The organism is Streptomyces sp. NPDC002588, from assembly GCF_040295925.1.
Lineage (GTDB): Bacteria > Actinomycetota > Actinomycetes > Streptomycetales > Streptomycetaceae > Streptomyces.
Genome location: NZ_JBEOWF010000016.1, coordinates 171,320 through 217,463, shown reverse-complemented (window position 1 = coordinate 217,463; position 46,144 = coordinate 171,320). Strand labels below are relative to the sequence as shown.

At 72.2% G+C, this 46,144-nt stretch carries 39 protein-coding genes and 2 pseudogenes (1 of these 41 only partly in view); 16 read left to right on the top strand and 25 right to left on the bottom strand.

Going from position 1 to position 46,144, the window contains the following annotated elements; all coding sequences use genetic code 11:
• From ABT057_RS20560 to ABT057_RS20535, 6 genes and pseudogenes are all read left to right on the top strand, one after another.
• Nucleotides 1-168, top strand: a pseudogene (locus ABT057_RS20560) (sulfate adenylyltransferase subunit CysD); the annotation flags it as partial.
• Between the two features lie 2 nt (nucleotides 169-170).
• Entirely contained in the window at nucleotides 171-1,505 is a 1,335-nt protein-coding gene (locus ABT057_RS20555; protein WP_352344505.1) for a sulfate adenylyltransferase subunit 1, read from the top strand.
• A 236-nt stretch (nucleotides 1,506-1,741) separates the two neighbouring features.
• The gene (locus tag ABT057_RS20550; protein WP_352344504.1) at nucleotides 1,742-2,848 is read left to right on the top strand and encodes an aliphatic sulfonate ABC transporter substrate-binding protein; all 1,107 of its coding nucleotides are present in this window, start codon (nucleotides 1,742-1,744) and stop codon (nucleotides 2,846-2,848) included.
• Nucleotides 2,849-2,883: 35 nt separating this feature from the next.
• Entirely contained in the window at nucleotides 2,884-3,663 is a 780-nt protein-coding gene (locus ABT057_RS20545) for an ABC transporter ATP-binding protein (protein WP_352344503.1), read from the top strand.
• Nucleotides 3,650-4,528 carry an ABC transporter permease gene (locus tag ABT057_RS20540; RefSeq protein WP_352344502.1) on the top strand — a complete coding sequence of 293 codons (879 nt, stop codon included), beginning with the start codon at nucleotides 3,650-3,652 and terminating at the stop codon, nucleotides 4,526-4,528. The genes ABT057_RS20545 and ABT057_RS20540 overlap by 14 nt, the downstream gene beginning before the upstream one ends.
• 5 nt (nucleotides 4,529-4,533) lie before the next feature.
• Complete coding sequence (locus ABT057_RS20535; protein WP_352344501.1) at nucleotides 4,534-5,271, top strand: sirohydrochlorin chelatase; 738 nt, start codon at nucleotides 4,534-4,536, stop codon at nucleotides 5,269-5,271.
• Nucleotides 5,272-5,290: 19 nt separating this feature from the next.
• On the opposite strand, the gene ABT057_RS20530 is transcribed toward ABT057_RS20535, so the two are convergent.
• Both ABT057_RS20530 and ABT057_RS20525 read right to left on the bottom strand, forming a co-directional pair.
• A complete protein-coding gene (locus ABT057_RS20530; RefSeq protein WP_352344500.1) occupies nucleotides 5,291-6,316 on the bottom strand; it encodes a ketopantoate reductase family protein in 1,026 nt (341 codons plus the stop codon).
• 27 nt (nucleotides 6,317-6,343) lie between these two features.
• The gene (locus ABT057_RS20525; protein ID WP_352344499.1) at nucleotides 6,344-6,892 is read right to left on the bottom strand and encodes a DUF1697 domain-containing protein; all 549 of its coding nucleotides are present in this window, start codon (nucleotides 6,890-6,892) and stop codon (nucleotides 6,344-6,346) included.
• 211 nt (nucleotides 6,893-7,103) lie between these two features.
• Here ABT057_RS20525 and ABT057_RS20520 point away from each other — a divergent pair, with 211 nt between their 5' ends.
• The gene (locus ABT057_RS20520; RefSeq protein WP_352344498.1) at nucleotides 7,104-9,350 is read left to right on the top strand and encodes an MMPL family transporter; all 2,247 of its coding nucleotides are present in this window, start codon (nucleotides 7,104-7,106) and stop codon (nucleotides 9,348-9,350) included.
• A 76-nt stretch (nucleotides 9,351-9,426) separates the two neighbouring features.
• On the opposite strand, the pseudogene mgt reads toward ABT057_RS20520, so the two are convergent.
• The 4 genes and pseudogenes from mgt to ABT057_RS20500 all read right to left on the bottom strand — a co-directional run bounded on the left by mgt (nucleotide 9,427) and on the right by ABT057_RS20500 (nucleotide 13,477).
• A pseudogene (gene mgt / locus ABT057_RS20515) lies at nucleotides 9,427-10,714 on the bottom strand (macrolide-inactivating glycosyltransferase).
• Nucleotides 10,711-11,265, bottom strand: coding sequence for a hypothetical protein (locus ABT057_RS20510; RefSeq protein WP_352344497.1), 555 nt, complete (start codon nucleotides 11,263-11,265; stop codon nucleotides 10,711-10,713). Before ABT057_RS20510 ends, mgt begins: the two are co-directional and overlap by 4 nt.
• A complete protein-coding gene (locus tag ABT057_RS20505; RefSeq protein ID WP_352344496.1) occupies nucleotides 11,262-12,716 on the bottom strand; it encodes a sensor histidine kinase in 1,455 nt (484 codons plus the stop codon). Before ABT057_RS20505 ends, ABT057_RS20510 begins: the two co-directional genes overlap by 4 nt.
• Nucleotides 12,717-12,784: 68 nt before the next feature.
• On the bottom strand, nucleotides 12,785-13,477 hold the full coding sequence (locus tag ABT057_RS20500) for a response regulator (RefSeq protein ID WP_352344495.1): 693 nt from the start codon (nucleotides 13,475-13,477) through the stop codon (nucleotides 12,785-12,787).
• 140 nt (nucleotides 13,478-13,617) lie between these two features.
• Between ABT057_RS20500 and ABT057_RS20495 the strand changes: the two genes are divergently transcribed.
• Nucleotides 13,618-14,538 (top strand): DUF3152 domain-containing protein, encoded by a 921-nt coding sequence (locus ABT057_RS20495; protein WP_352344494.1) that lies wholly within the window; start codon nucleotides 13,618-13,620, stop codon nucleotides 14,536-14,538.
• Nucleotides 14,539-14,550: 12 nt separating this feature from the next.
• On the opposite strand, the gene ABT057_RS20490 is transcribed toward ABT057_RS20495, so the two are convergent.
• From ABT057_RS20490 to ABT057_RS20480, 3 genes are read right to left on the bottom strand one after another with little or no spacing between them, the layout of a single operon-like run.
• Nucleotides 14,551-15,834, bottom strand: coding sequence for an ABC transporter substrate-binding protein (locus ABT057_RS20490; protein ID WP_352344493.1), 1,284 nt, complete (start codon nucleotides 15,832-15,834; stop codon nucleotides 14,551-14,553).
• Nucleotides 15,834-16,667: a carbohydrate ABC transporter permease gene (locus ABT057_RS20485; RefSeq protein ID WP_352344492.1), complete on the bottom strand. Its 834-nt coding sequence runs from the start codon at nucleotides 16,665-16,667 to the stop codon at nucleotides 15,834-15,836. Before ABT057_RS20485 ends, ABT057_RS20490 begins: the two co-directional genes overlap by 1 nt.
• On the bottom strand, nucleotides 16,664-17,614 hold the full coding sequence (locus ABT057_RS20480; protein ID WP_502973949.1) for a carbohydrate ABC transporter permease: 951 nt from the start codon (nucleotides 17,612-17,614) through the stop codon (nucleotides 16,664-16,666). Before ABT057_RS20480 ends, ABT057_RS20485 begins: the two co-directional genes overlap by 4 nt.
• Before the next feature lie 100 nt (nucleotides 17,615-17,714).
• Between ABT057_RS20480 and ABT057_RS20475 the strand changes: the two genes are divergently transcribed.
• Nucleotides 17,715-18,578: a phosphotransferase enzyme family protein gene (locus ABT057_RS20475; RefSeq protein ID WP_352344490.1), complete on the top strand. Its 864-nt coding sequence runs from the start codon at nucleotides 17,715-17,717 to the stop codon at nucleotides 18,576-18,578.
• An 82-nt stretch (nucleotides 18,579-18,660) separates the two neighbouring features.
• Here ABT057_RS20475 and ABT057_RS20470 read toward each other — a convergent pair whose 3' ends face one another.
• The 4 genes from ABT057_RS20470 to ABT057_RS20455 form a co-directional block, all read right to left on the bottom strand.
• Nucleotides 18,661-19,386 carry a 3'-5' exonuclease gene (locus tag ABT057_RS20470; RefSeq protein WP_352344489.1) on the bottom strand — a complete coding sequence of 242 codons (726 nt, stop codon included), beginning with the start codon at nucleotides 19,384-19,386 and terminating at the stop codon, nucleotides 18,661-18,663.
• Between the two features lie 120 nt (nucleotides 19,387-19,506).
• Nucleotides 19,507-20,745: a DUF5919 domain-containing protein gene (locus ABT057_RS20465; protein ID WP_352344488.1), complete on the bottom strand. Its 1,239-nt coding sequence runs from the start codon at nucleotides 20,743-20,745 to the stop codon at nucleotides 19,507-19,509.
• Nucleotides 20,746-20,847: 102 nt separating this feature from the next.
• Nucleotides 20,848-22,170: a copper amine oxidase gene (locus tag ABT057_RS20460; protein ID WP_352344487.1), complete on the bottom strand. Its 1,323-nt coding sequence runs from the start codon at nucleotides 22,168-22,170 to the stop codon at nucleotides 20,848-20,850.
• 68 nt (nucleotides 22,171-22,238) lie between these two features.
• Complete coding sequence (locus ABT057_RS20455) at nucleotides 22,239-23,054, bottom strand: Tat pathway signal sequence domain protein (protein WP_352344486.1); 816 nt, start codon at nucleotides 23,052-23,054, stop codon at nucleotides 22,239-22,241.
• Between the two features lie 192 nt (nucleotides 23,055-23,246).
• Here ABT057_RS20455 and glgX point away from each other — a divergent pair, with 192 nt between their 5' ends.
• From glgX to ABT057_RS20440, 3 genes are all read left to right on the top strand, one after another.
• Nucleotides 23,247-25,364, top strand: coding sequence for a glycogen debranching protein GlgX (gene glgX / locus ABT057_RS20450; RefSeq protein WP_352344485.1), 2,118 nt, complete (start codon nucleotides 23,247-23,249; stop codon nucleotides 25,362-25,364).
• 63 nt (nucleotides 25,365-25,427) lie between these two features.
• Nucleotides 25,428-27,770, top strand: coding sequence for a malto-oligosyltrehalose synthase (treY, locus tag ABT057_RS20445; protein ID WP_352344484.1), 2,343 nt, complete (start codon nucleotides 25,428-25,430; stop codon nucleotides 27,768-27,770).
• 368 nt (nucleotides 27,771-28,138) lie between these two features.
• A complete protein-coding gene (locus tag ABT057_RS20440) occupies nucleotides 28,139-29,389 on the top strand; it encodes a M14 family zinc carboxypeptidase (RefSeq protein ID WP_352344515.1) in 1,251 nt (416 codons plus the stop codon).
• Nucleotides 29,390-29,413: 24 nt separating this feature from the next.
• Here ABT057_RS20440 and ABT057_RS20435 read toward each other — a convergent pair whose 3' ends face one another.
• From ABT057_RS20435 to ABT057_RS20425, 3 genes are all read right to left on the bottom strand, one after another.
• Nucleotides 29,414-29,866: an SSI family serine proteinase inhibitor gene (locus ABT057_RS20435; protein ID WP_352344483.1), complete on the bottom strand. Its 453-nt coding sequence runs from the start codon at nucleotides 29,864-29,866 to the stop codon at nucleotides 29,414-29,416.
• Nucleotides 29,863-31,179 carry a M14 family zinc carboxypeptidase gene (locus ABT057_RS20430; protein WP_352344514.1) on the bottom strand — a complete coding sequence of 439 codons (1,317 nt, stop codon included), beginning with the start codon at nucleotides 31,177-31,179 and terminating at the stop codon, nucleotides 29,863-29,865. The genes ABT057_RS20435 and ABT057_RS20430 overlap by 4 nt, the downstream gene beginning before the upstream one ends.
• A 162-nt stretch (nucleotides 31,180-31,341) precedes the next feature.
• On the bottom strand, nucleotides 31,342-31,893 hold the full coding sequence (locus tag ABT057_RS20425) for an FHA domain-containing protein (RefSeq protein WP_352344482.1): 552 nt from the start codon (nucleotides 31,891-31,893) through the stop codon (nucleotides 31,342-31,344).
• 174 nt (nucleotides 31,894-32,067) lie between these two features.
• Between ABT057_RS20425 and treZ the strand changes: the two genes are divergently transcribed.
• Nucleotides 32,068-33,813, top strand: a complete 1,746-nt coding sequence (gene treZ / locus ABT057_RS20420) for a malto-oligosyltrehalose trehalohydrolase (protein WP_352344481.1) — start codon at nucleotides 32,068-32,070, stop codon at nucleotides 33,811-33,813.
• 17 nt (nucleotides 33,814-33,830) lie between these two features.
• On the opposite strand, the gene ABT057_RS20415 is transcribed toward treZ, so the two are convergent.
• From ABT057_RS20415 to ABT057_RS20395, 5 genes are all read right to left on the bottom strand, one after another.
• The gene (locus tag ABT057_RS20415) at nucleotides 33,831-34,766 is read right to left on the bottom strand and encodes an aminoglycoside phosphotransferase family protein (RefSeq protein ID WP_352344480.1); all 936 of its coding nucleotides are present in this window, start codon (nucleotides 34,764-34,766) and stop codon (nucleotides 33,831-33,833) included.
• A gap of 104 nt (nucleotides 34,767-34,870) precedes the next feature.
• On the bottom strand, nucleotides 34,871-35,992 hold the full coding sequence (locus ABT057_RS20410; RefSeq protein WP_352344479.1) for an aminopeptidase P family protein: 1,122 nt from the start codon (nucleotides 35,990-35,992) through the stop codon (nucleotides 34,871-34,873).
• 178 nt (nucleotides 35,993-36,170) lie between these two features.
• Nucleotides 36,171-36,749 (bottom strand): PDZ domain-containing protein, encoded by a 579-nt coding sequence (locus tag ABT057_RS20405; RefSeq protein ID WP_352344478.1) that lies wholly within the window; start codon nucleotides 36,747-36,749, stop codon nucleotides 36,171-36,173.
• Between the two features lie 73 nt (nucleotides 36,750-36,822).
• Nucleotides 36,823-38,991 carry a germacradienol/geosmin synthase Cyc2 gene (cyc2, locus tag ABT057_RS20400; RefSeq protein ID WP_352344477.1) on the bottom strand — a complete coding sequence of 723 codons (2,169 nt, stop codon included), beginning with the start codon at nucleotides 38,989-38,991 and terminating at the stop codon, nucleotides 36,823-36,825.
• A gap of 104 nt (nucleotides 38,992-39,095) precedes the next feature.
• Nucleotides 39,096-39,857, bottom strand: a complete 762-nt coding sequence (locus ABT057_RS20395) for a DNA-binding response regulator (protein ID WP_352344513.1) — start codon at nucleotides 39,855-39,857, stop codon at nucleotides 39,096-39,098.
• A gap of 67 nt (nucleotides 39,858-39,924) precedes the next feature.
• On the opposite strand from ABT057_RS20395, the gene ABT057_RS20390 reads away from it, so the two are divergent.
• Nucleotides 39,925-40,773: an oxidoreductase gene (locus ABT057_RS20390; protein WP_352344476.1), complete on the top strand. Its 849-nt coding sequence runs from the start codon at nucleotides 39,925-39,927 to the stop codon at nucleotides 40,771-40,773.
• Nucleotides 40,774-40,966: 193 nt separating this feature from the next.
• On the opposite strand, the gene ABT057_RS20385 is transcribed toward ABT057_RS20390, so the two are convergent.
• The 3 genes from ABT057_RS20385 to ABT057_RS20375 form a co-directional block, all read right to left on the bottom strand.
• Complete coding sequence (locus ABT057_RS20385; protein ID WP_352344475.1) at nucleotides 40,967-42,160, bottom strand: damage-control phosphatase ARMT1 family protein; 1,194 nt, start codon at nucleotides 42,158-42,160, stop codon at nucleotides 40,967-40,969.
• Between the two features lie 58 nt (nucleotides 42,161-42,218).
• Nucleotides 42,219-42,866: a ScbR family autoregulator-binding transcription factor gene (locus ABT057_RS20380; protein ID WP_352344474.1), complete on the bottom strand. Its 648-nt coding sequence runs from the start codon at nucleotides 42,864-42,866 to the stop codon at nucleotides 42,219-42,221.
• Nucleotides 42,867-42,939: 73 nt separating this feature from the next.
• Complete coding sequence (locus ABT057_RS20375; RefSeq protein ID WP_352344473.1) at nucleotides 42,940-43,842, bottom strand: ScbA/BarX family gamma-butyrolactone biosynthesis protein; 903 nt, start codon at nucleotides 43,840-43,842, stop codon at nucleotides 42,940-42,942.
• 179 nt (nucleotides 43,843-44,021) lie between these two features.
• Between ABT057_RS20375 and ABT057_RS20370 the strand changes: the two genes are divergently transcribed.
• Nucleotides 44,022-44,675 carry a ScbR family autoregulator-binding transcription factor gene (locus tag ABT057_RS20370; RefSeq protein ID WP_352344472.1) on the top strand — a complete coding sequence of 218 codons (654 nt, stop codon included), beginning with the start codon at nucleotides 44,022-44,024 and terminating at the stop codon, nucleotides 44,673-44,675.
• 170 nt (nucleotides 44,676-44,845) lie between these two features.
• On the top strand, nucleotides 44,846-45,799 hold the full coding sequence (locus ABT057_RS20365) for a lytic polysaccharide monooxygenase auxiliary activity family 9 protein (RefSeq protein ID WP_352344471.1): 954 nt from the start codon (nucleotides 44,846-44,848) through the stop codon (nucleotides 45,797-45,799).
• A gap of 19 nt (nucleotides 45,800-45,818) precedes the next feature.
• On the opposite strand, the gene ABT057_RS20360 is transcribed toward ABT057_RS20365, so the two are convergent.
• Nucleotides 45,819-46,144, bottom strand: the 3' portion of a protein-coding gene (locus ABT057_RS20360; protein WP_352344470.1) for a Tat pathway signal sequence domain protein. The gene runs 310 nt beyond the window's last position; only the last 326 of its 636 coding nucleotides appear in the window; its start codon lies beyond the right edge, outside the window; the stop codon is at nucleotides 45,819-45,821.

Below are 46,144 nucleotides of genomic sequence, written 5' to 3'. Positions count from 1 at the left end.
GTCGGGGACATGTCCTGCACCGGCGCCGTCGACTCCGACGCGGTGACGCTGGCCGACGTGATCACCGAGATCGCCGCCTCCCGGCTCACCGAGCGGGGCGCCACCCGCGCCGACGACAAGCTCTCCGAGGCCGCGATGGAAGACCGCAAGCGCGAGGGGTACTTCTAAGCATGAGCACGATCACCGCCGAGGAACTCTCGGCCACGACCCTTCTGCGGTTCGCCACCGCCGGCTCCGTCGACGACGGCAAGTCCACGCTCGTCGGACGGCTGCTGCACGACTCCAAGTCGGTCCTCACCGACCAGCTGGAGGCCGTCGAGCGCGTCTCGGCGAGCCGCGGCCAGGAAGGCCCCGACCTCGCCCTGCTCACCGACGGACTGCGCGCCGAACGCGAACAGGGCATCACCATCGACGTGGCCTACCGCTACTTCGCCACCCCCCGCCGCCGGTTCATCCTCGCCGACACCCCCGGCCATGTGCAGTACACCCGCAACATGGTGACGGGTGCCTCCACGGCCGAGCTGACGGTGATCCTGGTCGACGCCCGCAACGGCGTCGTCGAGCAGACCCGCCGGCACGCGGCGATCGCGGCCCTGCTGCGCGTCCCGCACGTGGTCCTCGCGGTCAACAAGATGGACCTGGTCGAGTACCGGGAAACCGTTTTTGCGGCGATCGCCGAGGAGTTCACGGCGTACGCGCTCGAACTCGGCGTCCCGGAGGTCACGGCGATCCCCATCTCGGCGCTCGCCGGCGACAACGTCGTGGAACCGTCCGCCAACATGGACTGGTACGGCGGCCCGACCGTGCTGGAGCACCTGGAGACGGTGCCCGTCAGCCACGACCTGGCGCACTGCCACGCCCGGCTGCCCGTGCAGTACGTGATCCGGCCGCAGAGCGCCGAACACCCGGACTACCGGGGCTACGCGGGCCAGATCGCGGCCGGCACCTTCCGGGTGGGCGACGCGGTCACCGTCCTGCCGTCCGGCCGGGCGTCGACGATCTCCGGGATCGACCTGCTGGGCGAGCCGGTCGAGGCGGCCTGGACCACGCAGTCGGTGACCGTGCTGCTGGCGGACGACATCGACGTCTCGCGCGGCGACCTGATCGTGCCCAGCAAGGACGCGCCCCCCACCACCCAGGACGTGGAGGCGACCGTCTGCCATGTCGCCGACGCCCCGCTGACCGTCGGCCACCGGGTGCTGCTCAAGCACGGCACCCGCACGGTCAAGGCGATCGTCAAGGACATCCCGTCCCGGCTCACGCTCGACGACCTGTCCCTGCACCCGCACCCGGGACAGCTCCTCGCCAACGACATCGGCCGGGTGAAGATCCGTACCGCGGAGCCCCTTCCCCTGGACTCCTACTCGGACTCGCGCCGCACCGGCTCGTTCATCCTGATCGACCCGGCCGACGGCACCACGCTGACCGCCGGCATGGTCGGCGAGTCCTTCGCCGCCCCCGAGCCGGTCAAGGACGAGACCGACGACGACGGCTGGGACTTCTGAGACATGAACCCGACCGACTACTACTCGACGTTCGCGAAGGAGGGCGGCCGCATCGGCAGCGGCGCCCTCGGCAGCGGGCAGGGAGGAGTCGCGCGATGTGCGGCATGACGTACGCGCACCGCCTGCGCGCCCCGTCCCCCCACCCGACGTCCCGGAAGCGACGAAAACCCTTTGCCGATTTCCCGGCCACGACCTGAGAGACCGTGACCGCCGGGCCAACGAGAGGAACCCCTCCCGTGCCTGCCAACAGCTCCGCCTTCCTCCGCCGCGGCCTGGCCGTCGTCGCCGCCCTTCCCCTGCTCACGCTCGCCGCCTGCGGCTACGGCTCCGAGTCCGACGACACGGACACCGCGAAGGTCGCCGCCGGGTCGCAGAAGATCGAGGGTCTCGACACCGTCAAGATCGGCTACTTCGGCAACCTGACCCACGCGACCGCGCTCGTCGGCCGCGAGCAGGGCATCTTCCAGAAGGCGCTGGGTGCCACCAAGGCGTCGTACGCCACCTTCAACGCGGGCCCCTCCGAGATCGAGGCCCTCAACTCGGGCTCCATCGACATCGGCTGGATCGGCCCGTCCCCGGCGATCAACGGCTTCACCAAGTCCGACGGCAAGAGCCTGAAGATCATCGGCGGTTCGGCGTCGGGCGGCGTGAAGCTGGTCGTCAACCCGAAGAAGATCAAGTCTCTCGCCGACGTCAAGGGCAAGAAGATCGCCACTCCCCAGCTCGGCAACACGCAGGACGTGGCGTTCCTCAACTGGGCGGCCGACCAGGGCTGGAAGGTCGACGCGCAGAGCGGCAAGGGCGACGTCACGGTCGTCCGCACGGACAACAAGATCACCCCGGACGCCTACAAGTCCGGTTCCATCGACGGCGCCTGGGTGCCGGAGCCGACCGCGTCGAAGCTGGTCGCCGAGGGCGGCAAGGTACTGCTCGACGAGTCGACGCTGTGGCCCGACAAGAAGTTCGTGATCACGAACATCATCGTGTCGCAGAAGTTCCTCAAGGCCCACCCGAAGGTCGTCGAGGCCGTGCTGAAGGGCTCGGTCGAGACGAACAAGTGGATCGACGCCAACCCGGACAAGGCGAAGGCCGCGGCGAACAAGCAGTTGGAGGTGGACTCCGGCAAGGCGCTGCCGGCCGACGTGCTGGACCCGGCGTGGAAGTCCATCCAGTTCATCAACGACCCACTGGCCTCCACCCTCAGCACCGAGGCGGAGCACGCGGTCAAGGCCGGCCTGCTGGAGAAGCCCGATCTGAAGGGCATCTACGACCTCACGATCCTCAACAAGGTCCTCAAGGCCGAGGGCGAGAGCACGGTCGGCGACGCCGGTCTCGGCAGCTGACGCAGATCCCGACTAGTTCCCAGGAGGTGACGACCATGGCCACGACTCTCGCCAAGGCCGCGGAGTCGGTCGAGTACGCGGCACGCCTTGAGCACGTCTCGAAGTCCTTCGCGACCCCGGGCGGGCAGCAGCTCGTCCTGGACGACATCAGCATCGATGTCGCACCGGGCGAGTTCGTCACCCTTCTGGGTGCCTCGGGCTGCGGCAAGTCCACGCTGCTGAACCTGGTGGCGGGGCTCGACCGGCCGACGGCCGGCTCGATCACGACGGACGGCCGCCCCGCCCTGATGTTCCAGGAGCACGCCCTCTTCCCGTGGCTCACCGCGGGCAAGAACATCGAACTCGCCCTGAAGCTCAGGGGGGTCGCCAAGCCCGAACGGCGCGGCAAGGCCGAGGAGCTGCTCGAACTGGTACGGCTGAAGGGCGCGTACGGCAAACGCGTCCACGAGCTGTCGGGCGGTATGCGCCAGCGCGTGGCGCTGGCCCGCGCGCTCGCGCAGGAGAGCAGCCTGCTGCTGATGGACGAGCCGTTCGCGGCGCTGGACGCCATCACACGGGACGTCCTGCACGACGAACTGACCCGCATCTGGGCGGAGACCGGCCTCTCGGTCCTCTTCGTCACGCACAACGTGCGCGAGGCGGTGCGGCTCGCGCAGCGGGTCATCCTGCTGTCGTCGCGCCCGGGCCGGATCGCGCGCGAGTGGGCGGTCGGCATTCCGCAGCCGCGCCGTATCGAGGACGCGCCCGTGGCCGAACTGTCCCTTGAGATCACCGATGTACTGCGTGGGGAGATCCGACGTCATGGCCAGCACTGAGACGAGCCCGGCCCAGGACTCCGGGAGCGTCGAGGCGGGCCTCGACGCCCTGGAGACGAACGCCACCGGCCGCCCGCCGTTCCGGCAGACCCTCGTCAACAAGATCCTGCCGCCGGTCATCGCGCTCGCGGTGGTCCTCGTGGTCTGGTACATCCTGTACCCGATCGTCGACGACCCGACGAAGCTGCCCTCGCCGGGCGCCGTGGGCAGCGCCTTCCAGGACGCCTGGCTGAAGGGCGATCTGCTCGGCTACATCTGGACCAGCGTCTCGCGCGGTCTGCTGGGCTTCTTCTTCGCGCTGCTCATCGGCACCCCGCTGGGGCTGCTGGTGGCGCGGGTGAGGTTCGTGCGCGCGGCCATCGGTCCGATCCTGTCCGGTCTGCAGTCGCTGCCGTCGGTGGCGTGGGTGCCGCCTGCCGTGATCTGGCTGGGCCTGAACAACTCCATGATGTACGCGGTGATCCTGCTGGGCGCGGTTCCCTCCATCGCCAACGGGCTGGTGTCCGGTGTGGACCAGGTGCCGCCGCTGTTCCTTCGCGCGGGGCGGACGATGGGGGCGACGGGCGTCAAGGGCATCTGGCACATCACGCTGCCGGCGGCACTGCCCGGCTATGTGGCGGGCCTGAAGCAGGGCTGGGCCTTCTCGTGGCGCTCGCTGATGGCCGCGGAGATCATCGCGAGCTTCCCCGACCTGGGCGTGGGCCTGGGCCAGCTGCTGGAGAACGCCCGTACCGCGAGCGACATGGCCATGGTGTTCGAGGCCATCCTGCTCATCCTGTTCGTCGGCATCGCGATCGACCTGCTGATCTTCAGTCCGCTGGAGCGGTGGGTGCTGCGCAGCCGCGGCCTGCTGGTGAAGAGCTGACGTCCATGGGTGAACCGGTCCTTCTCGTCATCGCCCACGGCAGCCGCGATCCGCGGCACGCCGCGACCGTCCACGCGCTGGTGCGCCGGGTGCGGTCACGGCGGCCCGGGCTGCGCGTGGAGACCGGCTTCCTGGACTTCAACGTCCCCTCCGTGCACGGTGTGCTGGAGTCGCTGGCGGCGCGGGGCGTCCGGGACGTCGTGGCCCTGCCCCTCCTGCTGACCCGGGCGTTCCATGCGAAGGCGGACATCCCGGCGGTCCTGCGGGACGCGCCGCCGCAGCTGCGGATCCGCCAGGCGGAGGTGCTCGGTCCCTCGCCGCTGCTGCTCGCCGCGCTGGAACGGCGGTTGTACGAGGCGGGTTTGACGCCCGCCGACAAGTCCTCGACCGGGGTCGTGCTGGCCTCGGCGGGGTCCAGTGACCCGGAGGCGATCGCGGTGATCGCACAAGTCGCGCGGGAGTGGCGGCACACCGGTTGGTGCGCCGTGCGGCCCGCGTTCGCCTCCGCGTCCCTGCCGCGCACCGAGGACGCGGTGCGCGAGCTGCGCGAGCTTGGCTGTGCGCGGGTCGCCGTCGCGCCGTACGTCCTGGCCCCCGGTTTCCTGCCGGACCGCATCGCGCGGGGCGCGGCCGGGGCGGACGTCCTGGCCGAGGTACTGGGCCCGGCACCGGAGGTGGCCCGCCTGCTGCTGGAGCGTTACGACGCGGCCCGGACGCCGATGCTGTCGGCTGTCGGCGCCTGAGCCCGCCGGACCGGCCCGTTCAGCCTTCCCGGCCCACGGCGGCGACGGCCTCGTCCGCCAGGCGGGTCAGTTCGGTCACCGGCAGCGAACCGGGCGCCCTGCGGTCCCGGGCGAACTCGTTGGCCAGCCGCTGGAGCAGTTCGTTCAGCGGGGTCGGTACGCCGTGCAGCCGGCCCAGCAGGGCGATCTCGCCGTTGAGGTAGTCGGCCTCGATGGTGCCCGCGCCGCGGCTCAGGGACTGCCAGGAGGAGCCGCCGCCGCGCGCGACGCCGGCGAGGGGGACGAGAGTGACCTTGTCTCCGCGTACCGCCCCCTGTTCCCCGGCGCTCGCGTACGCGATCCCGGCCGCGTCCAGCACGGCCGCGCCCTCCGCCCGTACCCGCTCGAACAGCGCCTCGGCCACCGGGTCGCCGACCAGCCCGCTCACCGCCTCCAGCGCGTTGACCAGGTTGGACAGCAGCTTGGCGTACTGCCAGCGGGCCACGTCCGCCACGACGGGTGCCTCGAAGTGCGCCTTCTCCAGGTCGGCGGCGATCGCGCGGACCGTCTCGTCCGTGCCGTGCGGGTGGCGGCCGAGGTGGAGGATGCCGGTGAGCGGGGCGCCGGCGGCGGAGACGACGCCGGGTTCCACATGGGTGGACGGCAGCCAGACGCAGACGCCGTACACGTGCCGGAAGCGGCGCAGGGCCAGCCGCTGGCCCTCGACGCCGTTCTGCGCGCAGACCAGCGGCAGCCGCTCGCCCGCCGTACCGCCGCCTTCGACCGGGGCGGGGCCCCAGCTCCGCAGTGCCGCCTCGCTGTCCTGGGTCTTCACGGCGAGCACGAGGACGTCGTCGGCGCGCAGCACGCCGAGTTCCGCCGGCCCGGCCACCACGGGCAGCCGGTGCGTCGACTCCCCCTGCGGCACCCGCAGCCGCAGCCCGCTCTCCCGCAGCGCCGCCGCGTGCGCGCCCCGCGCGACCAGGACGACCTCCTGCCCGGACTCCGCCAGCCGGCCGCCGACGGTACCGCCGACCGCCCCTGCCCCGATGATGATGTAGCGCATCCTCCGAGCCTCGCACACACCGGAAGCTCAGGACTCGGTCATCTCCACCAACTTCACCACCGTGTTCCAGTTCCGGGTCGTGGCGACGATCCCCTTGTTCAGTCGGGGCCGGGACAGCATCTCGGCGAGCTTGGAGCGGCCGAGGCCGTCGGGGGCGTACAGGTACAGCGCGCGGTCGCCGAGGCGGAACTCCTCGGGGAGGTAGGCGGGTTGGTCGAGTTCGGCGTAGCGCTCCGGGCCGACGGGCGCGGAGAAGTAGGTGACGTGCAGCTGTTTGCCCTCGAGTTCGGCGGCCGGGAACGGGCAGGCCTCGGCGACCGTCTTCAGATACGCGTGGTCACGCACGATCACGTCGACGTCGAAGCCGAACTGCTTCTCGATCGCCTGGGCCAGCTCGGCGGCGAGGCTCTCCTCGTCGCCGTGGGCGCTGGAGAAAACGGCCTGGCCACTCTGGAGGTAGGTGCGGACATCGCCGTAGTCGAGTCCCGTCATGAGGGTGCGGAGGTCGGCCATCGGGACCTTCCTGGAACCGCCCACGTTGATCCCCCGCAGCAGGGCCGCGTACATCGTCGTCATGTCTCCACCCTAGGCGGCTCCCCCTAGATCACGGGATAGATGTAAGGGCCCACCTCCTCCCTCGCGGTGAGGCCGATCCGGTCCGAGGGGAGGACTCGTGCCGCCCGCACTTCACCGGGCAGTACGACGAGATGGCTTTATCCGCGTCATACCTTCGATTCGAAAGGTGACGGCAGGGGGCCGGCACCGCTCACGAGGGGGCAGGCCCGTCATGGCAAACGGAGATACGCGGGTACGGGGCCTGGCGGCCCGGGCCGGCGGCTGGAGCGCACGCCACCGATGGGCCGCGGTCGGCATCTGGGTGCTGTTCGTCGTGCTGGCCATGGGGATCGGCTCGGCGGCGGGCACCGTCGAGGTCAAGGACAGCGACCAGCTGGGGGGCGAGACCCACACCGCCGCGAAGATCATCGAGGACGCGGGGATCGAGGAACCGGCCGGGGAGAGCGTGCTCGTCCAGGCGAAGGACGGCTCGGTCAAGGCCACCGACGCGGAGTTCCGCTCCGCCGTCGCCGCGATCATGACCGCCGTGCAGGGCACCGGCAAGGTCACCGACGTGACCTCGCCGTACGACACGAAGACGATTTCCCGGGACGGCCGCAGCGCGCTCGTGCAGTTCGACATGCGCGGCGACTCCGACACCGCCGGCGACCGGGTCGAGCCGGTGCTGAAGGCCGTCGACGGCGTGCAGAAGGAGCACTCCTCGCTGCGGATCGAGGAGATCGGCGGCGCCAGCATGATGAAGCAGTACGACGACGCGTTCGGCGACGACTTCCAGCAGGCCGAGTACTCCGCGGTGCCGGTGGCGCTGGGCATCCTGCTGATCGCGTTCGGCGCGCTGGTGGCGGCGCTGCTGCCGGTGGCGCTCGCGCTCACCGCGATCATGGCGACCACGGGCCTGATGGCGATCGTCAGCCACTTCCAGCCGATGGACGACACCGCCAGCTCCGTGATGCTGCTGGTCGGACTGGCCGTGGGCGTCGACTACTGCCTGTTCTACCTGCGCCGCGAGCGCGAGGAGCGAGAGGCGGGCCGGGACCCGGAAACCGCTCTCCGGATCGCCGCGGCGACCAGCGGCCGGGCCGTGATCGTGTCCGGTGTCACCGTGTGCGTGGCGATGGCGGGCATGCTGTTCACCGGGCTCGCCACCTTCGAGGCGATGGGGCTCGCCTCCCTCATGGTGGTCGCGGTCGCCATGGTCGGTTCGGTGACCGTGCTGCCCGCGCTGCTCTCGCTGCTCGGGCAGCGGGTGGAGAAGGGCCGGATCCCGTTCCTGCGGCGGCGCACGAGCGGTAACAACGGCAGCCGGTTCTGGTCGGCCGTCCTGAAGGGCGTGCTCGCGCGGCCGGCCGTCTCGGTCGTCGTCGCGGCCGGCGTGCTGCTCGCCATCGCGGCTCCGGCGCTCGGCATGAAGACCCAGAACCTCACTCTGGACCAGGAGTTCGGCGACTCGCTGCCCATCGTGCAGACGTACGACCGGGTCAACGAGGCGTTCCCGGGCGGCACCGGGCCGGCCACCGTCGTCGTCAAGGCGGACGACATCGGCTCCTCCGCCGTGCGGGGCGCGTTGCAGCAGTTCAAGGAGCAGGCCGTCAGCTCGGGTGCCTCGCACGGGCCGGTGGAGATCAAGCTGCACGCCGCGCAGAACGTCGCCTTCGTCTACGTACCGCTGGTCGGCGGCTCCGACCAGGACAAGGCTGGCGCGAGCCTGGACAAGCTGCGTGACGAGGTACGGCCGGCGACGCTCGGCAAGGTCGACGGGGTGCAGGCGCCGATCACCGGAGAGGTCGCGGGCAACAAGGACTTCAACGACCAGCTGATCGGCTCGGTCGCCCCGGTCTTCGCCTTCGTCGTGGTGTTCGCCTTCCTGCTGATGCTGCTGTCGTTCCGCTCGCTGACGATCGCGATCACCTCGATCGTGCTCAACCTGCTGTCGGTGGGCGCGGCCTACGGCATCCTGGTCGCCGTGTTCCAGCACGGCTGGGGCGCCTCGCTGGTCGGCGCGGAGGGCGTCGGCGCGATCATCACCTGGCTGCCGCTGTTCCTGTTCGTGATCCTGTTCGGCCTGTCGATGGACTACCACGTGTTCGTGGTCTCGCGGATCCGTGAGGCGCGGCTGCGGGGCCTTTCGACGAACGAGGCCGTCAAGCACGGTGTGGTCACCACCGCCGGCGTCGTGACCAGCGCCGCCGTCATCATGGTCGCGGTGTTCGCGATCTTCGGGACGCTGTCCATGCAGTCCATGAAGCAGATGGGTGTGGGCCTGGCGGCGGCGGTGCTGATCGACGCGACGATCATCCGGGGCGTGCTGCTGCCCGCGGTGATGGCGCTGCTCGGCGAGCGCAACTGGTACCTGCCCAAGTGGCTCGGCTGGCTGCCGGACATGACGCACGACGAGTCGCCCGAGGCGATCGCGCCGGCGGCGGCGCAGCACGGTGAGGGTGAGCCGCTGAGGGTCTGAACCACCCTCTGGACCGAACCGCCTCACGCCGAGGGCCCGTTGACTTCCGGGGGAGTCAACGGGCCCTCTTCTGCGTTCACTTCGCGGGGAGTGCGGTCTCGATGAGGTCGGCGGCCCGCCGGGTGCCGCCCTCCGCGGCCGTCTCGGCCTGCACCGCCTTCAGCCGCCGGGCCACCTCCGGGTCGTCGACGAGCTCGAGCGCCGCCTCCCGCAGCGCCCCGGCGGTCGCCTCCGCCGTGTCCAGCCGCCGGGCCACCCCGCACCCGACCAGCATGTCCGCGTTGCCGAACTGGTCCACGGCCTGCGGTACGGCGATCATCGGCGTCGCGGTCACCAGCCCCTCCTGGCTCCCGCCCGCACCGGCGTGCGTCACGAACAGGTCGGCCTGCTTCAGGACCGCCAACTGCGGTACCCAGGAGCACACTTCGACGTTGTCCGGGACTTCGCCCAGCTCGGCGGCGTCGACGTGCCTGCCGATCTGGAGCACCAGGTGCCAGCCGGGCAGTCCGCCGAAGGCCGCGACGCACTCCCGGTAGAAGGCCGGCTGCCTGGTGAACGACGATCCCAGGGAGACGAGGACGACCTTCCCGGCGCCCGCGGGCCGCTTCCACTCCCCCTCGGCGGCACGGTCGCCCTGGCAGGCGCCGACGAAGCTGTACACCCGCTCGTCGACGCGGTCGGCGTGCGGCTGGAGCGCCCGGGGGATCAGCACGATCGAGCGGTCGGGGCGGCCGACGAAGGTGTCGGGGTGCCGGGTGATCCCGTTCCCCTCCAGCCAGGCGTGGAAGCGCGCGTAGTAGGCCTTTCCGCGCTCGGTGCTCTTCGGCTCGGCCCACATCGGCTCGGCGACCTCCTCCTCGTAGCCCTCCCAGGCCACGAGGTTGGGCGAGAGGGAGATCGCGGGGACGCCCCAGCGGTGGGCGAGGACGCGGGCCGGATAGGCGGTGATGTCGTGCAGGACAAGGTCGGGTTCGTCCCCGTCGTACGCCTCGGCCAGCTGGGGCAGGGCCTGGATCGCGTCGGCGAGGAACAGCTCCACGTGGTCGAGGAGCGTGGTGCCCCAGGCGGAGGGGTCGTCGTCGGGCGAGGGCAGGGTGGAGTGCCACGGCCTGACCTCGGCGCCGGTGGCGGCGGCCTTCTCGGCGAGGGCGGGCGGGACGGCGTAGGTGACCCGGTGCCCGCGCGCGACGAGTTCGCGGATCACCTCCAGGCTGGGGTTCACGTGCCCGTGGGCGGCGATGGTGAACATGGCGATGTGGGCGGGACTGGTCATGACGACGACGGTAGGCGAGACGAGACGTCTCGTGCAAAGCATTTCGGACCCCGGGGCCCCGGGCAGGGGCCCCGGCGGCCGTGGACGCTATCCGGGGCAGTTCTGCCCCGCGTCGTCGGCGCGGCGGCCGTCCGGTTCCACGAGGGTCACCGGCTTCGGCTTCGCTCCGGGAGAGATGACGCGCTGGGCCGCCATGACCGTGCAGACGAGCTGCGCCTTCCCGAGCCCTGACCCCATCACGGCGGCCAGCGTCAGCAGGACACGGTCGTCGCTCTTCGTCACCGTCACGAAGCTTCTGGTGGCGACCGTCTCCGCGGGCTCCGGCCTGCCGTCGGAGGGCGCGGGCGTCGCGAGTACGACGTCCACCACGGGCAGGTCGCTCCTGACACCCTCGGCGCTCTCCCGCTCGGACGGACCCTTCATCAGCGCGGCCATGACCCACGAGAGGTCGAACTCCCCGGTCATCTCGCGGGGTACGGCGACGAGGCGCTCGCTCCGCACGAAGTACAGGTTCGCCACCGGCACGATCCCGCTCGCGGGGCCGCCCGCCTGGATCACGTCGGTCGCGGGAATGCCGCAGGACGTGAGCGCGCACAGGGCCGACAGCCACAGCAGTACGCAACGGCGTACGGGTTTCCTCATGACCAGCTCTCTCCCGCCGACTCGCCACCGGGCAGCGGGATCTCCATGGTGAACACGGCGCCTCCCTCGGGTCGGTTCGCGGCCCGGACCGTGCCGCCGTGCAGCCTGACGTTCTCCGCGGCGATCGCGAGACCCAGGCCACTGCCCTCGGTGCGGGTACGGGCGGCGTCCGACTTGTAGAAGCGCTCGAAGACGTGCGGCAGCACGTCGGCGGGGATGCCGGGGCCGCTGTCCAGCACCTCGACGACCACCCGCCGGGCCACGCCGATCCCGGTCCCGCCGGCCTCGTACAGCCGCAGGAGCACCGGACGGCCGCCGTGCCGCAGGGCGTTGCCGACCAGGTTCGCCACGACGACGTCGAGGCGGCGCGGGTCGACGGTCGCCCGCAGGACGTCGGGCGGCGGCAGGTCGGTGTCGACCTGGTCGGTCCAGGCGCGGGCGGCGAGGGTACGGCGCAGCGACTCGGCGAGGTCGATCTCGTCCAGGTGCAGCACCGCCGCGCCCGCGTCGAAGCGGGAGATCTCCATCAGGTCGTCCACCAGCCGGGTCAGCTTCACCGTCTCCTCGCTGATCAGCCGGACCGCGGTGGCGGTGTCCGGGTCGAGCCGGGCGGCGTCCTCGTCGAGGACGTCGGTGACCGCCGACATGGCGGCCAGCGGGGTGCGCAGTTCGTGCGAGACGTCCGCGGCGAACCGGCGGGCCCTGGCCTCCATGCCGCGCAGTTCGGCCACCGACCCCTCCAGCGCGGCCGCCGTCTCGTTGAACGTGAGGGACAGATCGGCGAGTTCGTCCGACCCGTCGACTGCGAGCCGGGTGTCGAGCCGCCCCTCGGCGATGCTGCGGGTGGCGCTGCGCAGCGCCCGCACGGGCCGCAGCACACCGCGCGCGGCGAGCAGCGCGAGCACCACCGCCAGCGCCAGGGACGGCACGGTGGCCCGCTCCACGGCGGTGACCAGGGCGTCGATGTACGCCCGTTCCGTGGTCTGCGGCACCGTCAGGAACACATGGACACCGGAGACGTTCGTCCCCGCGTCCACTGTGGTGGTGAAGGCGACCGAGATGCCGACGAGGAGCACGCTGCGCCCGCCCCGGTTCACCCGCTGGAAGACGGTGGCCGAGCTGGAGTACACCGCCTCGCGCACGGCGGGCGTCAGGTCCTCGAACGGGTCGCCGGGGACGGAGGTGGCGCTGAGGTCGTCGTACGTGACCAGGACGCGCCAGGTCCCGGCGGGTTCGCCGCGGGCCACCTGGATCGCGAACTCCTGCAGGCCGGCCTTGCTCGGCGGGTAGTTCAGCTCCGGGGCGACCCGGTCGACCTGGGTGCGCAGCAGCTTGATCACGGTGTCCTGGCCCTGCTGGAGCACGCCGGTGCGCGCCTCGCGGAAGGTCAGGGCGCCGGTGGAGGCGGCGGTGAGGGCGGCGACCAGCGCGAACGCCACCACCAGGCGCATCCGCAGGCCCCGCAGCTGAGGCGCCCTGATCCCGGGACGTCGCTTCGTCCGGCGGCGCGGCGGGGCGCTCACCGTGCCGCGAACCGGTAGCCGAAACCGCGCACGGTCTGTATGTAGCGCGGGTCCCGCGGCGGTTCGCCCATCTTGGACCGCAGTCGTTTGACGCAGGCGTCCACCAGCCGGGCGTCCCCGTGGTAGCTGTGTTCCCAGACCGCTTCGAGGAGTTGCTGCCGGCTGAACACCTGGCCGGGCGACGCCGACAGGGTGAGCAGCAGCCGCAGTTCGGAGGGGGCGAGGGGGACGGGTTCACCGCGCCAGGCGACCGCGTGCCCGGCCCGGTCGATGGCCAGGTCGCCGTAGGACTCGATCTTCGGTATGCCCGCTTCGGCGGGCACGCCGGTGGACCGACGCAGCACGGCGCGGATCCGTGCCTCGAGCACCCGGGCCTGGACGGGTTTGACAACGTAGTCGTCGGCTCCCGCCTCGAGACCCACCACGATGTCCTCGTCGTCGCCCCGGGCGGTCGCCATGATGATCGGCAGGGTCTGGTCGAGGGCGCGCACGTGCCGGCACACGTCCAGGCCGGGTATGCCGGGCAGCATCAGGTCCAGCACCACGACGTCCGGCCGGAAGGACCGCACCCGCTCCAGTCCGTCTTCCCCGGTCTCGGCGGCGGCGACCTCGTGGCCCTGGCGGCGGAGGGCGAGGGCGACACCCTCCCGCACGGCTCGGTCGTCTTCGATCAGCAGAACGCGTGGCATGGGCTCAGTATCCGTACGCCTTCAGTCAGTTCGGGTCACTGTTACGGGATGATCATATGAATCTGCGTCCGCGTGGATGTTATCTTTTCGTTATCGATCTAGCATGATCCGATCACATGCCGATCACAATCTAATCAAACATGAGCGCGCACAAAGCAACTTCTTCCAGCAGCGGTCGCCGTCGGAGCCGTGCCGCGCGCGGCCCCGCACAGCGATGGAAGGGGAAGGGACCGCTGTGGGTGGGCCTGGCCGCCCTGGTCGTCCTGGGCGCCACCGGTTTCGCGGCCGCGGGCTGGACCTCCGCGGACACCCACGGCAGCCGTACGGACGCCGGGGCCGAGCCCACCCCGACCGCGCGGTCCGGCTCCGGGTCCGCCCGGCCCACGCAGCGCGCCAAGCCCGCGACGGACTCCTCCGGCCCCACCTCCAGCCCGTCCTCGCGCCCGTCCTCCAGCCCGTCCTCCGGTGCGGACGGCGTTCCCGACGAGTCCGACATCCCGGCCTCGGGGCCGGGCACGTTCACCGTCGCCCCGGGTGGCAGCGGAGTGGTCGGGAAGGGGAAGGTCCTGCGCTACCGCGTCGAGGTGGAGGACGGCCTCGACCTGTCCGCCACGGACGTCGCCCGGCAGGTGGAGGGCATCCTGGCCGATCCACGAGGCTGGACGGCGGACGGGAGCTCGGCGTTCCAGCGGGTGTCCGGCGGCACCACCGACTTCGCCGTGAAGGTCGCGACACCCGGCACCGTGGACAAGATCTGCGGGCAGTACGGGCTGGACACCGGCGGCGAGGTCAACTGCAACGTTGCCCAGAACGTCATGGTCAACCTCAAGCGCTGGCAGCTGGCCACCCCCGTCTACGCCAAGGACGTCACCTCGTACCGCGCGCTGATCATCAACCACGAGGTCGGCCACTTCCTCCACCACGGCCACGTGACCTGCCCCGGCAAGGGCAAGCCCGCCCCCGCGATGATGCAGCAGATCAAGGGCATGCTCGGCTGTGTGCCCAACGTCTGGCCGTACGACGAGAACGGCCACTACATCACCGGCCCCGCCGCCCCCTGACCGGGCCCGGCCTCAGCGCTGGTAGCGGGCCAGGACCAGGTTGCCGTCCTCCTCCAGCCGCTCGCGCAGTTCGTCGAGACCGATGGCGCCGCTGTAGTACTCCTGGAAGGCCGGGGTCGCCACCTTGTCCTTCCACTCCGGGTAGCCGCGCACCGACTGCGCGGGCGCCGGGCGCAGGTGCGCGGCCAGGGCGGTGCCGGTCGCCCAGCCGTCCTTGCCGGTGCGCAGGGCCGGGTCCTTCAGGGCCTTCGTTCCGGTCGGCAGCATCCAGTCGCCGAGCGCGAGGCGGACCATGTTCTCCGGCCGGAGCAGGAAGTCGACGAACCGAACAGCCTCCTTCTTGTGCGGGCTGTCCTCGGCGACGGACAGGGTCTGCGGGCTGACTCCCTGGGCGAGTCCGGCGGCGCCGGCCGGGGCGGGCAGCACCTGCCAGTCGAAGCCCTTCGGGGCCTGCTGGACGATCTGCTGGCGGTAGGAGAAGCCGAGCGGGACCATCGCGTACTTCCCGCCGAAGAAGCCGGGCAGGGTGTCCGAGCCGCCGCTGCCGAGCGTGGTGGGCGAGGCGCTGCGGTCGGTGACGGCCTGATCGTGGATCGTGCGCGGTACGACCTCGTCACCGGCTTCGAGACGGACGGTCACCTTGCCGTCCGCGCCGCGGTGGAAGAGCCGGCCGCCCGCCGACAAGGAGAGGTTGAGCGTGGCCGAGACGGGCTCCTTCAGCGGCCAGGCCACGCCGTACCTGCCGTCGCCGCTCAGCCGCTTGGCGATCGTCCCGAACTCCGCCCAAGTCCAGGGGTGTTCGGGGGTCGGTATGCGTACCCCGGACCGCTTCAGCCAGGCGGCGTTGGCGATCAGGACCCGCGGTTCCTGGAGGAAGGGCACGCCGTACACGCCGTCCCCGAAGGTGGTCGTGTCCCAACTGCGCTGCGGGATGTCGGACTTGAGGCGGGCGGGCAGGAGGCCGGTGAGATCGGCGAGGTAGCCGCCGTAGGCGAAGTCCGCGAGGTCGTCGGAGGCGTCGTGGATGACGTCGGGGGCCTCCCCGCCCTCGAAGGAGGTGAGCAGCTGGTCGTGGACGCTGTCCCAACTGCCCTGGACGTACTCGACCTTGATGTCCGGATGGGTGGCGTTCCACTCCTTCACCAGTTCCCTGTTGGCCGCGACGGACTCCTCCTGCCAGGCCAGGGACTGGAAGCGGAGAGTGATCCTGCCGTCGTCCCGTGTGCCGCCGTCCGGCGCACAGCCCGCCAGAAGCACCAGAAGCACCAGAAGGACCGGGAGGACCGGTTTCCGCATCAGCTCTTCACCGCCCCGGCGAGCATGCCGCCCGTGATCCGCCGCTGGATGACCGCGAAGACGATCAGCGAGGGCAGGGTGGCGAGGAACGCGGCGGCGGCCAGCGGCCCGAGGTCGGCCACCCCCTCCGCCCCGATGAAGTGGGTGAGGATCACCGGCAGGGTCTGTTTCTCCGGCGTCTTCAGCAGGACCAGCGCGAAGAAGAACTCGTTCCACGCCGTGATGAACGCGAACAACGCCGTGGCCACGATCCCGGGCGCCAGCAGGGGCGCCGTCACCGACACCAGGGTCCGTAGCCTCCCGGCCCCGTCGATCGCCGCCGCCTCCTCCAGCTCGACGGGCACGGCACGGACGTATCCGACGAGCATCCACAGCGCAAACGGCAGCGCCCACACCACGTACACCATGACCAGCCCGGCCAGGGAGTCGACCAGCCGCAGCCTCTTCAGCACCAGGAACAGGGGGATGATCACCAGTACGAAGGGGAACGCCTGGCTGACCACCACCCATCCGGTCGCGGCGCGGGCGAGCCGGGTGCGACGACGGGCCATGACGTACGCCATCGGGGTGGCGACGCAGACGGCGATCAGGGCGGCGCCGGACGCGGCGAGCAGGGAGTTCAGCGCGGCGTGCAGGAGAGGCTGTTCGTCGAAGGCCTGGCGGAAGTTGGCGAGGGTGGGGTCCCTCGGGATCCACGTGGGGTGCAGACTGCCCAGTTCGCGGGGCGGCTTGAACGCGGTGGACAGCAGCCAGAGGAGGGGGAAGGCGAGGAAGACCAGATAGGCGAGCAGCGCCGCGTACTGGCCGGCGCGGGCCGCGGGACGGGTCCTCACGTCTCGTCACCTCCCCTGATCCGGCCCACCAGGAACAGGGCCAGGAACACCGAGACCACCGCGACCATCACACAGCCCATCGCCGCCGCGTACCCGAACTGTCCGTAGCGGAAGGCCTCCTCGTAGGCGAAGAGCATGGGCAGCCGGGTGCGGCCGCCGGGGCCGCCGTTCGTCAGGACGTAGACCAGGGCGAAGGAGTTGAGGTTCCAGATGAGGTTCAGGGCGGTGATCGCGAGGGCGACGGGTCTCAGGGCGGGCCAGGTGACCGCGCGGAAGCGGTGCCAGGCGCCCGCGCCGTCGACCGCGGCCGCCTCGTGCAGTTCGCGCGGGGTGCTCTGCAGTCCGGCGAGCAGGGTGACCGTGGTCTGCGGCATGCCCGCCCACACCCCGACGACGATCACCGCCGGCAGGGCGGTCGACAGGCCGCTCAGCCAGTCCCGGCCCTCGCCCAGACCGAGTTCGCGCAGCGTCTCGTTGAGGACGCCGGCGTCCGGCTGGTAGACGAGCCGCCACATGATGCCGACGACGACCTCGGGCATCGCCCAGGGGACGATGGCGAGGGCGCGGGCGAGCGGGCGCAGCCGAAGGTCCTGGTTCAGCAGCAGGGCGAGGCCGAGAGCCAGCAGGAACTGCAGGGCGGTCACCCCGACCGCCCAGACCAGCCCGATCCGGAACGACTCCCAGAACAGGGTGTCGCGCAGCAGGTCGGAGAAGTTGAGGGCGCCGATCCACCGGGTGGGCTCGGTGCGGCCCGACTGGGCGTCGGTGAACGCCAGCAGGATCCCGTAGAGCAGCGGGCCGGCACTCAGCACCAGGATCGGGATCAGCGCGGGCAGTACCAGGAACCAGGCGCCATGCCCGGTGGTTCGCCCCACCGGGTTTCTCGCATCGGTCACCGATGCCACAAAAGACCTCCCCCTGTGCACGGCGCTGCCGGGCCCGGTCATGGTCGTGAAGGCGGCGGCTCCCGTCAAGGGACCGCGCACCCGGCCCGACCTGTGGGAATGCAAGACTGGCCGGAACAGTCGCACGACACGGAGGCGGACGATGGACGAGGCGCGGGCGCGGGACGTACTGGCCCGGGCGGAGGTGCTGCCAGGTCCGGCGCGGGAGGCGCGGCTCCTCGCCCTGGGCGAGAACGCGGTGTTCGCCGCCGGTGACCTGGTCGTCAAGGTGGGCCGGGACGCCGAACTCCTCGACCGCGCCCGGCGCGAGCTGGCGATCGCCGGCTGGCTGGCCGAGGCGGGCGTGCCGGCGGTGCGGGCGGCCGGCTCCGAGGCGCTGCTGGTGGAGGGGCACCCCGTGACCGTGTGGCACCGGCTGGCCGATCCCGTACGGGCCGCCGAGCCACGGGATCTGGCCGAACTGCTACGGCTCGTACACGCCCTGCCCGCACCCTCCTTCGGTCTGCCGCCGCGCGATCTGCTGTCCGGAGTGGAACGCTGGCTGCGGCTCGCGGGCGAGGCGATCGACCCGGCGGACGCGGCGTATCTGCGCGAGCGCCGCGACGGCTTCGCGGCGGCCGCCGCCGGGCTCACCCCGCACCTGCCGCCCGGCCCGATCCACGGCGACGCGCTGCCGCGCAATGTGCACGTCGGCCCCGACGGCCCGGTCCTCGTCGACCTGGAGACGGTCTCCGCGGATCTGCGCGAGCACGACCTGGTGGTGATGGCCCTCTCCCGCGACCGCTACGGCCTCGCCGCGGACGCCTACGACTCCTTCACCGACGCCTATGGCTGGGACGTACGGGAGTGGGAGGGCTGTGCGGTCCTGCGCGGCGCCCGGGAGACGGCGAGCTGCGCCTGGGTCGCCCAGCACGCGCCCGCCAGTCCCAAGGCCCTGGCGGAGTTCGAGCGGCGGGTGGCTTCCCTGCGGGACGGCGACGAGACCGTCGGCTGGCACGCCTTCTGAGCGGCCCAGGGCGTCTTTCGAAAGTCCCGCCTGCCTGGCGGCGCCTGACACGCACGCTCGCCCGCTGCTTTCGATACACGCCTCAGTGGGTGGGGCTGTCCGCCGGTTCGCGCAGCGGCCAGGCCCCGTCCACCACCGCGTCCGTCTCGCCCTTGCCGCGCAGGAAGCGCTGGAAGTCCGCCGCCCACTCGGCGTACCACTCGATCTGGCGGCGGTGCAGCTCCGCCGGGCCGAGGGCGGCGATCTTCGGGTGGCGGTCGGCTATCGCGCAGGCCAGGCGGGCGGCGGCGAGGGCATCGGCGGAGGCGTCGTGGGCGGCGTCGAGCGTGACGCCGTACTCGGCGCAGACCGCTTCGAGGTTGCGCTTGCCGCGGCGGTAGCGGTCGGCCCTGCGGTCGATGGTGTAGGGGTCGAGGACCGGCGCCGGTTCCTGACCGCCGAGCCGGTCCTGAAGCGAGGGCAGGCCGTGGCGGCGCAGTTCGGCGGAGAGCAGGGAGAGGTCGAAGGCGGCGTTGTAGGCGACGACCGGGACACCGGTGCGCCAGTAGCCCGTCAGGACGTCGGCGACGGCGTCCGCGACGCGGTCGGCGGGGTGGCCCTCGGCGGTGGCCCGCTCATTGCTGATCCCGTGCACCGCGACGGCGTCCGCCGGGATCTCCACTCCCGGGTCCGCCAGCCACTCCCGGCGCCCGAGGACCTTCCCGTCCCTGACCTCGATCACGGCGGCTGTGACGATGCGCGCCTCGCGCGGGTCCGTCCCGGTCGTCTCCAGGTCGAAGCCGACGAGCAGCTCCCGGTACCAGGCCATGTCGGCCCCCCTTCTCGGTGGTGCTTCCCCCCAGTGGTCTCCACCTTCGCATGCGCCACTGACAATCAGAGGACCGCATTCCGCTTGCCGTTCCGAGAAGTCGTCCGCCCCGGGGGCGAATCAGGACACCGGCCGCGAATCCGCCCAGGCCAGCTCGAATTCCTCGCGGTAGGCGGAGAAAAGACCGCCTTCGTCCACCTCGCCCGATTTCACGACCCGGTTGCCGCCGCGCAGCACCAGCACCGGCGCCTCCATGCCGCGCATGCGCCGCAGATAGGACTGGACGACCGCTATGCCGTCGGCGCCGTCGCCGTCGACAAGGTAGGCGGTGAAGCGGGGCGTCTCGTCGTAGACCTGGATCTGGAAGGCGCCCGGGTCGCGCAGCCGGGAGCGGACGCGGCGCATGTGGAGGATGTTCATCTCCACCGCCCGGCTCAGTTCGCCCCGTTTCATTCCGAGTTCGCGTTCGCGGCGCTTGACCGCACTGGAGGCCGGGTTGAGGAAGAGCAGCCGGATGCGGGCGCCCGCGTCGGCGATCCGGATCAGGCGACGGCCGGAGAAGTTCTGCACCAGCAGGTTGAGGCCGATGCCGATGGCGTCGATCCGGCGGGAGCCGTCGAAGATGTCCTCGGCGGGGAACTGGCGCAGCAGCCGCACCCGGTCGGAGTGGACGGCGACCACGTCCGCGTACCGGTCGCCGATGAGGTCCTCGACGGCGTCGACGGGCAGCCTGCGGGCGGACGGCACGTCGCCGCCCGTGCCGAGCATCTCCAGCAGCCGCGCCGAGGCCCGTTCGGCCTGGTTCAGGACGGCCTCGGACAGGGCCCGGTTGCGGGAGACGACGTTGCGGGTCACCTCCAGCTCGTCCAGGGCGAGTTCGACGTCCCGGCGGTCGTCGAGGTACGGCTCGAAGCACGGCCAGTGCTGCACCATCAGCTCGCGCAGCTGCGGCAACGTGAGGAAGGAGATGACGTTGTCGTCGGCCGGGTCGAGCAAGTAGCCCTTGCGGCGGCTGACTTCGCGCACGGCGACGGCGCGCTGCACCCACTCCTGCCCGGCGGGACCCGCGGCCGCGACCGCCCACTCGTCGCCGTGGACGGGCTCGTAGATGGGCCGCAGCACGGCCGCCACCACGGCCCGCAGCCGCTGTTCGACGAGGTTCAGCCAGATGTAGGCCCGGCCGGCCCGCTGGGCGCGGGTGCGCACCTCGCGCCAGGCGTCGGCGTCCCAGTCCAGCTCCGGCCCGATGGCGTTGGCCGCCATCGGCCGGGCCAGGGACACCGCTGCGGGCGGGACCTCTGAGGAGCTCCCCTCGTGACCCTCGTCACCAGGGGGCAGCTCCAGCCCTCCCGAGCCCACCCAAGCACCGCCTTCCGCTCCCCCGAGCTCTCCCCGTCTCAACGATCAAGGAAGGGTACTCCGGGAGCGGCGGACGGTGCAGCCGGATGGGCAGGTCGTTTCTCAACCGGTGGGAGTGAAGTGACCGTTCTCGTTCTTGAGGGCGGACGGCGTGAGCGGATTCATCGCGGTGACGTCCCTGGGGGCGATGGAGAAGCCCTGCCAGTGGACCGGCATGGGCTGCTGGTCCTCGTCACGCGCGATGTGGTGGAAGCCCACGTTGACCCAGACCACGGGGTGCTTGAGGGTCTGCCCGTTGACCCACTTGTCCACGGTCTTCGGGTGTCCCGTACCGCAGTTGAGGGGGTTGTTGGTGGCGTACATCTCGCACTTGTTGTACTCGGTGAAGTAGACGTCGTGCTTGGTGAAGCTGCGTCCCAGGTACTTGGTGGTGGCGCCGGGGACGATTTCGTAGGAGCGCTTGTGCCCGTCCTTGTTCTTGCCGGTCGCGCTGACCACCCGCCACCAGCGCATGTTCGCGGCGTCACCGGCGAGTTCCTTGGTGACGGCGGTGCGGGTGGTCTTGGCGGTCGGGCCCTGCTGCCCGCTCGCGGGCGCGCTGACCTTCGAGTCGTACTGCTCGATCTTGTTGCCGGAGTTGCCGTCGAGGCCGAAGTCCAGCCGCCAGAAGACGTTGTGGCTGTGGCTGGTGGCGTAGTCCTTGGCACCCTTGCCTATGGGCCAGCCGCGGCCGTCGCCCGCGTCGTAGTCCCAGGGCGAGAGTTGGCCGGTGGCGCCGACGTTCATGTTGACGGTGCCGTCGTCGGAGAAGCGCCACTCGGTCATGTACTCGTACCAGCCGACCTTGTTGACCGTGTAGATCAGCAGGTCCTTGCCCTGGGCCTGGTAGACCTTGCCGTTGTCGGCCAGCATGCGGTAGGCGTGGCCGCGGGACCGGGTCGTGGTGCACAGGCCCTTGACGTTGGAGTGCTGGGGGTCGGTCTCGGGGACCTTGACCGTCTTGATGGTGCCGCCCGGGCACTCGGCGGGGGTCAGGTTCACCAGGCCGGAGCCGAAGTTGTAGTCGGTGACGTCGCTGTACTCGGCCTTGCCGTCGTCGTACGGCACATGGATCTGGGCGATCTTGGCGCTGGCGAGAACGCGGATCGGCGCGGCCTCGCCGGGCGGCTGGTAGGAGACCTTCTCCAGGACGAGCCCGGACTTGGCCTCGAAGCGCCAGCACATGCGCCAGGTGGTGCCGGTGGAGAGCTTCTGTTCGATGCGGTAGGCGGCGCTGCAGTCGGCGGCCGCCGCCGTGGCGGCGGGGGCCGTCTTCGGCTGGGCGACGGCGGGGCCGGCCCCGGCGGTCGCGCCGGCGGCCAGCGCGGCCAGGGACAGGCCGACGGCCGCCCCCTTCTGGGTACGGCTCATTCTGGTGACACGCATGTGGACATGACTCCTTGGCAGGAGAGGGAGGGTGGGAAGAGTGAGAAAGCCGGCCGGTCCGGGCCGTGTCAGCCGTTGAGCTTGACGACCTTGCCGGCACTGAGGTCGATCACCAGGGACCTGGCGTCGATCCAGGGGCCGTTCTTCACCTTCGGCAGCAGCCGGACACAGCGGTGTTCGCCGCACTTGTCGAGGGCGGCGGGCTGGGCGCCGGGCACCGAGTGGTAGATCAGGCTGGCGAGCATCAGCTGGTCCGGTGAGGTGAGCTCCTTGCCGACGGCGTCCTTGTAGTCGGCCTTCAGGCCCGCGCCGAGCGGGTCGGCGATCAGCAGCCGGGCCGCCTCGGTCTGCTCCTCGATGCTCAGCGGGGGCTGTACGCCGCGCTGGGTTCCGGTGTTCTCGACCTTGCCGGTGTCGAGGTTGACGGTCTTGGTGATCAGCGTGTCGCTCTTGTAGTCGTAGAACGACACATCGGCACGCCGGGGCGCGTCCGGGTCGTCGACCTCGTCCGCGTCGGGGGCCGCGAGGTCCACACCGAGACGCTGCGGGCCGCGGTCGCCCTCGACGTTCTTCCCTGCGTTGAACTGCTGACGGCTGAGCGCGATGGTCTCGGCCCGCTTGGTCTCGTCGTCGGTGAGCGGGTCGCTGCCCACGCCCTTCTCACCCTCGTCCGGGGCCTGCTCGACGACGCCGGGCTGCACCGCGGCGCCCTGGCCGTCGGCGGCCGCCGCCTGCCCTGTGGTCTGTCCGGTCCCGCTGCCTCCCGTGTCGTCCGCCCCTGCCGTACCCGGCAGGGTGATCCCGACCATCACGGCTGTCGCGGCCACCGCGATGGCCGTCCCCGCCACCACCTTGCCCAGGTGGCGCCGCACCGTTGTGCGCACATTTGCCCCCTACTCCCCCTGTTACCCGGGAGTACGTGTCCTTGCCCCACTGATGACGCATGCGCCGTATGCCGGCGTATGCACTGGTCGACAGGTAAGAGGGATGTAAGTCGAAGGTGGTTCCCTCACTTTCCGGGAGACTCGACGGCGAAGGCGCCCCCGGCGCGGCGGCACACCTGAAAGAGTCGGTTCATGCAGGTCTGGCCTGGAGAGGCGTATCCACTCGGTGCCACGTACGACGGCGCCGGCACGAACTTCGCGGTCTTCACGGAGGCCGCGGACCGAGTAGAGCTGTGTCTGCTGCACGACGACGGCTCGGAGACGGCGGTGGAACTGCGGGAGAGCGACGCGTTCGTCCGGCACGCGTACGTGCCGGGCATCATGCCCGGACAGCGCTACGGCTTCCGGGTGCACGGCCCGTACGACCCCGCGCACGGGCTGCGCTGCAACTCGGCGAAGCTGCTCCTGGACCCGTACGCGAAGGCGGTCAGCGGCGCGATCCGCTGGGGCGAGGAGGTGTACGGCTATCCCTTCGGCTCCCCCGACCGGCGCAACGACCTCGACTCGGCGCCGCACACCATGACGTCGGTCGTGGTGAACCCCTACTTCGACTGGGGCGACGACCGGCTGCCGCGCACCGAGTACCACCACACGGTGATCTACGAGGCCCATGTGAAGGGCCTCACGATGCGGCATCCGGGGCTGCCGGAGGAGCTGCGCGGCACCTACGCGGGTCTCGCGCACCCGGCGGTGATCGAACATCTGACCAAGCTCGGGGTGACGGCCCTGGAGCTGATGCCGGTGCACCAGTTCGTCAACGACCACCGGCTGGTCGACATGGGCCTGAACAACTACTGGGGCTACAACACGATCGGCTTCTTCGCCCCGCACAACGCCTACGCCTCCTGGGGCGACCGCGGCCAGCAGGTGCTGGAGTTCAAGTCGGCGGTGCGGGCGCTGCACGAGGCGGGGATCGAGGTGATCCTCGACGTGGTCTACAACCACACCGCCGAGGGCAACCACCTGGGGCCGACGCTGTCCTTCCGGGGCATCGACAACCAGCGCTACTACCGGCTGACGGACGACCCGCGCTACTACATGGACACCACGGGCACCGGGAACTCGCTGCTGATGCGGTCCCCGCACGTACTCCAGATGATCATGGACTCGCTGCGGTACTGGGTGACCGAGATGCACGTGGACGGGTTCCGCTTCGACCTCGCGGCGACCCTGGCCCGCCAGTTCCACGAGGTGGACCGGCTGTCGTCGTTCTTCGACCTGGTGCAGCAGGACCCGGTCGTGTCGCAGGTGAAGCTGATCGCCGAGCCCTGGGACGTGGGCGAGGGCGGCTACCAGGTGGGCAACTTCCCCCCGCTGTGGACGGAGTGGAACGGCAAGTACCGCGACACCGTGCGCGACCTGTGGCGGGGCGAGCAGCGCACACTCGCGGAGTTCGCCTCCCGGCTGACCGGCTCCTCCGACCTCTACCAGGACGACGGCCGCCGACCGCTGGCCTCGATCAACTTCGTGACCTGCCACGACGGCTTCACCCTGCACGACCTGGTGGCGTACAACGACAAGCACAACGACGCCAACGGGGAGGACAACCGGGACGGCGAGAGCCACAACCGGTCGTGGAACTGCGGGGTGGAGGGCGAGACCGACGACCCCGAGGTGCTGGGGCTGCGGGGCCGCCAGATGCGCAACTTCATCGCCACCCTGCTGCTCTCCCAGGGCGTGCCGATGATCAGCCACGGCGACGAGTTCGGCCGCACCCAGCGGGGCAACAACAACGCCTACTGCCAGGACAGCGAGCTGGCGTGGGTGGCGTGGCCGGACGGCGACGGGCCGGGCAGCGAACTGCTGGACTTCACGCGTGCGCTCACCCGGCTGCGCCGGGAGCACCCCGTGTTCCGGCGGCGGCGCTTCTTCCACGGGCGGCCCGTGGAGGGCACCCACGACGACCTGTCGGACATCGCCTGGTTCACCCCGGAGGGCAAGGAGATGACCGAGCGGGACTGGGAGCGGGCGCAGGCGTCGGCGCTGTCGGTGTTCCTCAACGGCAACGCGATCTCCGAGCCGGGCCCGCGCGGGGAGCGGATCGGCGACGACTCGTTCCTGCTGCTGTTCAACGCCTCGCCGCGGCCGCTGGAGTTCGTGGTGCCGGTCGACCACGGGCGGCAGTGGCAGGTGGTCGTGGACACCGCGGACCCGGCGGCCCTCGCGCCGCAGGCCGGGCGGAGGGTGCAGGCCGGGGACCGGCTGACGCTGGTGGACCGGAGCATGACGGTGTTGCAGCGGCCGGCCTGAGCCCGCCCGCCGCGGCGACCCGAAGGTGACACGAAAGGGGGCAGGGCGGGTACGTAGGTTTCCATGACCTCTGCGCGCCCCGCTCCCGCCCCGCCCACGGCCACCTACCGGCTGCAGCTGCAGCCCGCGTTCCCGTTCGCGGCCGCGGCGGCCGCCGTGCCGTACCTGGCCTCCCTCGGCGTCTCGCATCTGCATCTGTCGCCGGTCCTGGAGGCCGTACCGGGCTCGCCGCACGGCTACGACGTGGTGGACCACACGCGCGTGCGGGAGGAACTGGGCGGTGAGCGGGGGCTGCGGTCGCTGGCGCACACCGCGCGGGAGCACGGGCTCGGGCTGGTGGTGGACATCGTGCCGAACCACATGGCGATGGCCCCGCGCCACAACCGCGCCCTGTGGGAGGTGCTGCGGGAGGGCCCGAAGTCGCCTTACGCGCGGTGGTTCGACATCGACTGGGAGGCGCGGGGCGGGCAGGTGCTCGTCCCGGTGCTCGGGCATCCGGTCGGCACGGAGCTGGAGCACCTGCGGGTGGACGGCGACGTGCTGCGCTACCACGACCACGTCCTGCCGCTGCGCGAGGGCACCGAGACGCTGCCGCTGCCGCAGCTGCTGGACGCCCAGTGGTACCGGCCGGTGTGGTGGCGGCTGGCCCGCACCGAGCTGAACTACCGGCGGTTCTTCAGCATCTCGGAGCTCATCGGGGTGCGGGTGGAGGACCCGGAGGTGTTCGAGGCCACCCACGGCAAGATCCTCCGGCTGCTGCACGAGGGCGTCGTCGACGGGCTGCGGGTCGACCACCCGGACGGCCTCGCCGACCCCGGCACCTACCTGGAGCGGCTGCACGAGGCGACGGGCGGCCGCTGGACGGTCGTGGAGAAGATCCTCGCGGACGAGGAACGGCTGCCTGCCTCCTGGCCCGTCGCCGGGACCACGGGCTACGACGCCCTGCGCCGCGTCGACGGCCTCTTCACGGACCCCGCGGGCGCCCGGCGGCTGGTGGACCTCTACCGGCGCTTCGCGGCCCCGCAGACGGACCGTGGGGGCGACTGGGCGGCGACCGCGCGGCGGGCGGCGTACGGGGTGCTCTCGCACGAGCTGGCGGCCGAGCTGGACCGGCTGACCCGGCTCGCGTCCCGGGTGTGCGCCGACGCCCCGGACCCGGGCTTGCGCGACCGGGCGCCCTGGGCGCTGCGCACGGCCCTGGAGGAGCTGCTGGTGCGGCTGGAGGTCTACCGGCCCTACACGACGGGCGACGCGGCCGCCGTGGTCACCGAGGAGGCGGCCGAGGAGGCGCGGCAGGCGTTCACGGTGCCGGAGGAGGCGGGCGCGGTCGACGTCGTGCGCGCTCTGGTGCTCGGCGGGGAGGGGCCGCTGCGGGCGGAGTTCCGGGCCCGGTTCGCGCAGACGGCGTCCGCGCTGCGCGCCAAGTCGGTGGAGGATACGGCGTTCTACCGGTACGTGCCGCTGCCGGCGGCGAACGAGGTGGGCGGGGAGCCGGGCCGCCCGGGGGTGTCGCCCGCGGAGTTCCACGCGTACTGCGCGCGCGTGCAGCGCGACTGGCCGGCCGGCGGGACGGTCGTGTCCACGCACGACACCAAGCGCAGCGCCGACGTACGGGCCGCGCTGGCCGTGCTCACCGAGTGCCCGGACCGCTGGGCGGCGGTCCTGGAGCAGGTCACGCGCGCGGAGGCCGAGGTACCGGACGGACAGCTGGCGTGGGTGGCCTGGCAGACGGTCTTCGGGCTCGGCCCGGCGGACCCGGAGCGGGTCCGGGAGGCGCTGCTCAAGCACGCGCGCGAGGCGGGCCTCCACACGAGCTGGACGGAGCAGGAGCCGCCGTACGAGGAGGCGTTGGCGGCGTTCGTCGCGGCGGGCCCGTGCGGGGCGCCGGGCGAGCGGGTCGCGGCGCTGCGCGAGGCGCTGGCGCCGCACGTCCGGGCCAACGTGCTGGGCACGGCGCTGGTGCATCTGACCATGCCGGGGGTGCCGGACGTCTACCAGGGGACGGAGGCCGAGTACCGCGCCCTGGTGGACCCGGACAACCGGCGTCCCGTGCGGTTCCCGCCCGAGGACCCCGGGGCCAAGGGCGCGCTGACCGCGGCGGCGCTGCGGCTGCGCGGGCGGCGGCCCGGCGCCTTCGGGACCTCGGCGACGTACGAGCCGCTGGCGGCGGACGGCCCGGCGGCGGAGCACTGCCTCGCGTTCGCCCGCTCGGGCGAGGCGGTGACCGCGGTGACCCGGCTGTCGCTGCGGCTGGCGGAGGCGGGGGGCTGGCGCGAGACCCGGCTGCCGCTGCCGCCGGGCACCTGGCGTGACGTACTGACGGAGGGCCGGGAGTTCGAGGGGCACGCGCGCCTGGCCGATCTGTTCGCCCCGCTCCCGGTGGCGTTGCTGGAGCGGTCGGGCTGAGCGCGAGGGTGCCGAACCCTCGGCGGGCGCGCCCCTGGTCGTGCCCGCCGGTGAGTGCATCCGAGCGCCCCCGGGCGGCTCTCTCGGGGCGGAGGACCGCCCACACGGTCGGGTAGGCTGTCTGCCGTGTGCTGCGAGAATCAAGCGCGTACACGGTGCTGGTGGAGAACCAGGACAGCACATGCACCTCCAAGCTTTGCGGTACGAACCGGGCTGGTTCCGCCCCGGCTGGTGTCGATCGCGGAAGACCGTCGGGTCGCCGACCCGCAGGCGGCGTGAGCCGGGAATCTCCCTGCCTTCAGCCGGGGGAGGAATCAAAAGAGTCCGTGGGGTACCGCGGAGAGCGAAACCGGTCGGACATGACGGGGGTGAGTCGCCTGCCGGTGCTGCGCTACCCCACGGTGCCCGAACTGACCTCCTCGGCCCGTGCCCTGGCCGCTCGGCATCCCGGTCTGTGCGCCCTGCGGCAGGTGGGGCTGTCCCGCGCGGGCCGGCCTCTGCACCTGCTGTCCGTGGGACACGCGGGGCGTGCGGTGCTGGTCGTCGCGGGCGCCCACGCCAATGAGCCGACCGGCGGCCCGACCCTGCTGGCCCTCGCCGAACGGGTGCTGCACGAGCGGGAGTTGCGCTCCGGGACGTCCTGGCACTTTCTGCTGTGCGCGGACCCGGACGGGGCGAGCCTGCACGTCACCCCGGCGCCGCGCAGCCTGCTCGAGTACCACCAGGGGTTCTTCCGGCCCGCGGGCCCGGAGCAGCCCGAGTGGTCGCCGGCCGTGCTGCCGCCGGACCGGCTGCCGCCCGAGACCCGGGCGCTGACCCGGGTCATCGACGAGTTGCGGCCCTACCTCCAGGTGACCCTGCACGGCACGGATCTCGGTGGCAGCTGGGTGCAGCTGACGAAGGACATCCCGGGGCTCGCGGAGCCGTTCGGGAAGTCGGCGGCGCGGTTGCACATCCCGGTGGAGACGGGCGCCTCGGACGCGGCGGGCTGGCCGGCGTCGGGGCCGGGGGTGCATGTGATGCCGGACGCGGCGGCCGGGGCGGCGTACCCGAGCATGCCGGACGACGCCCGGCACAGCACCTGGTACCACGCCCATCGCTACGGCGGTCTGACCGCGGTCGTGGAGGTGCCGATGTGGGCCAGCGACCTGGTGGACGACCCCGCGCCGCATCCGGCGCCGGCCGTCGCGATCCGGCGGCTCGCGGAGCGGCTGCTGCGGGACTCGCGGGAGGTGGAGCGGGTGCTCACCGAGGCGCTGCCCCGGCTGGAGGGCGTCGACGGGCCCCTGCTGCGGGCGGCCCGATGGGCGCTGGAGCTGGTCCCGGGGCTGGCCGCGGACTGGACCCACACTCCGCCGGCGGACACCACGATGGCGTACGTCGGCAGCGTGGACGCCTTCGCCCGGCGGCTGCCGCTGCGGGCGGCGGCGATGCTGTGGCGGGTGCTGCGGAAGAGCGACGACCACGCGGCCCCGCGGCTCGAACAGCTCGTCGAGACCTGGAGCGACGCCTTCGCGGTGCGCTTCGGCGCCCGCTGGGTGCCCCTTGAACACCAGGTGGAGCACCAGAGCCGCACGGTCGTCGCGGCGGCGCTGCACGCGCGCGAGAGGGCGGCGTAGAGCGCCCTCCCCCTCCGCGGGGACTCAGCGCCCGGGCATCGCCGTCTCCATGTCGTCCAGGGCGAACACCGCCCCCGTCCGTGCGCCCAGCTCGCAGGCGTTGCCGAAGGTCTCGGCGTACTCGATCGGGCGTCCGTTCCAGCGCCCGCTCGCGCGGGCCGTCACCGGGGCGTACACGAGGGCGCAGACGGTGTTCCCGGCGGCCGGGAGGGCACGGGGGTCGCCGCCCACGTCGGCGAGCTGGGCGCAGGCCTCGGTGGCGTGGGAGTGGCCCTGGGGCGGGTCGCACAGCAGCAGGGTGCCGCGGGTGTCGGCGGACTGGGCGGTGCCCCGGGTGACCGAGAGCTGGAGCCAGTTGCCGGGCAGGGAGTGCTGGGCGGCCGCCCGGGCCGGGGCGGTGCCGGCTGTGGCGAGGAGGAGGGCGGCGGCGGCCGGCAGGGCGTGCCACAGCGGTGTCGTGGAGAAGAAGCGGTTCATTCCCGGTGCATCGGCACGGGCGCCTGTGTTCCCCAGTCCGGCTCACCCGAACGTACGGGTGCGGCCCGCAGTCCGGCCAGTTCGAACGCGGCGAGCACCACCCGGGCCTGGTACTCGGCCTGCCGGGCGACGGGGATCCAGCGCGCCTGGCATTCGTCCTCGTAGGCGGCGCACCACCCGTCGATGAGCGCGTCCAGCTCGGGCAGCACCCCGGCCGGGTCGTGTCCCGCGCCGGTGACGAGCTGGTGCAGCAGACCCGCAGTGCGGACGGCGATGCGGCGGCCGGCGATGCGCAGCGCGGTCAGATGGGCGGTGCTGAGCGGCGGAAGGCGGCCGGGGGCGGCGGTGTCGGGGTCCCAGGCGTCGGCGAGGCCGGGGCAGACCAGAAGGTAGTCGTCGACGGGGGCGAGCAGCCGGGCCGTCTCGGGGGCGCCGGCGAGGTGGGGCCGCAGGCGGGTGAGGATGCGTTCCAGCGACCGTCCGTCGCGGCGCAGCGCGTCGCTCACGGCCCGCAGCACCGCGTCCCGGTCGGCCGGCGGCGAGTCGTCCTCGACGGCGGCGACGCCCCACATGGGGGCTTCGACGACCGCGGTGACGGTGCCGTGCCGGTGCGGGTGGTACCAGGTCGACTCTACGGCGGCCTCGGTGATGGCGGCGGCCAGATCGCGCGGGTGCGGGGGCGGGATCCGGTAGACGGCGGGTCCGAGGCGGGGCCAGTACAGGGTGTCGTAGGGCCCGAGTTCGCGGGGGATGCCGAGCCGGGTGGCGGCGTGGGCCAGGCGGCGGTCGAGGCCGGGCAGGTCGCGGGTGAGTTCCACGAAGCCGCCGCCGACGTCGACGCCGTGCAGCGAGCAGTGGAAGAAAGGTTTCAGTTCGTCCTGGAGTTCGAGCAGCGCACGGGTCTCCGGAAGAGCGGCGGCGGCCGCCCCGTCGGGCAGCCACTCGGGCTGTTCGAGGAAGCCGGGCCGGAAGAAGTGCCGGAAGTAGCGGCCGAGGCTGTAGGGCCCGGACAGCCAGCCCTCGTTGCGACGCAGGCCGTCGGGGTCGAGGCAGAGCAGCAGGTTCCAGGTGGCGTCGGCGCCCTCGGTGAGCCGGGGGTCGGCGAGGGCGCGTTCGGCGAGCCTGAGGACGGTGGCGCCGCCGACGGGTTCGTTGGCGTGCGGCCCCGCGACGACGAGCGCCTGACGGCTGCCGTGGCCGATGGAGAGCAGCCACATGGGCGTGCCCGCGCGGGACAGCCCGACGCGGCGCAGCCTGACGTCACGGGGGCGGCGGGCGGCGAGCGCGGCGGCGCGGGCCGCGAGTTCGTCCACGGTCGGGTAGCGGAGGAGTGGCGGCAGGGCACACCTCCAGGGCGGCACCGTCGGTTCACCGGGCGTGTCTGGTGTACGCACACTGAGTCATGGTGCGGGCCTACGTCAACACCGCCACACCCCTGGACCTGGGCCCGTTCGCGCGGGCAAGCCGACGCGTGTTCAGCCTGCGGAGAGGCGGAACGCCATCCTGCCGAAGGCGACCTGGTCGCCCTCGCGGACGACGGCGGCGCCGATGACCCGGCGCCCGTTGACGGTGGTGCCGTTGGTGGAGCCGAGGTCGCGCAGGACCCACGTCCCGCCCTGCCGGCTGAGCTCGGCGTGCACGCGCGAGACGCTCTCGTGGGTCAGCCTGAGGCCGTTCACGGGGTCGCGCCCTATGCGCAGCGCCTGTTCGGTGCCGGGGTGCGGCAGCAGCAGCTTGGGCAGCCGCTCGGCCTGCCAGGCCCGGCGCAGGCGTACGGTGAACCCGGAGACGGCCTCGACGGTGCCGAAGACCAGGCGCGCGAGACGGTTCTCCTTGGGCAGGTCCGCGGTGAGGACGGCCAGTTCGTCGGAGCGGCGGGCGGCGAGGGCCAGTTCCATGCGCCGGACGAACGTGTCGTGCGACAGCCGGCCCATGGCGACGCCGTCACGGAGCACCTTCAGCGCCTTGTCGCGCTCCGCGTCGGACAGCCGCGCGGGGTACGTGTTGAACTCGAAGGACGACGTCACGGAGGTGATTGTCGGTCAGTCAACCCCGGGTGTCCAGAAAACCGGCGAACGCGCGCGTGCACGGGTGGCCGAGAACACCCGCCGTGCCGGGAGTGTTCCGGCGGCGGGCCGGTCCCGTTTGGAACACGATGGACGCGGCTACATCACGGGAAGCAGACGTAAGGGGAACCGTCCGTGCAGTTCGAGGTGTGGGCACCTGAGGCCGAGCGGCTGACGCTGGAGTGCGAGGGCGTCACGCGCGCCATGCGGCGCGATCCGGACCGGCCGGGCTGGTGGACCGTCGAGACCGAGGCCGTGGACGGCAGCCGCTACGGCTTCGCGGTGGACGACGGTCCCGTCCGCCCCGACCCGCGCTCGCGCCGTCAGCCGGACGGTCCGGACGGGCCGAGCGCGGTCGTCGACCAGGGCAGGTACGAGTGGCGGGTGCCGTGGCAGGGCCGCCCACTGCCGGGCGCCGTCCTGTACGAGCTGCACGTGGGCACGTACACCCCCGAGGGGACCCTGGACTCGGCCGCGGGACGGCTGGAGCACCTCGCCGGACTGGGCGTCACCCACGTCGAGTTGATGCCGTTGTGCCCCTTCCCCGGCCGGCACGGCTGGGGGTACGACGGCGTCTCGCTGTGGGCGGTGCACGAACCGTACGGCGGCCCGGAGGGACTGAAGCGGTTCGTCGACCGGGCGCACGAGCTGGGGCTCGGTGTGATCCTGGACGTCGTACACAACCATCTGGGGCCGGCCGGCAACTATCTGCCCGGATTCGGCCCGTACTTCACCGAGCGGCACCACACACCCTGGGGCGCCGCGGTCAATCTGGACGCGCCCGGCTCGGACGAGGTGCGGGCGTTCCTGGTGGGCAGTGCGCTGGCGTGGCTGCGGGACTACCGGCTCGACGGGCTCAGGCTGGACGCGGTCCACGCGCTCGTCGACACGCGCGCGTGCCACTTCCTGGAGGAGCTGTCGACGGCCGTGGACGCCCTCGCCGCCGAGACGGGCCGGCCGCTGTTCCTGATCGCGGAGTCCGACCTGAACGACCCGCGCCTCGTGACTCCCCGCAAGCAGGGCGGGCTCGGGCTGCACGCACAGTGGAACGACGACTTCCACCACGCCCTGCACACCGCGCTCACCGGCGAGTCCCAGGGCTACTACGCCGATTTCGCGCGCGACCCGTTCGCCGCGCTCACCAAGGCCCTCACCGGGGGCTTCTTCCACGACGGCACGTACTCGGCCTTCCGCGGCCGCCGCCACGGCCGCCCGCTGGACCGCTCCCGTGTCCCCGCACACCGGCTGCTGGGCTACTCCCAGACCCACGACCAGGTCGGCAACCGCGCGCAGGGCGACCGCCTCGCCGCCACCCTCTCCCCCGGCCTCGTGGCGTGCGCGGCGGCGCTGACGCTCACCGCGCCGTTCACCCCGATGCTGTTCATGGGCGAGGAGTGGGCGGCGGGCACGCCCTGGCAGTACTTCACCGACCACACCGACCCTGAGCTCGCCGAGGCGGTACGGCGGGGCAGACGGCGGGAGTTCGCGGCGCACGGCTGGGCCGAGGAGGACGTACCGGACCCGCAGGACCCGGCGACCCGGGAGCGGTCCTGTCTGGACTGGTCCGAGCCGGAGCGCGAGCCGCACGCGCGCGTGCTGGCCTGGTACCGCGCGCTGATCGCGCTGCGGCACGACCGGCCGGACCTCACCGACCCCGACCTCGCCGACATCAAGGTCGCCCATGACCCGGGGGCCCGCTGGCTGGCCTTCCGGCGCGGGGACGTCCGGGTGGCGGTGAATCTGGGCGAGGAGCCCGCGGCGATCCCCCTGGGCCCCCGCCCCGCCAAGGTGCTCGCCGCGTGGGAGCCGGTGGACGTACCGGGCGCGGACGGTCTGCTGCGCGTGCCCGGGGAGTCGTGCGTGGTGCTGGAGCAGGAGTAGACCGCCGGGCCGCCGTGCTACTCGTCGTCCTCGCGGAACTCGGTGACGCGCTCCAGCAGGATCGCCTCCCAGGCGCGTCGCAGCTGGGTGCGCAGGGCGGGCGGCGGGGCCGTGCCGTGGCCGTCGAGGCGGTCGGCGAGGTGGATCACGCTCTCGCAGCGGGCGAGCCAGAGGCCGCGCAGACAGGGGCGGGCGCCGTACCCGGCGAGGGTGGCGGCGCGGACGGCGGCGCCGGAACCGACGGCCAGGGCGAGTCCCGCGATGTCCTCGGCGGGGTCGCCGATCGCCGCGCCCGTCCAGTCGAGGACACCGCGCACCCTGCCGTCGGCGCCGACCACGAGGTGCTCGCCGCGCAGCCGGTGGTGGACGAGCACGGCGGTGGCGGGCTGGGCGGCGAGCTGGGCCGCGCCGGGCGGGGTGAGCTGGTGCAGCCGCTGGGGGTCGAACTCGTCTGCGGCGGAGAGGCGTCCGGCGGCGGCCACGGCCATGCGGCGCCGCGCCTCCAGGGAGCGGGGGGCGGTGCGCGGCACGCCGAGCACCTCGGCCTGCCGGGGCGGCACCTCGCGCAGCCCCCCGAGCAGTCCGGCGAGGTCGGCCTCGCCGACGGCGGACACGTCGTGCTCCTCGGCGCTGCCGCCCGGCACCCGGGTGTCGAGGGTGTAGGCCAGGCCGGGCGACCACTCGCCGTGCGCCACACCGGTCGGCACGGTCACGGGCAGGTGCGGGCGGACGAGGTCGCGCAGCCGCAGTTCGCGGCGCAGGCGGACGCTCGCCTCGCGGTCCGCGGCGAGCCGCAGCACATGACGGGTGCCGACCCACCAGGTGAAGTGCTCGCCGCCCGCCTCGCCGACGGGCCGCACCTCGGGCCCCGGTCCGCCCGTGTCGCCCTCCTTGAGGAGCGCGCGGACCAGCCGGCGGACCGTGTCCGCGGTGGGTGTCGCTGCCTGGGTCATGGTCGCGCCGTTGCCGTTCGGGTGGGTGCCGGGACTCCTGCGGGGGTGGTCGGCCGCTCGGGCTCTCCTGGGCTGCTCTCCTGGCCTGCTCTCCTGGCCTGCTCTCAGTCCACCACGACGAGCTCGCGGGTGGTGTCGTTGAGACGGCGGCCGCCGTCCTCGGTGACGGTGACGATGTCCTCGATCCGCACCCCGAACCGGCCGGGCAGGTACACGCCGGGCTCCACGGAGAAGCACATGCCGGGCACGAGGGGCTGCTCCTCGCCCTCGATCATGTACGGCGGCTCGTGGGTGGTGACGCCGATGCCGTGCCCGGTGCGGTGGATGAAGTACTCGCCGTACCCGGCGCCGGCGATGACCGCGCGGGCGGCCCGGTCGACGTCCTGGCAGGCTGCGCCGGGGCGCACGGCCCGGAAACCCGCCTCCTGGGCCTCGCGGACCAGGTCGTGGACCCGGCGTTCCTCGTCGGTGGGCTCGCCGACGTGGACCGTGCGGGAGGTGTCGGAGCCGTAGCCGTCCTTGAGACCTCCGAAGTCGAGGACGACCATGTCGCCGCGCTCGATGACGCGGTCGCCGACCTCGTGGTGCGGGTTGGCGCCGTTCGGCCCGGAGGCGACGATCGTGAAGTCGACCTGGGAGTGCCCGAAGCGGCGCAGCAGCCCGGCCAGCTCGGCGCCGACCTCGGACTCCCGGCGGCCGCCGAAGGCCACCTTCCGGATCTCCTCGAACGCCTGGTCGGCGGCGGCTCCCGCGGCCACGAGGAGTTCCAGCTCCGCCGCGTCCTTGACGGCCCGCAGCATGGGCAGGGCCTCGGTGAGCGAGGCGTAGGAGGTGCCGGGCAGGGTGTTCTGCAGGCCCAGCAGGTGCATCGCCCAGGCGTTGTCGCTGATGCCGAACCGCCCGCCCGCGTCGAGGAGGGCGGCGGTGGCGGCGTAGGGGTCCTGGCCGTCCCTCCAGTCGCGCAGGGTGAGCGCCGGGGCGCCGGTGGCCCTGGCCGCGTCGGGGGCCTCCAGGGCGGGGACGACCAGGACGGGGTCCCCGCCGGGGACGAGGACGAGCAGGGTGAGCCGTTCGGTGGCGGCGGGGGGCGTGTAACCGGTCAGCCAGACGAGGTCGGGTCCCGGCGCCACGAGGAGTCCCGCGAGCCCGGCGTCGGCGGCGGCACGCGCGGCGCGGTCCATACGGGCCCGGTAGTCGTCGGTGGTGAAGGGCGCGGTGCCGGTCATCCGGGTCTCCCTGAAAGCCGTGGCTCGACGAACGAGGTCGATGGTGGCGTCGGTGGTGACTACGGGCAGCATCCTGCCCGGACGGCGGGACCCGCGCGAACCGATTGCCGGGCCGGACACACCATTCTAGTTCCGTACCGAGCTCGGTCCATCGATGATCCGGGTGCGGCGGGCGGGCTCAGGTGACCACGCCGGGCACCACCACCAGCTGCCGGCGCCCTCCGCTGTCGGGGAGGACCGTCAGGGTCACCTCGCGTCCCGGACGGGCCGTCCCGACCGCCCGGGCGAGATCCGTCGCCGAGTCGATCCTGATCCCGCCGAACGCCAGCAGGACGTCACCGCGCACCAGGCCGGCGGCGTACCCGGGCCCGGGTACGTGGACGGCGACGATCCGGGCGCCCGGCCCCTCCGCGTCCACCGCCTCCAGGCCCAGGGTCGCGCGGGCCTGCGACGGTGCGAGGGGCACCGGCGGCGCGGAGGCGACCGGGCGCGCGAGGGGCTCGCCCCGGTCCGCCTGCTGCCGCTGGAGTCCCGCCGGTCCGCTGAGGCCGGTCACGGTCGCCCCCAGGACGGCGAGCCCGACGCCGGACAGCACCAGGAGCGCGGCGGCGGACAGGCCGAGCAGCAGGGTCGGGAGCCGGCGACGACGACGACGGCGCGCGGCGCGCGGCCGCCGGGCGGGGCCGCCGCTCGGCTCGGCACCGCCGCCGCCCTCCTGGCCGGGCATGGGCTTGGGACGCAACGCGGTCTGTTCCATGGATCGCCTCCGGTTGGTGGCTACCCGGCGCAGCGGCGGCCGACGTGCCACGAACGAGTGAGACTGACCCGGGTCAGGAGCGGTACGCCCCCGCATACCGGGTGGGGGCGCGGTCCGGGAGGAAGCCGTGGGTCCGGCGGGCGAGGTGCTCGGGCTTGTAGCGGTCGACCTCGCGGTGCCAGTGCAGGATGCCCGCCAGCCAGTTCTGCAGGTCGGTCACGTAGTTCCCCATCGCGGCGCGGGCCTCGGCCGACAGGTCGAAGTCGTCGTAGAGGACCGGCAGTTCGTGGGCGATGACATGCTCGAACTGCTCCATGCGCCGGGTCATCAGGTCATGGACGATGCCGAGGGCGGTCGGGTGGTCGCAGCCGAAGAAGTTCTGCACGACGAGGAGGGCGTTGTGCAGCTCACCCTCGTACTCGATCTCCTTCTGGTACGAGAAGACGTCGTTGGTGAGGCAGGCGTGGTCGACGGCGGCGTTCTCCAGTGCCCGTACGACGCCGCTCCGGTAGACCTCCGGCGGGACGGCCGGGCCCTGGCCCATGCGGCACATGCTCAGGGTGAGGTCGGAGCCGAAGGTGGCGCGGCGCATCTCCAGGTAGTCGATCGGGTCGGGGATCCGGTTCTGGAGCTGGTTGGACAGCTCCCACACCCAGCTCTCGGTCATGTCGTCGACCGCGTCGCGCAGGGTGCGCCGCTGGTCGGTGGTCATGCCGGCGGTGGTGCGGGCCCACAGGTCGATCAGGCCGCGTTCCATGCCGTTGGCCGCGACGACGGCCGTCGGCTCGCCGTCGACGGGCATGCAGGCCGACAGGCGGGCCGTGGTGAGCCGGGCGGCGGCCAGGTCGCGGCGGGCGCCGAAGACGAGCGGGTAGTAGTCGTCGCCGTAGGTGCCCCAGGCGAGCCAGTGGGCGCTGAGGTCGAGGGCCTCGGGGGTGGCGTCCGGGTCGAGGCCGGCCGAGCAGAGGGCGAGGTCGGAGGCGGCGAGCCGGTCCTCGTCCCAGACGCCCTCCTCCAGCATGCCCATGCGGTGCATCCAGGCGGTCAGCCGGGGGCGGGCAGCGTCCAGGTGCGGGCAGAGCTCGACCTGGAACGGCATGTGGAAGTCGGGCAGGACGGACGGGCCGACCTTCTGGAACGGCACGTGCGTGTACGCCCGCAGGCGTTCCGCGGCGGCGGTGGCCAGCAGGGCGACGACGTCGGCGGCGGAGGTGCCGGGGCCGGTCAGCCGCTGCCAGGGCGCGACGTGCGTGGCACGCTCGTTCATGTAGCGGCTGGAGCGCATGTGCCACTCGTGGCCGCCGGACTGCCAGTCCTGAAGCCCCTTGGTGTACGCGGCGACGGCGGCCACCTCGTCGGGCCCGAGGCCCTTCTCCAGGGCCAGCGCGGGGACTTCGGTGAACGCGGTGTGCTCGAACTGGTGGAGGCGGGAGGTCAGGATGTCGTTGACGGTGTCGGCGGCCTCCTGGGTGGTGCAGCCGAAGAACGTCTCCAGGACGAGCACGCCGTTGCTGTTCTCGCCCTCGTCCTCGACCTCGCGCTGGTAGGAGAACAGGTCGTTGCGCAGGTGCACGCCGTCGGAGAAGGTCTCCATCAGCACGCGCAGCGGGCGCGACCCGGCCACGGACGCGGGGACCTCGGCGGTCGCGTACTCCACGAGCCCGGCCGACCAGGGGGCGCCGCCCACCTTGCGGCGCATCTCGATGTACTCGACGGGGTTGGCGATCCGCCCCTCGTCGATGTTCGACAGCTCCCACATCGACTCGTTGAGCAGATGCTCCGTCGCGACGGCGAAACGGCGGCGCCAGTCCTCGGACATGGCCGGCACCGTGCGCGTCCACAGGTCCTTCAGGCCCGCCTCGACCGGGTTGCGCGGCTCGGGCACGGGCGCCGTCAGGTCCAGCGGCATGAACAGCGGCAGCCGGTCCAGATGAGCCTTGCCGGCCGCGCGGTCGGGGGTGCGTTTGAACATGTCGAGAAAGTGGTCGTCGAAGAAGAACACCCACACGTACCAGTCGGTGATCAGCGACAGGGCTGGGCCGTCGCAGTCGGGGTGGGTGTAGGCGCAGAGGAGGCCGTAGTCGTGGGCCTTCAGGTCGGCCTGCTCCCAGATCCCGGACCCCTCCAGCATGCCCATGTCGCGCGCCCACCGCGTCGAGTGGGCGCGCGCCTCGTCGACGTGCGGGTTCAGCCTCGCGGGGTGCGGCAGGTAGAAGTGCGGGAGTTCGAACGGCTGCGTCATGGCCGGGCCCTACCCGGGGGCTTCGAGGGCCATCCGTGGCACGGCACATGATCACACCATCGCGTGAAACGGCCGCGCGGGCTTGCGATTCGGGGGCCCGCGGCTCAGGGCCCTTGCTGGAAGTTCTTCGGGGGGTGACGTGATGTGGCGTCATGTGATCCGGGGTACTCAGCCGCCGAAGGGACGCGATCACCACGGTTTTGGCGGGGCAGCCCCAGCTCGCCCGCACGCAGCCCGGCCTGGAAACGGGAGTCGGCCTCGAGTTTGGCCATCAGTTCGGCCACCCGCCGCCGGTAGGTGCGCAGTGAGACACCGAGCCGCTTGGCTGCCGATTCGTCGGTCAGGCCCGAACCGAGGGCTTTGAGGATCATGCGGCCGTCGGCATCGAGGTGCGGGACGTCGCTGCGCAGACAGGCTTCGAGATCGACGGCGGCGTCCCAGAGCGCCCGGAACAGCGAGTGAACGCCGTCGACCAGGATCTGTGACGTCGTCACGGTGTATTCGCGGCCGGTGGGGGTCTCCTGGCCGGCAAGGATCATCACCCGCCGGTCGATGAGGATGGTCTCGTGCGGCAGCGGCGAACGGCTGATCCGAACGAGGGCGCCCTTGCTCCGCACCAGCCGCAGGTGCGCGCGGGCCTCCTCGTCGGCGAGTGCCACCGGGCTGAGCAGCTTCCGAGGGGTGAGGACAGCGGGATCCGCCGCGCGCATCCGATTCCGGACCGCGTCCCTGGCCCCCGGCTGCGACCAGGTCCTGAGATCCCGGGCGGCGCACAGGAACTCGGTCCGCGCGGACTCGAAGAGATGACCCGCGCGCGCGATCAACTCCGCGTCTCCTCGCACTGAAAACACCTCTTCGTTCCGCATCCCTGCAGTCTGGCAGCAAGCTGTCACGGGCTCGCCGGGCGTCGTGCCGGCGGACACCATGAGCATCATGACGATCAAGACTTTCTCCCTCGGCGGAGAGCTGACGATCAACCGGCTCGGCTTCGGCGCGATGCGCCTGGCGATGGGCACCTTCGCCGGTCCGGCGCGAGATCCCGAGACGGGCATCGCGGTGCTCCGCCGGGCCGTGGAGCTGGGCGTGAACCACATCGACACGGCCGGCTTCTACGGCAGGGACGCGGTGTGGGCCAACGAGCTGATCCGTACGGCATTGGCCCCCTTCCGTGACGAGCTGGTGATCGCGACGAAGGTGGGGCCGTTGCCCGGACCGAACGGTGTGCCGAGCGGGCAGGCGACGGCTGATCAACTGCGCGGCCTGGTCGAGGCGGATCTGCGCTCTCTGGGTCTCGACCGGCTCGACCTGGTCTATCTGCGGGTCGGCGGGATGACCGGACCGGGTGACGAGTCGATCGCCGAACGGTTCGCGGTCCTGGCCGAACTCCGCGCGGAGGGGCTGATCAGGAACCTGGGTGTCAGTAACGTCGACGCCGCCCAGCTGGCGGAGGCCCGGGGGATCGCGCCCGTCGCGGCGGTGCAGAACCGGCACAGCGGTGACTGGGTCCTGCTGGCGGAAAGCGAGGAAGCGGGCATCGCGTATGTGCCGTACTTTCCGCTCGGCGGCGGCATCGGCAGCGGTCCGCTCGACGCCGAACAGCTCGGCAAGGTTGCGGCACGCCTGGGCGCGACCACCGCGCAGGTCGCGATCGCCTCGCTGTTGGCGAAGTCGCCGTCGGTGCTGGCGATTCCGGGCACCGGCTCTCTCGATCATCTGGAGGAGAACCTCGCGGCGAGCGATCTCAGTCTCCGTGACGAGGACATGTCCGACCTGCGCGGCTGACCGATCGGCTGTCTTCTCCGTCGTACGGCGCAAGGCCGTGACGCCCGACGGCTTCACCGACCCTGCCCGGGTCGGACACCGGCTCCGAGCTGTCGAAGACCGCTGCGACGCCACGGCACAGCCGTTCCGGTGGAAGCACCACCTCCGGCCTGGGGGCCCTACTGATGGCCCTGGGAGACGACCACCGCGGCCCTCATGGGCGTACCTGGATGAGCGCGTGTGTGCCGCCCGTCCTCCAGCGCTGTTCCTCCGCCGCCACCAGGGCGGCCTCGGTCTCCTCGGTCAGACCGGTGACCACCTCGGACTTGAGGGTGCGCAGGGCCGCGACCGGGCCGGGGAAGCAGGCGGTGACCGCGGCGAACGGGGTGGTCGGGGGCCAGCGCCGGTCGCCCACCAGACGGCGGTAGTTGAGGTCGCCCTTGACGAGGGTCAGGGCGGCCGAGCCGAACTCCGCGCGCAGGTCGTCCGGCATCTCGTCGTACGGCAGCGGGGCGGCGGCGAAGGGATGGGCGCGGACCGTGAGGGTGCCGTCGGCCAGCGCCGCCCACAGCTGTCGGCCGTACCCGGCGGCCGCGCCCTCGGCGGCGGTCAGCTTCCGCAGCGCGTCGACGACATCGGCCGGTGTCGCGTCGGAGACGTAGTACGGGTAGGGCTTGACGTGCAGGACGACCCGGCCGGCCCGGCCGTGGGCGAGGAGGTGGGCGGCGAGGAGGAGGTCGGGGATGAGCTCCCGGCCGGCGTTGTCCGCGATCAGGCAGACGGTGGCCGTCGCCGGGGTGGTCCCGGTGGCCGGCAGCAGCGACCACAGGGCCTCGCTGTCGTCGGCGACCAGTCCGGGGACCGCCGCCCGCGCCTCGGCGTCGGCGTCGGACAGGCGGAAGCCGAGGTCGGCGCGGTTGCCCCAGAGCGAGCCGTGCAGCAGGGCGCGGGCCCGCTCGTCGGCAGGGCGGCCGCTGAGCGTGTCGAGCACGGCGAGTTCCTCGCCGGTCTCGGGGGCGTCGAGCTCGGCGAGCTTGAAGGGGCGGAACGGGTCGATGCCCTGCCAGACCCCGGGTCCGAAGTAGCCGACCGCTTCGAGGAGTCGGCGGTAGAAGTAGCTCTCCGACCACAGCCAGGGCACGTCGTACCAGGGCTGTCCCGCGTACGTGCCGAGGCCCCACTCCCGCCATCGCGCGCCGTCGTGGGCGTCGTCGGGGAGCGGTTCGATCACGCCCTCGATGCAGCTCGCGAGCAGCGCGTCCAGGGCGCGGTGGACTGTGGGGTCGTAGGGGAAGGCGTCCCGTACCTGCCGGATGATCGCGGGGTGCCGTTCGGCCAGGACGCCGTGCGGGAAGGAGCCGGGCTCGGTACCGAGGATCACGGGCGGCGGGACAGGGGTGTCGGGCATACGGCTCACCGTATGCCCGGCGTCGCGGCCGGCCGAATCCGCCCGCGGCGCTCCCGGCTCACCCCGCCATGATCTCCCGCTCCAGTCGTGCCGCCAGGCTGAGATAGCGGGGGCGACGGGGTACCGGGACCAGGCCCCGGATGAGGACGTGCCACATCTCGGCCATCCGGCGCGGCAGCCGGGTGGCGGGCTCCCGGGAGCGGCCCACCACGCGGGTGCCGACGAAGAAGCAGACCAGGGAGTGGGCGACGGCGTCGATGTCGACGTCCGGATGGATGTCGGACTCCTTCAGCGCGCCCACGAGCCGCCGGCTCATCAGGTCGAACAGTTCGGTGAACGGATGGCGCAGGGGCGGCTTCACCGGCACTCCTCCGGTGGCGAGCCGGAGCCCCGCGCGGGCGATCGGGCCCTCGACCGAAAGCCGCGCGAGGCCGAACGTGAGGCGCATCAGCGCTTCGAGTGCCGGATAGCCGCGGTCGTCCAGCTCGACCGCGACCCGGCGGGAGGCCTGGGACTGCAACTCCATGATGGCGTGCGCCAGGTCCTCCTTGGCCGCGAAGTGGAAATAGAGGGCCCCCTTGGTGACGTGGGCGTGCTCGACGATCTCGCTCAGGCTGGTCGATTCGTAACCGTGCCGGTCGAAGAGATCGGCAGCGGCCGTGATGATCGTCGCGCGGGTCTGTTCCGCGCGTAACTGCCTCGGCATCGGCTGGACTCTCCTGGGGCCGGTAAAGAGAACGGGTCATGCCGTTTGTTTCTTGTCCCCAGTACACAATAACTCACCGTGCGGCGGTGCTCACCAAGCACTCGAAGACCGTCGACTCCCCTTGTACCGCGACGACTTGCACGTCGGTGTCGAGTCCACCCTTGGTCCCGATCCAGACGGGTTCGTCCAGTTCGGCATACCGGTGGAAGACCGCCCGGTACGCCACGGGCGTCTGGCCGTCGGGTCTGAGCAGCCAGGCGACCTGGCGGGCGGCCTCCAGGAGCAGCATGCCGGGGACGTGGTCCAGGGGATGATCGAAGAAAACGGGGTGCGCGGTATCCACCCGGAGCTGCCAGCGGTCGGTCTCGCCGGACGGGGCGAGGACCACGTCGGTGGACAGCGCGCGGTCCACGGCGGCCGGCGCGAGGGCGGGCGGCAGGGGCACCGGGGTGACCGAGTCGGGGGTGCGGCCGCCACGCAGCCGATGGTAGACGGGCGGGCCCACACAGGTGAAGGAGACGTCGGCGGTGGCCGCCCGGTCGCCGTCGCGCAGCACCTCCGTGGTGTAGCGGGCACTCACGGGGCGACGGCCCCGGTACTGGACGTCGGTGAAGACGACGTCCAGTACCGGCTCGGCCGGCAACGGCCCGACGACCAACTGCCCCCCGACCGTGCTCACCTGGAACTCCTGCATGACGAACTGGTGGTCCAGCGGCACGTCGTACTCGGTGTGGGCGATCAGGGTGCCGGCCTGCCGGACCGTCTCGACGACCAGCAGGGGGTCGTAGGCGGACCGGTCGGGGGACACGTGTAACCCATGGCCCCGTGGCCACTGGGCGGAGACCGAGAACCGGTCGTCGCCGATGCGCCGCCAGGCGGTGAGAAGTGTCTCCGCGACGGCCGCTCGATGCACGAGCTGGCGAGGCACTGTTGCGGTGAGGGACGGAGCGTCGGCAAGCTGCCGCGGTCGAGCCATGTCTCTCCCTACGGTCTCCCGAGGCCACGGCAGACGGCGAACCGCCCGCTCCGGTACCCGTTAGAGTACGAGCCGACCGGTTTGTTTTCAATGAGATCAGTCGACGGCGTCCTATGATCGGGCCGATCGCCGCGGGCGATCGCGGGAATCGGCCAACTCGGTGCCGCTAAGGGGCTCTTATGGCGAAACAGGAGCGCGCCATCCGGACGCGCAGGGCGATCCTGGAGGCGGCCGGCGCGGTCTTCGACGAACACGGCTACATGTCCACCACGATCGCCATGGTCCTGGAGCGCGCCGAGGTCACCAAGGGAGCCCTGTACTTCCACTTCGCGTCGAAGGAGTCCCTCGCGCAGGCGGTCCTGAGCGAGCAGGTGCCGTTCGGCGCGGTACCCCCGCAGCCGTGCAAGCTGCAGGAGATCGTCGACATGACGTTCGTGGTGGGCCAACGGCTCCTGAGCAACGCTCTGTTGCGGGGCAGTGTGCGGCTGGCGGTGGACCAGGAGACACCGGCGGCCGGCATCGATCACGGCGAGCCGTTCCTGCAGTGGGCGCAGGCGCTCACCGCACTGCTCGAACTGGCCCGCGAACGGGGCGAGTTGCTGCCGACGGTGAAGCCACGGGAGACGGTGGAGCTGCTCGTGGGCACCTTCACCGGGATCCAGTTGATGTCCCGGGCACTGACGGACCGCGCGGACCTCGCGGACCGGCTGTCGGTGATGTGGGCGCACATCCTGCCGAGCATCGCGGTACCGGGCCTGCTGCCCCGTCTCGACACCCTGCCCGACCGGGGTGTGCGGGTGCTGGCCTCGCTGGAGGAGCGGGCGGCCTCCTGAGGCGGCACGCCCGCCTTCGCGGTCGTTGTCGTGTCCGGCGGCCACGACGATCGTGCCGCCGCGGTCCACGGCGGCGGAGACAGGCCTTGCGTGCCCGCTGAACGCGCCGGACCCGGTTCGCGTACTGGACTGAACAGACCGTTCCCGTGCCGGCCGAGGAGACCTCCCCGATGCCCCGGATCAACGCCCACCGCACCGCCGCCCTGACAGCCGCCGTCCTGAGCCCGCTGCTGCTGAACCTGTGGACCGCGGGCCCCGCGCTGGCGCACGGCGCGCCCACGGATCCCTCGAGCCGGGTGTACGGCTGCTCCCCCGAGGGCACGCAGACGGGCAGCGCAGCCTGCAAGGCGGCGATCGCCGCCAACGGGGCGTCCTTCGCCGCCTGGGACAACCTGCGGGTGGCGAACGTGAACGGCCGGGATCGTCAGACGATCCCGGACGGGAAGCTGTGCAGCGGCGGCCTGGCCGCCTACAAGGGCCTGGACCTCGCCCGCGCCGACTGGCCGTCGACCCGGCTGGCCCCGGGCGGGACGCTGAAGATGACGTACACCTCCACGATTGCGCACACAGGGACGTTCCGGCTCTATCTGACGAAGCCGGGATACGACCCCGGGAAGCCGCTCAGCTGGGCCGATCTGCCGGAGCGTCCGTTCGCCGAGATCAAGGACCCGGCGCTGACGAACGGCGCCTACCACTTCAGCGCGAAGCTGCCCGCCGACCGGACGGGGCGTCAGATGCTGTATACGATCTGGCAGAACAGCAGCACGCCGGACACGTACTACTCGTGTTCCGACGTGGTGTTCACTCAGGCGGCGGGGGCGGGGAAGAGCGAGAAGACGACGACGGGGACCGCGGAGGAGAAGGAGACGGCGGGGGCCGCGTCGGCCACGCCGACGCCCGCCGCCACCGGGTCCGGAGCCGGGACGGCCGAGAGCCCCTCGGCCTCGGCGACCGGTGGGACCGGCTCCGCGCGGGCCGCCGCGGCCACCCCCGAGAGCACCCCGGTGGCGGAAGCCACCGGGGCCGGTTCCGGGCCGTCCGCGCCCATGCTGGCGGGCGGCGCCGCCGCCGTGCTGGTGCTCACCGGCGGCGCCGCCCTCGCACTGCGTCTGCGCAGGCGCTGAACTCTGTCGGCTGAACCGATCAGTTGACGACGACGGCGTCCGAACCGTCGGTCACCGGGGCGTACTTGGCGGTGAAGTAGCCCGCGGAGGGGCAGAGGGTCGAGCCGGACGTCCGGGTGAACGCCTGGTTGGTGAAGGCGATGCTGTTGTCGGCGTTGCTCGCCGTGCCGCTCAGGCCGGACGCCTGGTAGACACAGGTGACGCTGCCCAGCAGGGTGCGCAGCACGACCGTGGTCTGGACGGCGGAACCGCTCGGCGGGGTGACGGTGACGGTGCCGTCCGAGGCCACGGTGGTGGCCCACGGCAGGTTGTTGACGGTGATGCTGGTGACACCGGTGACGCCGA

What these genes read in the sequence shown, in the direction of transcription:
- glgX (WP_352344485.1), top strand. Translation starts at nt 23,247, where the DNA reads ATGCAGGTCTGGCCTGGAGAGGCGTATCCACTCGGTGCCACGTACGAC.
- ABT057_RS20480 (WP_502973949.1), bottom strand. Translation starts at nt 17,614, where the DNA reads ATGACCGGGCCCGGCAGCGCCGTGCACAGGGGGAGGTCTTTTGTGGCA.
- ABT057_RS20410 (WP_352344479.1), bottom strand. Translation starts at nt 35,992, where the DNA reads ATGACCGGCACCGCGCCCTTCACCACCGACGACTACCGGGCCCGTATG.
- ABT057_RS20505 (WP_352344496.1), bottom strand. Translation starts at nt 12,716, where the DNA reads ATGCGCCTGGTGGTGGCGTTCGCGCTGGTCGCCGCCCTCACCGCCGCC.
- ABT057_RS20555 (WP_352344505.1), top strand. Translation starts at nt 171, where the DNA reads ATGAGCACGATCACCGCCGAGGAACTCTCGGCCACGACCCTTCTGCGG.
- cyc2 (WP_352344477.1), bottom strand. Translation starts at nt 38,991, where the DNA reads ATGACGCAGCCGTTCGAACTCCCGCACTTCTACCTGCCGCACCCCGCG.
- ABT057_RS20535 (WP_352344501.1), top strand. Translation starts at nt 4,534, where the DNA reads ATGGGTGAACCGGTCCTTCTCGTCATCGCCCACGGCAGCCGCGATCCG.
- ABT057_RS20540 (WP_352344502.1), top strand. Translation starts at nt 3,650, where the DNA reads ATGGCCAGCACTGAGACGAGCCCGGCCCAGGACTCCGGGAGCGTCGAG.
- ABT057_RS20545 (WP_352344503.1), top strand. Translation starts at nt 2,884, where the DNA reads ATGGCCACGACTCTCGCCAAGGCCGCGGAGTCGGTCGAGTACGCGGCA.
- ABT057_RS20460 (WP_352344487.1), bottom strand. Translation starts at nt 22,170, where the DNA reads ATGCGTGTCACCAGAATGAGCCGTACCCAGAAGGGGGCGGCCGTCGGC.
- ABT057_RS20370 (WP_352344472.1), top strand. Translation starts at nt 44,022, where the DNA reads ATGGCGAAACAGGAGCGCGCCATCCGGACGCGCAGGGCGATCCTGGAG.
- ABT057_RS20365 (WP_352344471.1), top strand. Translation starts at nt 44,846, where the DNA reads ATGCCCCGGATCAACGCCCACCGCACCGCCGCCCTGACAGCCGCCGTC.
- ABT057_RS20395 (WP_352344513.1), bottom strand. Translation starts at nt 39,857, where the DNA reads ATGCGGAACGAAGAGGTGTTTTCAGTGCGAGGAGACGCGGAGTTGATC.
- ABT057_RS20495 (WP_352344494.1), top strand. Translation starts at nt 13,618, where the DNA reads ATGAGCGCGCACAAAGCAACTTCTTCCAGCAGCGGTCGCCGTCGGAGC.
- ABT057_RS20510 (WP_352344497.1), bottom strand. Translation starts at nt 11,265, where the DNA reads ATGAGGAAACCCGTACGCCGTTGCGTACTGCTGTGGCTGTCGGCCCTG.
- treY (WP_352344484.1), top strand. Translation starts at nt 25,428, where the DNA reads ATGACCTCTGCGCGCCCCGCTCCCGCCCCGCCCACGGCCACCTACCGG.
- ABT057_RS20380 (WP_352344474.1), bottom strand. Translation starts at nt 42,866, where the DNA reads ATGCCGAGGCAGTTACGCGCGGAACAGACCCGCGCGACGATCATCACG.
- ABT057_RS20490 (WP_352344493.1), bottom strand. Translation starts at nt 15,834, where the DNA reads ATGCGGAAACCGGTCCTCCCGGTCCTTCTGGTGCTTCTGGTGCTTCTG.
- ABT057_RS20390 (WP_352344476.1), top strand. Translation starts at nt 39,925, where the DNA reads ATGACGATCAAGACTTTCTCCCTCGGCGGAGAGCTGACGATCAACCGG.
- ABT057_RS20530 (WP_352344500.1), bottom strand. Translation starts at nt 6,316, where the DNA reads ATGCGCTACATCATCATCGGGGCAGGGGCGGTCGGCGGTACCGTCGGC.
- ABT057_RS20405 (WP_352344478.1), bottom strand. Translation starts at nt 36,749, where the DNA reads ATGGAACAGACCGCGTTGCGTCCCAAGCCCATGCCCGGCCAGGAGGGC.
- ABT057_RS20415 (WP_352344480.1), bottom strand. Translation starts at nt 34,766, where the DNA reads ATGACCCAGGCAGCGACACCCACCGCGGACACGGTCCGCCGGCTGGTC.
- ABT057_RS20385 (WP_352344475.1), bottom strand. Translation starts at nt 42,160, where the DNA reads ATGCCCGACACCCCTGTCCCGCCGCCCGTGATCCTCGGTACCGAGCCC.
- ABT057_RS20525 (WP_352344499.1), bottom strand. Translation starts at nt 6,892, where the DNA reads ATGACGACGATGTACGCGGCCCTGCTGCGGGGGATCAACGTGGGCGGT.
- ABT057_RS20435 (WP_352344483.1), bottom strand. Translation starts at nt 29,866, where the DNA reads ATGAACCGCTTCTTCTCCACGACACCGCTGTGGCACGCCCTGCCGGCC.
- ABT057_RS20500 (WP_352344495.1), bottom strand. Translation starts at nt 13,477, where the DNA reads ATGCCACGCGTTCTGCTGATCGAAGACGACCGAGCCGTGCGGGAGGGT.
- ABT057_RS20520 (WP_352344498.1), top strand. Translation starts at nt 7,104, where the DNA reads ATGGCAAACGGAGATACGCGGGTACGGGGCCTGGCGGCCCGGGCCGGC.
- ABT057_RS20470 (WP_352344489.1), bottom strand. Translation starts at nt 19,386, where the DNA reads ATGGCCTGGTACCGGGAGCTGCTCGTCGGCTTCGACCTGGAGACGACC.
- ABT057_RS20375 (WP_352344473.1), bottom strand. Translation starts at nt 43,842, where the DNA reads ATGGCTCGACCGCGGCAGCTTGCCGACGCTCCGTCCCTCACCGCAACA.
- ABT057_RS20475 (WP_352344490.1), top strand. Translation starts at nt 17,715, where the DNA reads ATGGACGAGGCGCGGGCGCGGGACGTACTGGCCCGGGCGGAGGTGCTG.